Consider the following 57,671-nt stretch of genomic DNA (forward strand, 5'->3'; position numbering starts at 1 on the left):
CCCTAAGAGCAAACCACCCTTTTTAAGGGTGGTTCTGATTTCACGGCACCTTGTCTCAAATGCGACCCGCTCGCTGACGTTGCCAAAATATCGGCGTTGCCGTGGCTGGTAAATAGCTCCACTCATCGGGGACGTACTTAAATGAGTGCCCGCAGAATGAAAGTGGATAATCTCCCGTTTTTGGGCTGTGCTTTGGGCAAAAGTGGGAGATTATCCACGCTCATCCGGTAAGCGTCCAAAAATCCACGCTCATTTGCCGTGTCCCTGCCGTATCCTCCTCGCACCAGTTTCTGTCGAGTCGGTGCTTCTTGCGGGTTGCCCGTATAATGGTTTGCGTATGAACCGCAACCAAGGAGTTCCAGTTTATGGACCAGAACCTTTTTAAATTCGACCTGATTGCCGAGGATCCGACGACGCACGCGCGTGCCGGCGTACTGCACACCCCGCACGGCGACATCGAGACGCCGATTTTTATGCCCGTGGGCACCAAGGCAAACGTCAAGGGCATTCCTACCGAGACTGTCAAGAAGCTCGGCGCCCAGATCGTGCTCGCCAATACCTATCATCTGTCCATGCGTCCCGGCGAGGATACCATCGCCGAGCTGGGCGGCCTGCACAAGTTCATGAACTGGCACGGCCCCATCCTCACCGACTCGGGCGGTTTCCAGGTCTTCAGCCACAACGATGCCGTCAAGCTCACCGATGAGGGCGTGCGCTTTATCGTCAACGATTACGACGGCCGCCACGTGTTTTGGACGCCCGAGGACAACATGGAAATCGCCATGAAGCTCGGCTCCGATATCTGCATGCAGCTCGACCAGTGCCCGGGCTATCCCGCCACGCGCGCCTACGTTGAGCGCGCCGTTGAGCTGTCGAGCATGTGGGCCGAGCGCTGCTATAAGGCGCATACCCGCGATGACCAGGCGCTCTTTGGCATCGTTCAGGGCGGCATGCACCTGGATCTGCGCCTGCGCTCGCTGCGCCATCTGGAGGAGTGCGGCGACTTCCCGGGCTATGGTATCGGTGGCTATTCGGTGGGCGAGGATCACGAGACCATGTTCGAGACCCTGGCGCCGCTCGTGAGCGAGTACATGCCCAAGCATAAGCCGCGCTACCTGATGGGTGTCGGCAACCCGACCACGCTCGTGCGCGGCGTTGGCGTGGGCATCGACATGTTTGACTGCGTGCTGCCGACGCGCACCGGCCGTATGGGCACGGCATTCTCCAGCGAGGGTCGCCTCAACTTCCGCAACGCTCGCTTTGCGCACGACGACGGTCCCATCGATCCCACCTGCACCTGCCCGGTGTGCACGGGCGGTTACAGCCGTGCGCTCATCCGTCACATAGTCACGCAGAAGGAGATGCTCGGCGGCATTCTGCTTTCGATGCACAACATCTACTACCTGCTCAACCTTATGCAGCGGGCCCGCCAGGCCATTATCGAGGGCCGCTACGGCGCGTTCGTGAGCGACTGGATGAACAGCCCTGCGGCGGTGGATTACTAAGAGCAGCACGGGCGCTTGCAGAGCGCGGGCAACGGCAAGGGGCGAGCGCCGGCCGGTCATCACGTTTGCTAACACCGCTTGCGCGACCGATGACCGATAGCTTGCAAGCACTTGATGCATCGTGGGTACCATGCCGAATAGTTGATGTTCGGGCGGGTGTTTGGCGCACAGCGTCGACCCCGCCCGTTTTTCTTTTTCTCGATAGGAGTACCCATGATTAAGAATGAGAACGTCGAGGGCGAGCCTGCCTACGACGAGACGTACCGCCGCGGCCCCGTGGTCATGCGCGGCCCCATGATTCCTAAGGACAACACCTACGCCAACCTGCTGGCGCCCGAGGACTCGACCGACTGGCTGCATGCCGATCCGTGGCGCGTGCTGCGCATTCAGGCAGAGTTTGTCGATGGTTTTGGCGCGCTTGCCGAGCTTGGACCTGCGGTGACCATCTTCGGTAGCGCCCGCACGCCCAAGACCGATCCGCTCTACAAGGCGGCGCGTACCGTCGGGCGCAAGATCGCGCAACGTGGCGTGGCGGTCATCACCGGTGGCGGCCCCGGCATCATGGAAGCGGCCAACAGGGGAGCGGCGAGTGTCAACGGCAAGTCAGTTGGCCTAGGCATTGAATTGCCGCACGAGCAGGGGCTCAATAAATACGTGAACCTCGGCATGGACTTCCGCTACTTCTTTGTGCGCAAAACCATGTTCGTTAAGTACAGCTCGGGCGCCATCGTATTTCCCGGCGGCTTTGGCACGCTCGACGAGATGTTCGAGGTTCTCACGCTGGTGCAGACGCACAAGGTCAAGCGCATGCCGCTCGTGCTGGTGGGCACCGAGTACTGGCAGGGCCTATTCGACTGGCTTAACGGTCCGGTGATGGACGCCGGTATGATCAGCCCGCTCGATCCGGAGCTGGTGCACATCACCGACGACCTCAACGAGGCCGTCGACATCGCCCTGAGCGGGCTGATGTAGAGTAGCTAAAATGGGACGGGGCTAAAAAGACTGGTCTGAAACGTTTGATATCAGTCTTTTTTGCCCCGTCCCAAATGAACTGCTTCTAAGTTGCGGTGGAATAGGGATTGATTTGCGGCTGATAAGCCAAAAACAGTCCCTATTTCACCGCAACTGATGTGGGCGTCCCTAGTGAGTTGGCTGGTAGCGGGGGCAGTAGCTGATGGCGATGGCATCGACGCCTACGTGGGTGGCGATGGTGCAGCCGATGGGGCCGGTGCCGGCGTCTACGTAGTCCTGGCCCGCGAGCGCCTCGTTGACAAGTTCCTGCTCCTCGGCGGCGCCGGTCGTGAGCACGCGCACGCTTGAGCCCGGGTGCTCGTCCAAAAACGCGAGGCAATCTGCCATGGTGTTGGCGACGATGCGCTTGGCGCCGCGGCCCTTTTTGCTCGCCTTGATCTCGCCCGACTGCCACTCCGGCGAAACGGCCAGGCGAATGTTGAGCATATGCGTGAGCTGGCCGGCGAGCTTGGGCGCGCGGCCGTTCTTAACGAGGTTCTCGAGCGTGCGGGGAATCAGCAGCAGGTGGGCGTCGGGCAGCGTCGCGCGGATCTGCGCCTCGGTTTCGTCCAGGCTGCGGCCATCTTCGCGCATGGCCCGCGCATACTCCACCAGCAGGCCCTCGGCGCCCGAGCCAGTGCGCGAATCGATGCAGCGCACGTCGAGCTCGTGCGTTTCGGCCGTCAGGCTGGCGTTGGCATAGCAGGCAGACCACTCGCTGCATAGCGAGATAAAGATGGCACTATCGTGGCCGTCGGCGCGCACGCGGTCAAAGAGTGCCTTGAACTCGCCGGCGCTCGGCTGCGAGGTGTGCGGCAACTGCTCGGAACCAGCCATGCGGGCGACGTATTCCTCGGCGGTAATCTGCACCTGGTCGAGCAGGTCCTCGCCCTCGATAATCACATGCAGTGGAATCACGTAAATGCCGAGCTCTTGAGCACGGGCGGGGGAGATGTCCGACGTGGAGTCGGTTATGATGGCAAAAGACATAATTGCACCTTTCGTTGGGGCGCTTTCGCGCCGCCTTCTGAGAGCAAAGTGCGACAAGTATAGTGGAGTTGCTCTACATTGCTAGGTTCAATTGTTGAATAGTCAACAGTTTGAAGTGTCGGTGTGGAAATCATCAACTGGGGAAGAGGGATGCCGATGGCGGCATTACAGCTATGCGAGCGGCCGATTGTGTTGTTCGATTTTGACGGCACGGTGGCAGATACGGGTCGGGCGGTGATGACCTCGACGCGCAAGACGCTGGCTGCGCGCGGGTTTTCGGAGGCACAGATGGGCGATTTGCGCCGTATGATCGGGCCGCCCCTGTGGAAAAGCTTTCACGACTTTTATGGCTTCTCGCGCGAGGAGTCGCTGGTGGTGGCCGACGAGTACCGCGCCTTTTTTGATGAGCTGGGACCGGAAGAGTATCCCGTGTTCGACGGGATCCCCGAGTTGCTGGATGGGTTGGCCGCTCAGGGCAAGCGCATGGCCGTGGCGACGTCTCGCATGGAGGTGAAGTGCGTCGACATGGTACGTGAACTCGGGCTTTCTCAGTTTGAGGCGGTGGTTGGCATGAATCCGCCGCAGGGTCGCGAAATCAAGGCCGATTCGGTCCGCGACGCCCTGGCGGCGCTTGGCGCGATTGCCGATGAGGCCGTGATGATTGGCGACCGCTTTAACGATGTGGAGGGCGCGCACGCGATGGGCGTGCCGTGTATCGGCATCTATTCGGGCGCGGCGGCGCCGGGGGAGCACGAGGCCGCGGGCGCCGATGCGGTGGTGCACTCGGTGGCCGAGCTTGCTAAACTTTTCGCTATATAAGTATTTGATGTGAGGGGCGGCACACTTGCCCCTTACTGGTAAGGAGGTCGTCCATGAATCAGGTGGAGCAGAGCGTTACCGAGTACGTCGACGAGGTCTGGGAAGATGCCGTCGCCGATATCGAGCGGCTGGTGAGCTATCCGTCCGTGGCGGTTTCTGCCAATGCGGAACCCGATGCGCCGTTTGGCCGTCCGGTCCGTGATGCGCTCGATTGCGCGCTCGGCATCGCGCAAAAGCTCGGCTACCAGACGAGCGACGACGGGGGCTATGTGGGCATCGCCGACATTCCCGGCCGCGGTGACAAGCAGCTCGCGACCATTTGCCATGTGGACGTGGTGCCTGCCGGTCCTGGTTGGAACACTGACCCGTTTGCGATGGAGCGCCGCGAGGGCTGGCTGCTCGGCCGTGGCGTGATCGACGACAAGGGCCCGGCGGTGCTGTCGCTCTACGCCGGCGCTTATCTGCTCAAGCACGGCATTGTGCCGCGCTATACCTTCCGCGCGCTGCTGGGCTGCGATGAGGAAGTGGGCATGTCCGACGTTCATCACTATCTGGAGAACTACGCAGACCCCGACTTTCTATTTACGCCCGATGCCGAGTTCCCGGTCTGCAATGCCGAGAAGGGCCAGTTTGGGGCGACGTTTGTGAGCTCCAAGATCGACGGCGGCCGCATTGTGTTTTGGAGCGGCGCCGAGGCGAGCAACGCCATTCCGTCGCAGTCTATCTGCGAGCTCGCGATTGCCGCTGATGAGCTGCCGGCGCCGGTCGAGAACGCCGACCGCCTGGAGATTACGGCACTCGATAACGGGCATGCGCAGATTTTCGCCCACGGCATTGGCGGTCATGCCTCGATGCCCGAGGGAACGATCAATGCCGTCGGCCTGATCGTGGCGTATCTGCGCGAGGCCGAGGATGCGTTTGGTGCCCGCGGCGAGCGCCTGCTGACGCCTGCCGAGCACGAGTTTGTCAAGTTTTTGGCCTTTGTGCATGCGGACGCCTATGGCCGCGGCCTGGGTATCGACGCGACGAGTCCGGCGTTTGGCCCGCTCACCTGCAACCCCGGCGTCATCCGTGTGGTGGATGGCCATATCGAGCAGGTCATCGACGTGCGCTTCCCCGACAGCACGAGCGCCGATACCATCCGCGAGCAGCTCGAGCCGCTCGTGGGTCGCTTTGACGTGACGTATCGCTTGGGTCATGCAAAGGTGCCGTTCTCGGTGTCTGCCGATGATCCGGCCGTGAAGGCGCTTATCGATACCTATAACGAGTTTACGGGCAAGCATGCCGAGCCTTTTGCCATGGGCGGCGGCACGTACGCGCGCAACTTTGCCCGCGCCGTCTCGTTTGGCCCCGAGGAGACCGGTCTGGAGCTGCCCGCGTGGGGCGGCCAGATGCACGGCCCCAACGAGTGCGCCAACGAGGAGCAGCTCAAGCAGGCGCTCAAGATTTATATTGTGGCAATCCTGCGCTTGAATGAGCTGGAGCTGTAGGGCTTCCCCAGGCACCCGACCTTGCCCCTCAAACCGTCGCTTGCGTACCAAAGTACGCGGCGCTCCTCTTTCGGGGCAATCTCGGGCACCTGGAAAACCCCTATATCCTGCTTGGATACAAACTTGAATTACGAGCCCGGTGCTTTTGCCCGGGCTTTTTCTGTTGCGGTGGGATAGTCGTTGGCGACACTCCTCCGGTGTAAAAGGCGGGCCATGCTTGGCGGCGGGTTTGTTATTCGTTTGTAAAGCCGAGTCGCGCTTGCGGTAAGGGTCTATCAAATGACCGTAAGAAACCGCAGCTGGCGCGGGCGCTGCCCGATCGAGGTCGTATCTTTCCAAACAGCAAAGCGGGCAGGGTGCCCGCGAGTCGCATGTACGAAAGGAAGATCATGCTCGATCAGGCTTATTCTCGTCGTCAGTTCCTCGGCCTCGCTGGTGGTTTTGCCAGCATCGTCGGTCTCGGTCTCGTTGGCTGCGGCGGCTCCGGCGCATCCGACGCCGCCGACAAGGGTAGCGCCGCTGCTGCCGAGTCCGTCTCCGGCGAGGTGACCTACGACGGTGCCTCTTCGTTCCAGGCTCTCGTCGAGGCCGCTGCCGAGAAGTTCATGGATGCCAACCCGGACGTCTCCGTCTCCGGCTCGGGTAACGGTTCGGGCAAGGGCCTGACCGCTGTTGCCGCCGGCACCGTCACCATCGGCAACTCCGACGTCTTCGCCGAGACCAAGCTCGAGGCCGACCAGGTCAAGAACCTCGTCGACCACGAGGTCGCCGTCGTGGGCATGGGTCCCGTCGTCTCCAAGAACGTGACGGTCGACGACCTGTCCCTCGAGCAGCTCAAGGGCATCTTCTCTGGCCAGATCACCAACTGGAAGGAGGTCGGCGGCGACGACGCCACCATCGTCGTCCTCAACCGCAAGGCCGGCTCCGGCACCCGCGCCACCTTCGAGGCCGCCGTCTTTGGCGACGAGGCCGTCGACTTTAAGGGCGACGCCGAGCTCGACAAGTCCGGCGACGTCCAGACTCAGATGGGCAGCACCGATAACGCCATCTCCTACCTCGACTTCTCGCACTTCGATGACTCCAAGTTCAACGCCATCAAGGTCGAGGGCGTCGAGCCCAAGAGCAAGAATGTCACTGATGACTCCTTCAAGATCTGGGCTACCGAGCACATGTACTGCTCCAAGGACGCCGACGAGGCCACCAAGGCCTTCCTGGAGTTCATGCTTTCCGACGACGTCCAGGGCAAGCTCGTCGAGGAGCAGGGCTTCATCCCCGTCTCTGCCATGAAGGTCGTCAAGGACGCCAGCGGCAAGGTCTCTGCTAAATAAGTAATCGCCCCGGAAAGGTTTGCAATGGCAAAACAGCTGCCAAAGCGCGACCTTGAGAACGTGGGCCTGGGCGTCACGGGCGCGTGCGTAGCGCTCGTGACGCTTGTCGTTGCCGCGCTCATCTTTATGGTCGCCCAAAAGGGCCTCTCGGCTTTTGTCAAGGACGGCGTCTCGGTCGTCGAGTTTTTCACCGGCACCAAGTGGGACCTGGCCAACACAGCCGAAAACGGCCTGCCCTATACCGGCGCCCTGCCCCTGATCGTCACCTCGTTTGCGGTCATGGTGCTCTCCACGCTTATCGCGCTGCCCATCGCCATCGGCTCTGCCATCTTTGCGGTCGAGATTAGCCCTAAGTTTGGCTCTAAGATCTTTCAGCCGCTCATTGAGCTTTTGACCGGCATCCCCTCGGTCGTCTTTGGCCTGATCGGTTTTCACGTGGTCGTCGGTCTTATGAAGAGCGTTTTCCATGTGAGCACGGGCCTGGGCATCTTGCCCGGCGCCATCGTGCTGGCGGTCATGATTCTGCCGACGATGACCACGCTTTCGGTCGATGGCCTGCGCGCCGTGCCCGACGGCTACCGCCAGGGCTCGCTCGCGCTGGGCTACACCCGCTGGCAGACCATCTGGCACGTGGTGCTCAAGTCCGCCATGCCGTCGCTCATGACCGCGGTTATCTTGGGCATGACCCGCGCCTTTGGCGAGACGCTCGCCGTGCGCATGGTCATCGGCGGCATCGAGGCCATGCCGACGTCGCTGCTGTCGCCGGCTTCGACCATCACCACCACGCTCACCACGTCCATGGCAGTCTATGCCGAGGGCTCGGCCCAAGACGATGTTCTGTGGGCGCTCGGCCTGCTGCTGATGGGCATGAGTCTCATCTTCATCCTGATCATCCACCTTATCGGCCGCAAGGGGGCGAAGGCTCGTGGCTAGCACGCGTATCCACATCGACGAGGCGAGGCTCGGGCGTGTCCAAAAGCAGGACCGCTTCGCCACGGGCGTGTTGACGGCGATCGTCGCCATCGTCATGCTCATCGTCGTCTCCATGGTGGCCTATATCCTGTTCGAGGGCATCTCGACGCTGTTCCAGCCGGGCTTTCTCACGGAGCCGTCGCGCGCCAACGGAACGCAGGGCGGCGTGCTCTACCAGCTGTTCGACTCGTTCTACCTGCTGCTGATCACCCTGATCATCTCGGTGCCCATCAGCCTGGGCGGAGCGGTCTTTTTGGTTGAGTACGCGCCGGACGGACCCATCCGCGACATCGCCTCCACCGCCATCGAGACGTTGTCCTCGCTGCCTTCCATCGTCGTCGGCATGTTCGGTTTTCTGGTGTTCTCGGTGCAGCTGGGCTGGAAGTACTCCATCATCTCCGGCGCTGTCGCGCTCACCATGTTCAATATCCCCATCCTGGTGCGCGTGATCCAGCAGGCGCTCGAGGACGTGCCACAGGCCCAGCGCGATGCATGCCTGGCCATGGGCCTTACCCGCTGGGAGGCCACGCTGCACATCCTGATTCCCGAGGCCATGCCCGCCATCGTGACCGGCATCGTGCTTTCGGCCGGCCGTGTGTTTGGCGAGGCCGCAGCACTGCTCTTTACCTCGGGTATGAGCTCGCCGGTTCGCCTGAACTTCTTGAGCTTTAACCTGTCGAGCCCCACCTGTGCCTGGAACGTGTTCCGCCCTGGCGAGTCGCTCGCCGTGCATATCTACAAGATCTATGGCGAGGGCAGCCCCGAGGCCCAGCAGATCGTCTGGGGCACCGCGGCGCTGCTGATGATTTGCGTGCTGCTGTTTAACGTAGTCGCCCGTATCGTGGGCAAGCAACTGGCAAGGAGGATGACGGCCGAATGAGCGAGATGGGTGTAACGCCCGCAACCGAAGCGGCATCGTCCGAGACCCAGGACTTTTTGTCGAGCGTGGGGGAGAGCGAGAAGCGCGTGCGCGTGAGCGGCAAGGCCGTGAGCGACGAGGTCGTGCTCTCCACTAAGGACGTCAACGTGTACTATGGCGACCACCATGCCCTGCACAATACGTCGCTCGAGTTTCACAAGGGCGAGATCACGGCACTCATCGGGCCTTCGGGCTGCGGTAAGTCGACCTTTTTGCGCAGCCTCAACCTTATGAACCGCGAGATTCGCGGCTGCCGCGTGGAGGGCGAGATTAACTACCGCGGACGCAATGTGAACACCAGGACCGAGAACACGTACGAGCTGCGTCGCTCCATTGGCATGGTGTTCCAGCAGCCCAACCCTTTCCGCAAGTCCATTCGCGACAACATCACGTTTGCGCCCAAGCGTCACGGCATTACCGACCGTGACGAGCTTGATCGTATGGTCGAGGAGAGCCTGCGCGGTGCAGCGCTGTGGGACGAGGTCAAGGACAAGCTCGACAAGAGCGCCTACGCGCTTTCGGGCGGTCAGCAGCAGCGCCTGTGCATCGCGCGCACGCTGGCGCTCAACCCCGATGTGATCCTGTTTGACGAACCCTGCTCGGCGCTCGACCCCATCTCGACGTTGGCGATCGAGGACCTCATGTCGTCGATTGTGGCCGACCGCGCCATCGTCATCGTGACGCACAACATGGAGCAGGCGTCGCGTGTGTCCAACCGCACGGCGTTCTTCTACATGGGCGATATGGTCGAGTACGACGAGACCGACGAGATTTTCCAACGGCCCAAGGATAAGCGGCTGAATGATTACCTCACCGGCATGTTCTCCTAGTCCGGGACATGCTTGAGGCCCGCGGCGGCCACGGTTGTCACGGGACTGATTGGAGAGACGGGTCATCTCTTTTGGGAGATGGCCCGCCTTTTTGCTCTGCGACCGAAACGACCGCCACAAAGGGGACAGGCGCCTTCGTGGTGGTTTGGGGTGGGGCTCGCTGCTATCATGGACAACGTTGAATTTCTACGAAGGAGCAGGGCATATGGCGATTCTTTTGGGATGCGATTCCGTCAGCCTAGAGTTTCCCACCAAGCATATTTTCGATAGCGTGACGCTCGGCGTGGGCGAGGGCGACCGCATTGGTATTGTCGGCAAAAACGGCGACGGCAAGTCGACGCTGCTGAGCGTGCTCGCCGGCACGCTGGAGCCCGATGACGGGCGCGTGACGCACCGTCGCGGCACCACGATCGGTCTGCTCGGCCAAAAGGACAACCTGGTCGATACCGACACCGTGCATCATGCCGTCGTGGGCGACACGCCCGAGTATGAGTGGGCGTCGAGTCCGCGTACGCGCCAGATTCTGGCTGGCCTTATTAGCGATGTGCCCTGGGAGGGCACGGTGGGCGAGCTTTCGGGCGGCCAGCGCCGTCGCGTGGACCTCGCGCGCCTGCTGATCGACGACTATGACGTGCTCATGCTCGACGAGCCCACCAATCACCTGGACATGCGCACTATCAACTGGCTCGCGCGTCACTTAAAGGCCCGCTGGCAGCGCGGCCAGGGCGCGATGCTCGTGGTCACGCACGACCGCTGGTTCTTGGACGAGGTCTGCACCAGTATGTGGGAGGTCCACGACGGCCAGGTCGATCCCTTCGAGGGCGGCTACTCCGCATATATCCTGCAGCGCGTGGAGCGCGACCGCATGGCCGCGGTTACCGAGGAGCGTCGTCGCAACATGGCGCGCAAGGAGCTCGCGTGGCTGAGCCGCGGTGCCCAGGCGCGCTCCACCAAGCCCAAGTTTCGCGTGGATGCCGCCCGCGAGCTCATCGCCGACGTGCCGCCCGTGCGTGACGAGCTGGAGCTCAAGCGCCTAGCCGTGAGCCGCCTGGGCAAGCAGGTTATCGATGTGGTCGACGTGGACGCTGGCTATGCGGATACCGATGGCGCGCCCAAGCAGGTGCTCTCTGACGTGACCTGGCTCATTGGTGCGGGCGACCGCTATGGTCTGTTGGGTGAGAATGGCGCTGGCAAGTCGACGCTGCTCGATGTGATCCAGGGTAAAATTGCGCCCACGCGCGGCCGCGTGAAGATTGGCCAGACGGTACGCTTTGGCGTGCTGTCGCAGCAGCTCGAGGAGCTCGAGCCCTATATGGGCGACACGATCCGCGAGGTGCTCAGCAACTATAAGAAGTACTACGTCATCGACGGCAAGGAGACTTCGCCCGTGAAGCTCTGCGAGCGTCTGGGCTTTACGACGCAGCAGCTCTGGAGCCGCATCGGCGATCTTTCGGGCGGTCAGCGCCGTCGCCTGTCGCTGCTGCTGACGATCCTGGACGAGCCCAACGTGCTCATCCTGGACGAGCCGGGCAACGATCTGGATACCGACATGCTCGCGATTGTCGAGGATCTGCTCGACGGTTGGCCCGGCACGCTGATCCTGGTGACGCACGACCGCTTCTTGATGGAGCGCGTGACCGACCAGCAGTGGGCGCTGCTCGACGGCCACCTGACGCATATGCCCGGCGGCGTGGACCAGTATCTGCGCCTGTGCAACGCCACCGCCGAGGGCGAGCCCGTGGGTGCGCCGAGCGCCAAGACCGGCACGTTCGACACCGGTGCCGCGGCAGCTGTGGCCGAAAAGCCCAAGTCGAGCGGTCAGCCCAACGGCCTGTCCAACGCCGAGCGCCAGAAGCTCCGCCGCGAGGTGAGTTCGCTCGAGCGCAAGATGGAGACGCAGCGCGCCCGCGTTGAGGAGGCCGAGGCAGCAATGGCCCAAGTCGATCCCACCAACTACACGGCGCTCGGCGAGCAGCAGGCAAAGATCGACGAGGCTCACGCCGCCATGGACGAGCTGGAGATGGCGTGGCTCGAGGCGAGCGAAAAGCTCGAGGGCGAGGAGTAGACGAGGATGATCAAAGCCGCGTTTTTCGATATCGACGGCACGCTGCTGAGCTTTAAGACCCACCGGATTCCGGCGTCGGCGCAGCAGGTGCTCGACAGCTTTCACGAGCAGGGGATCGCATGCGTGATCGCCACGGGTCGCCCGACCTACCAGATGCCGGACTGGCTGTTCGACCTGGGCTGGGATGCGTACATTACGCTCTCGGGTCAGCACTGTTTTGATGCCGAGGGGGTTTACCGCAGCTGTCCGATCGATCCGGACGACGTTGCGGTGATTGTGGACCAGGTGGCGCAGGGGCGCTACGACTCGCTGTGCATGCAGGGCGAGAACTCGTTTGTGAACCGCCTGTCCGAGCGCGTGGTGACGGCTGGCAGCAACGCGGGAATCGTCTACCACGAGGAGCCGTTTGAGCACGCCTTTGACGCACCGGTCTACCAGTTTTGCGCCTTTGTGGACCCGGCCGACGAACATATCGTGACCGACGCCGTGTCGCATTCGCTCACCACGCGCTGGTGCGACCTGTTCTGCGACATTATTCCCGCTAACGGCGGCAAGGACCTGGGCGTGGCGGCGACGCTCGAGCGCCTGGGCATCGACGCGAGTGAAGCGATTGCCTTTGGCGACGGCGAGAACGACCTGTCGATGTTCTCGGCCGTGGGCACAAGTGTGGCCATGGGCAACGCGCAGGATACCGTGAAGGCCGCGGCGACCTACGTAACGACCGCCGTGGACGATGACGGCATCTACAACGCCGCGAAGCACTTTGGATTGATGTAACTGTGGATCGGCACCCGGCGCCTGGGGACACTCCTTGCGGGGCGTCCCCATTTTGTTTTCGTCCCGCACGTTTTGTGAAACACGGCTAACTTTTAGGCAAAGTAGTAAGACATGGGCAACTTTTGCGGTAAAGTAAGCTGTGAAAAGTATCCAAAGGCTAACTAGCAATCATCGCGAAAGGCGGCCCATGGCCCTACGTGAATCCGGAGAAGACTATCTCGAATCGATCTACGTTCTGTCGGAACGTCAGGGCATCGTGCGCTCGATCGACGTTGCGGAGTACCTCGGCGTAACCAAGGCGAGCGTTTCCAAGGCCATGGCGACGCTGGAAAGCAACGGCTATGTCGAAATGGGCAAACGAGATGTTCATCTGACAGAGCGCGGTCTGGAGGTCGCGCGCCAAATGTGGGAGCGCCACTGCTTTTTCGTGGGGCTTTTGGAGGATGCAGGCGTATCGGCCGAGGTGGCGTCGCAAGAGGGCTGCCACATGGAGCACTGCCTGAGCGAGGAAAGCTTCGAGAAACTGAGTGCGATGCTGAACCGGGGCGAGGCGACGGGCCAAGCGGCGGAATCCTAACGAACCCCCAGTAGCGCGGAGTTCGCGCAAAGCGCGAACCAGCGACCGGGACCAGCGGCCCTTTCGGCCAAGTCCATTTCAGCAAAGGAACCCTGCCAGCAAGCGATGCCCAAGAACTGCCAGCTACGTCACCGCAGGCCGGGGCCGGGCTTGGTTTTGAAAACACTCCGCAGCGCGAGGCCCGTCTTTCCGTTGCTCCGCAGGAGCAGGAAAGGCGGGCCTCATGCGCGAGGACGTTTTCAAAACCAAGCCCGGCCCCGGCCGGAGGGACCACGAGTGCTACAGGTTCTTGACACCCATCGCGCGCATGGCGTTCAGGATGGCGATGATCGCCACGCCTACGTCGCCGAACACGGCAAGCCACATGTTGGCGATGCCGAGCGCTGCCAGCACCAAAATCAGCAGCTTAATGCCCAGCGCAAAGATGATGTTCTGCCAAACAATCGACATGGTCTTGCGCGCCACGCGGATCGCGCGGGAGATGTTGGACGGTTTGTCGTCCATGAGCACCACGTCGGCGGCCTCAATCGCGGCGTCGGAACCCATAGCGCCCATGGCAATGCCAACGTCTGCGCGGGTGAGCACGGGCGCATCGTTGATGCCGTCGCCGACAAAGGCGAGCTTGCCCTTGCCCGATTCGGCTGCCAGCAATGCCTCGACGCGCTCGACCTTGTCGCCCGGCAGCAGCTGCGCGTGGAACTCGTCGAGCCCCAGCTGCTTGGCCACCGCAGCAGCCACTTCCTCGCGGTCGCCCGTGAGCATGACGGTGCGCTTGACGCCGGCGGCGTGCAGGTCGCGAATCGTTTGCTCAGCATCGGCCTTGACGGTGTCTGCAATCACGATGTGGCCGGCGTACACGCCGTCAACGAGCACATGCAGAATCGTTCCGACGACCTCGCAATCGGGCGCTTCGACTCCGGCCGCGGCGAGCATCTTTGCGTTGCCAACGACGACGTGCTTGCCGTCGATGGTTGCCGTCACGCCATGGCCCGCGTCGTTGGTGGAGTCGCTTACGCGCTTGGGGTCGACCTCGCCCTGGTAGGCGACACGTACGGACTGCGCGATGGGGTGATCGGAGAACGACTCAGCAAGGGCTGCGACTTCGAGCAACGACTGCTCGGTATAGCCGGCCTCGGGGTGTACCGCGACCACCGAGAACGTGCCGTTGGTGAGGGTGCCCGTCTTGTCAAAGACGACGGTGTCCACGTCGGCGAGCGTCTCGAGGTAGTTAGAACCCTTGATGAGAACGCCCAGCTTGGATGCGCCGCCGATGCCGCCAAAGAAACTAAGCGGCACGCTGATCACCAACGCGCACGGGCAGCTGACGACCAAGAAGGTCAGGCCGCGCAGAATCCAGTCGGACCAGGCACCGGTGACCAGGCCACCGCCGAGCGCGAGCACCGCGGCAGCGCCGGTGACGGCGGGCGTGTAGATGCGGGCAAAGCGCGTGATGAAGTTCTCGGTGCGTGCCTTCTTTTCGCTGGCATTCTCCACGAGCTCCAGGACGCGTGCGACGGTGGACTCGCCAAAGGGCTTGGTGGTGCGCACGTGGATGAGCCCCGTCATGTTGATGCAGCCGCTGATGATATCGTCTCCGGTTTTGGCCGGGCGGGGGACCGACTCACCGGTAAGGGCGGCGGTGTCGAGCTGGGTTTCGCCCTCGACGATGACGCCGTCGATAGGCACGCGCTCGCCGGGCTTGACCACGATCACGGTGCCGACCGCGATGTCATCGGGGAAGACCTGTTCGAGTGAGCCGTCGGGTTGCTCGACGTTAGCGTAGTCGGGCGCGATGTCCATCATGGCGCTGATCGACTTGCGGCTCTTGCCCACGGCGTATGCCTGGAACAGCTCGCCGACCTGGTAGAACAGCATGACGGCGGCGCCTTCGGCCATGTGCGGGTCTGTGTCGGGGAAGAGCACCATGGCAAATGCGCCGATGGTTGCGACGGCCATGAGGAAGCTCTCGTCGAAGGCCTTGCCGCGGCGGATGTTATTGAATGCCTTTTGCAGTACGTCGTAGCCGGCAATCAAAAACGGCACGAGGAACAGCACAAAGCTGGCGTAGATGTCGCCCGGGGTGCCGAATGCGGCGGTAAGGGTGCTGAACTCATCGAGGGCGTACACCACGGCAAAAATGCCCAGCGCTACCAGGATGCGGTTGCGCTTATGCTCGAGTGATTCTTTTTTCTTGCGCTTCTTCTTTTTCTTTTTGGGGTCGGCGGTGGCCATGACTCGTATCCTCCCATTTGAATGTATGAACATTCGCTCATATAATTTCGCGAGCAAAGGCCGCAGCAAGCGCGGCCTTGCAGGTTGGCGTAAACCTGGGCTAGAGAATAATCTCGCAGTCCGGCTCGGCGTCGGCCGTAAACTCAACAACGCGGTTGAGCACCTCGTCGAACTCAGCATCATCGGCCTCGAGCGTCAGCTTCTGGGTCATAAAGTTGACGGACACGGATTTGACGCCCTCGAGCTTGGCCAGCTCGTCCTGAAGCTCGCGCGCACAGTTGGCGCAATCGATCTCATCGAGCTTGTACTGCTTTTTCATGGTGGGTTCCTTTCCCGTTTTTGCGGCTTGGGTGCAGGCCGCGCTGGTACCGTGGTTGGCTGCTATTCGCAGATGTGGCTCATGCCCTGGTTGAGCATGGTGTAGACGTGGTCGTCGGCGAGCGAGTATAGGATATTGCGCCCGTCGCGCCGGAATTTAACCAGGTGCGACTGCTTGAGTGTGCGCAGCTGGTGCGACACCGCGGACTGCGAGGTTTCGGTCGCTTCGGCGATGTCTGCCACGCAGAGCTCGCGGCCCATGAGGGCGTAAAGGATCTTGATGCGCGTGGTGTCGCTGAAGACCTTGAACAGGTCGGCGAGGTCGTAGAGAAGCTCCTCGTCGGGAAGGTCCTCGGGCGAGCAGGTGGTGGGGATCGCGGGTTCGGTGGCCTCGATGTCGGGTTTCGTTTCATCAACGCGGATGCTCATTGCAATATCCTTTCATATGAACATGCGCTCATATAACTTGCTTTCGATTATATGAGTGTATGTTCATATGTCAATACAATTTGCGTTAATTTCGATGACTGCTTGCCGCCTCTGCGATTTTCTGTGGGTTGGGAGACATCGACGCAATGCTCGCCAACATATTTCGAGATGTTCGGCTAGCATGCTAAGAAAGCCACCTTGAGAAGCATTAGAACTGTTCATATTTGTACTTTATCGTGTCAAATACCGCGAGAATCAGTTCTTCCTCTACGGGAGTTCCTGCAGAATCAGTTTTATCTAAAGTTATATTGAGCATTGCTGCAGCCAATCTGGCACATCGGTGGCCGAATAAGTCGAAAAATGTAGGTGGACATCCGCAGAGATCGCCTTTAGAAGAGCGAATTCTCAATTAGATCAATAATCGTGTCGTCTTCCGTGCGGTTTTCATCGATTTTTGCGAACATGTCGCATTCCCAAGCCCCATTGATTTCCTCAGCAAGGGCCCCGACGTGTTGCATGTCGTCGGGTTCGGGCACATCGTTGATGCTCGGGTCATCAGCTTGCGGATATTGGCTTGCAATTTCGCGCTTGGCGGCCTCTTCTTCTTTGAGTGTCTCCAGGACGCGGCGACCGTATTCGAAGTAGCGCCGCAAGACAAATTGACGAAGAGTTTCTTGCAGGATGGCGAAGTTATCCGGGAGTCGACCGGGCCATATCTTCTCGCGAATGCGAATCGCTTCCATGACCCGTTTAAAAGCGGACTGTTTGAAAAACGAATGACGATTAACTGTGATAACGGCATATCCCATGTTTCGCAGCGTGTTTCGGCGCTCCTCGTCAATTGATTGCTGCTCGGGTTCGTCGTGGTAAAAGCCGTTGTATTCGATATCGGTCATCGAATTTTCGAGCAGCGCGTCGAGGTAGAAAACCGTCCGTCGCGTTAGGGCGGCGTATCTTTTGGGGACTGGGATTGGATAATCCGTTTTGATAGCGCGTATGGCTAAGCCACCCATTGACTTGGGCATTGTCAGCATCATGACAAACGCCGTTTCGAGTGGGGAGCGACAGCCTTCGTGTACATAAGAAAGTGCCTTAAGTGCTTTATTAGATCCACGATACCCCGGTGCCTCTGAAAAGAAGGCTCTGAGCTCTTCAACGCTGGTTAGGGCTGGGCGCTCGCGATATTGAGTTTCGTCGGACGTTCCAAGCGCGTAGGAGCCGCAGATTTCAAAGTAATACTCAACGAGCTCCGAAAGGTTGAGGTCGGCTGTTGCTTCTAACGCGCACAGCTTGATATCGACGATGTAGACGTTCGGCTCGAGTTCTAGGTAGCTTTCTGCATCAAACGTATAGTGCGTGCAGTGGCAGATGCAGCCCTTGCGGTGCCTTTTGGCATTATTGGAAAACGTCAGCACATGGATACGTTCAGAATCGACATTCTTTCTGTTGAGCCATGCTCGTGCCGCTTCCAGGTCGGACGTGGTCGGCGCAGACACCCTGATCTTTTCCATAGGTATGGGACCGGTCGCGTAGCTTGCGAGCGAGTTGGCTGTTTGGTATACAGCGCGTGCCGTGGTATGTGACAGAATGATTCCCATACGCGCATGATGGCATAGCGGACGCCGCATACGCCCGAAACTTCGGGCAACGGTATTGGGGCGCGGCTTATCTTCTGCGAACGGTGGGTTTTTGAGCTGTCGTATTGAGGGAGCAGCTTTGGCTGGGGAGGTTTCTGCCGGCTGCCCCTTTTTGATGAACTTTAGTTGCGGATTCGTAGCTTCTAAGCGTTTTTGCCGACCGCTCAGATGCCTCACCAACATAATTTGAGTTATTCGGCCTTATCCTATACAAATAGGTGCGATCGCAACGTCCTATTCGAATTGATTCAGGTAGATTTATGGGGCTTGGTTGCGAAATTAAGGCGATTTTAGCTTCGATTGCGGTTCAAGGGGCCTTGACTAGTGGTTCAGCTGGCCGAACAACTCGAAAAATGTAGGTGGGCCAACCTGCCGACTATGTGAAGCACGCGTATTTGCTCGTTTTGATGAAAACTAGGGTGCAGCATAAGGCTGCGCCCTAGTTTACTGCGTGTCGGTGTGCCCAGACGGATTGCGCTGTGCCTGGCAGGCGCTCCCGCAGATGGATCGGTTATTTCGCGAATAGGTTCTTGAGGTTGAACTCGGCCTGAACCGTGCGGAGCATGAGGTCGGTGTCGTCGAGGCCCAGGTGCTGCTCGTTGGCGTCGGCGGCGAGGGTGCCACGGCGGCGCGCCCAGTTCTCGAGCGCGGCGGGCGCGGACTCGCGGGGGAGCGAGCGGACGTCGGCATCCAGGCTGCGGCAGATCTGGCGCGAGTCGATGACGATGATCTTGCCGGCGCGGCGTGCCTCGGCGTAACCGTCCAGGTGGATCTTGAACCAACTGTCTTCGAACGCGGCGTTATGCGCCATGTACGGGTACTTCTTCATAAGTTTGAGCAGCTGCTTCTGCAGTTCCTTGTTCTCGCGGAATGGTTTTTTGCCGTCGATGTCGTCCCAGGTAATGTGATGGATGTTCGATAGCGGCACATCCTCGCCGCGGTAGATGTCGGGCAGGCCGCAGTAGTGTGCCTCGGCGTCATGCGGGACGGCGTCGCTGGTGAGCTCCATGATCTCCCAGCCCACGTTGATGATATAGCCGCGCTCGGGTGCACGGCCGGTGGTCTCGATGTCGATACCGAGCACGGTGCCCTGGATGGGCTTGCGGGCGTAGGCCACGCCGAGCGCGTCGCGGTCGCCGCGGATTTCGCGCATAACGGACGCGGCGGTGCGCTTTTGCATCTTGCCGATGGCGGCGCAGGTGTCGGCATCGGACAGGCCGCGCGAAAGCGTCGCGGGCGTCACGTTGCGCAGGCGTGCCTCGCCAATCTGGTCGCACAGGTCGCGGTTGCGGTCAGCCAGGTCGCGCACGGTGGCAAAGTCGAAGCTGGGGTCGCCCTCGGCGGTAAAGTACTCGGTTTCGAGCACCTTAAGGGCCTCTTCGCCCTTCTGGCGCTCGGACTCCATGGCGCCGTGATCGCCATAGATAAACATGGGAATAAACGGCTGGCGCTCGTATTCGAGTGCTTGTGAAACGTTCATATAACTGCTCCTTGGACGGGCCGCACCGCGCGGCTCGGGTTCATTGAGATGTGGCGAGATGATAGTTTACCATGGGCAACTATTGGCATCCCGCCTAGGACAACTACAATACCCTAGTTGACCGCTAGGACTTTTACAATGCTGCCGAAAGACACGAAAGGTTCCATCCGTCATGGATTTGCTGATTGATATTCTGCTCGACGCCGGCAAGGACACGCTCGCGCTGGTGCCGTTCTTATTGGTGACATATCTGGCCCTCGAGACGCTCGAGCATGTGGCAGGCGAGCACGTCAACGGCGCCATCAAGCGTGCCGGCGCCGCTGGCCCCGTCGTTGGCTCGTTGCTGGGCATGGTGCCGCAGTGCGGCTTTTCGGCCATGGCGGCAACGCTGTACGCCGGTCGTGTCGTGACGCTGGGAACCCTGGTGGCGGTGTTTCTTTCGACCTCCGACGAGATGCTGCCGCTGCTACTTGCCGAGCAGGTTCCCGTGCAGACTATGGCGATGCTTTTGGCTTCGAAAGCGCTGATCGCACTGGTCACGGGCTTTATCGTAGATGCCGCCATTCGCGGTTTGCGTCGCAACGCTCGTGCGCATGCGGCGATTCGTCGTACCGTGCTGGGGACCGCGGTCAATCCGGCGCACGTTAACTGCGCGCACGATGACCACAGCGGCGGTGACATCATCGACGAGGTGGCCGAGGCGGGCGTGAGCGCCGATCACATCCATGAGCTGTGCGAGCGCGACCATTGCGGTTGTGATGACGACGAGGACGAGGACGAGCACGGGCATGGGTACGGTCACGATCACGGTCATGAGGGCGAGCATGAACACCATCATGGCCATGGTCACTCTCACTCCCATGAAGGCGCGCCCGTCCTGTCGATTATCCGCAGCGCCATCTCGCATACCGTGCAGGTATCGGTATTCATTTTCCTGGTGACGCTGATTTTGGTCGCCGTGCTCGAGACCTTTGGCGAATCTGCGATCGAGCAGTTCCTGCGTGGCAACGAGACGCTCGCCGTCCTGGGTTCGGCGCTTGTCGGCCTGATCCCCAACTGCTCGGCGAGCGTGGTCATTACGCAACTGTATTTGGAAGGCGCGCTGCAGCTGGCGCCGATGCTCGCCGGCACGCTCATTTCCGCCGGCGTGGGCTACCTGGTGCTGTTCCGCACCAACCGCAGCGCTCGCGAAAACGCCGTGTTCCTGGTCATGATGTATGTCATCGGCGCGGGCTGGGGCCTCGTCCTATCTGCCTTTGGCCTCTAAGTAGTCCTAACAAAACGGGCTTCAAAATAGCCATGCACGGCGTCTGCACAATGCGGCGACGCATGGCATTTTGAAGCCCGTTTTTTGTTGAGCCACGGATCCTGAGCGCTCACACCGTCCAAAACAAAAAGGCAGAGTTTTAGGCATGTCCCAAAAATCTGCCTTGGTTAGCGCAGCAGCTCGGTGAGGTTGCGCTTAAAGCGGGCGCGGTCTTCGCTGGTGAAGGCTGCTGGCCCGCGGGTGCGACCGCCAGCGCGGCGCACCTTCTTTTCCTCGTGACGAATAAACAGCTGCGTGTCGATGGTCGCCTTGTCGTACACGCGCCCGCGCACGCCGATGGCGGAGGCATCGCGGCCGAGCACCATGCTCGCCAGGCCAATGTCCTGCGTCACGACCACGTCGCCCGCCTGCAGACGTTCGACAATGGCAAAGTCGGCACTATCGGCGCCCACGCTCACATCGAGCGTGGTGACCCAAAAGCCGCGTCGCGCGTGCTCGGCATCACGTGGATCGTCGCGGCGAATGTGCCGCTCCAGGTTCTGCGTGCTGTTGCCGGCAATCACCACGGCGACGCCCGCCCGCCGCGCGCAGTCGATCGACTCGCGCGTGACCGGGCAGGCGTCAGCATCAATAAACAGCGTTCGCGGCATCTAGCGCACCAGCTTGCCAAAGCGGATAGCGCGAATAATCAGCGTCACCCCAAACACCAGGAGCGCGGCGCCGCTAAAGATGACGAGCATCTTTGCCGACCACAGTGGATAGATAAACACGAACATGCCGGCGATGATGGAGAGCGCGCCGCTCAGGATGGCAAGGGCGCGGTTAGACGAAAGCTCGGACTCCAGAATGGACATGACACCTTCGACGATCCAGCCAAAACCGGCCACGACCACCACGAGCGTGGTGAGCGTCGCGGTCGAGAAGGCCTGGTTGCGCAGGATTATGACGCCGCCCAGGATGATGAGCAGGTTGGAGATGATGCTCGTGACGCGCCAGCCGGCGGGCAGCAGCGGCTCAAAAATGGCGGTGAACAGCCTGACGCCAGCCGTGATCACAAAGTAGAAGCCCAGGACGGTCGTCAGGAAGACGAGGGACTTGGCGGGCGCAAACAGCAGCGCGATGCCGGCAAGCAGCGCGATGACGCCCGTGACGGCGTAGATCCAGCGCACGGCCTTGATTGCCTTGCCTGCCATGCTTTTCTCGTCAAATCCAAACAGATTCGACTGCTGGTCGTCGTTCTTAAAGATGCCCATGAGGTCTCCTTTCCGCGCGGCGTTTGCCGTCATTGTTGTTTTTGCGGCGTATGTCGCAGTTGCTACAACAAGTATCGCCTAAAGGCACCGGCGTATGGGTCGGGGAGGGCGAAGTGTAACCCAAAGGTCCCGATTTGTTCTCGTTGTTCCCCATGTCGCGTTTTTCTATTCAACAGGTGTAGAACATTGCGGCTCTGTTCGTTATTGCCTGCGTTTTAGGTTAGATTTTCCTAAGAACAATTGCCTTGTATTGGGGGTCTCTATGAACGAAGCTGTTCCCGCGGCGCCGTCGAGCGTGGAGTTGATGGCAAAGCAAGGTTGCGAAAAGCTCGGTCTGGAATCGTTTGACGCGCTGGTCCGTCGTGCCCGCACATGCCGTCGATTTGACGAGTCCATGCGCGTACCGCGCGAGTTTTTGCTTGAGCTGGCAGAGCTGGCGCACCTGGCTCCCTGCGGCGCTAATGCTCAGCGTCTGCGTTTTCATGTGGTGAGCGACGCCGAGGACTGCGCTCGTGTGTTTGACGAGCTCGCATGGGCCGGCGCGCTCAAGGACTGGCCGGGCCCTGCCGAGGGCGAGCGCCCGACCGGCTACATCGCGATTCTTGCCGAGCGCGCCGTTCCCGGCAAGCCCGCCGCGCCTATCACCGAGGTCGACACGGGCATCGCGGCTCAGACGATGATGCTCGCCGCGCGCAGCGCAACGCCCGAGGTGGCGGCTTGCATGTTCAAGGCCTTTACGCCCCGCGCAATCGATGCCATGGGGCTCGATAACGACAGATACGAGCTCAAGCTGATCATGGCGTTTGGCGTTCCGGCCGAAACGCAGATCATCGATGCGATCGATTCCAACCCGGATGGTTCTATCAATTACTGGCGCGATGGGGCGCAGGTGCATCACGTGCCCAAGCGTCCGCTTGCCGACGTGCTGCTGTAGTTGTGCGTCGTTGCGGCGCAATCCGGCGGCAAAATCACCACAAAGACTCCTGTCCCCTTTGTGGTGGTACGAGGGGAGGGCATGTGGCCGATCTGTATTTGGTGCGGCATGGGCAGACTGAGCTCAATGTGCAGAGCATTTTGCAGGGCTGGCACGATTCGCCGCTTACGGCGCGCGGGCGTCAGCAGGCGCTGGCGACGCGCGCGGCGTTTGAGGCGTGCGGCGTGGCCTTTGACCATGTGTATTCCTCCCCGTTGGGCCGGGCGCGGCGTACGGCTGAGCTAATTGCTGGTGAGGGCCGCTCGATAGAGCTGGTCGATGACCTGCGCGAGTGGCATTTGGGCTCGCTGGAGGGTACATCAAATCGCGAGATGCCGCCGCAGCCCTGGGGCGATTATCCGGTGGCCTTTGGCGGCGAGTCGGAAGTGCAGCTTCAGTCGCGCATGGTCGCGGCGCTGTCCCGCATCATGGCCAGGCCGCAGCACGACTGCGTGCTGGCGGTTTCCCACGGCTCAGCCTGCCAGGAGTTTCTTGAGTATGTGACTGGCGAGGGAGAACTACCCGACAACGGTGCCGTGCTTCATTTTGGCTATTGCGACGGGGCGTTTTCGCTCTTGGGTTGGTAACGAACGAAAGGACCCCTATGAATAAAGATCTGTATCTGGTCCGTCATGGGCAGACAATATTCAACCTTAAGCGTATTATTCAGGGCTGGAGTGACTCGCCGCTTACGCAGTTGGGATGCGACCAGGCGGCGCGTGCCGGCATGTTTTTGCGTGCGCGCGGCATTGAGCCCGATCATGCCTACACCTCCACACTTCATCGCACCGAGCAGACTATCGCCAACCTGTGGCCGGGCTTGGCGTACGAGCGTCTGGACGGACTGCGCGAGTGGTTCTTTGGCGACTTTGAGGCCGAGCGCGTGATGCTTATGCCCGAGCGCCCGTGGCGCGATTTCTATCGTCAGTTTGGCGGCGAGGGCCAGATGCAGGTGCGCGAGCGCATGGTGGCGACGCTGACCGAGCTTATGCAGCGTCCGGACCATGCGTGCGTGCTCGCGGTAAGTCATGGCTCGGCTATCAAGGAGTTTATGGATCACGTGAAGGGCGCGGCGGCAGACGAGCGCGACCGTGTGCCGGGCAACTGCTCGGTGCTGCACTTTGCGTTTGACGACGAATCCGACACGTTTGAGCTGATTGAGATTTTTACGCAGGAGGATTACGCACGCGAGCTGGGCCTTGAACCGCTTGTGGCTACTGCAGGTCCGCAGCGCGGATAACGCGAGCGTGGCGGCTCGGGTCGCCGGCATAACTTCTCGACGCAAAAGGGGCGGAGATACATGTACCTGCTGCATCTCCGCCCCCTGTTTGTTGAGCTGCCGATTTTTGTGCTGCGTGGTCTGGTCTTGCTAGAACCGCGCGACTTGGTGCGTGAGCAGACCCGTCGGAACCTGCGGCGCGGCGCCGGCGATCTGCGCGGCGGGGAACAGTGCGGCTACAGCAAAGTTGAACGGCTCTTTGCCCGTGTAGGTGCCGGCAGCATGGGCATCGTCGGCCAGGAGCTGTGATGCCTCGACTAGTGCGGCAGCGTAGGCAGGGTCGTCGGCCAGTGCCGGCTCCGGCGCCTGGTCGAGCATGGCACGGATGGCGCCGACGGCGTCCTCGCGCTTGACCTCCCACACGCGGTGCGTAATGCCCGCGGGGTCGGTGACGGCGTAGAGCGAGGCGCCCTCTTTGGCAGCGCCCAGGATGATGTCCATGACGGGCGACGCCTCGTAGGCGAGCGACACGGGGCGCGGCTGAACTTTGAGTTCGGCGATCGCGTGCGCAGCGGCGGCCACGTCGGCGCTGGCATCGCCCTTGCCGCCCGCAAGTACACTCGTCGGGCAGATCGCCACGACACCCGTCACACGTCCCGGCTCGCCCGAGCATTCGTACACGTAATACGCCGCACCCGGGTCCTTGAGCATCAGACCATCGGCAATGGCTCCGCGCAGAGCATCGTTGCCGCTCAGGATGCTGCCCATTGCAGGCAGCGCCTCGAGCACGCGGTCCTGAGCCGGGCGGATGCAGGGAAACGGAAGTGCTTTCATGGGCGGTCCTAACGCACGAGTCGGTTTGTTCGCGGCTTATTATGCCCCAACTTGGCCGCTCGCGTCCCAGAGCACGTTATCGGCGAGCGCGATTAGCACCTGCTGACAACGAACGATATCGGCGTGGGGCACATATTCGTTGGGCTTGTGCGCGAGCGCGAGCGACCCGGGACCGTAGCTCATGCAATTGCGGTTACCTGTCTTGCCGGCAATGACGGCGGTGTCGGTGTAGCCGGTAAAGAAGCCGACGGTCGTGTCCACGTCCGTCACGTCATCGGCGGCACGCATGAGCGCTGCTAGAAGGGGAGAGTTCGGGTCGCGCTCGATGGCGGGGCGGTCGCCCGTCACGGTGTAGCTGCCATGGCAACCGGGAACGGCGGCTTCGGCGACGGCGATGGCCTGCTCTACCATGCGCGTCGCGGCGGCCGTATCGGTCGGCGGGGTCAGACGCATGTCGACCCAGACTTTGGCGCGGTCGGGCACGACATAGGGGCGATATCCGCCCTCGATTTGGCCAAACGTGATGGTCGAAGGCCCCAGCTCATCGTGCGCGGGCAGCGCCATAAACGCGCGACGGAGCGAACACACGACCTCGGCTATGGCGGCGACGGCATCCGCGCCCTTCCAGGGCTGGCTCGCATGCGCCGTCACGCCAGTCATTTCAATTTCGAACCACGTACGCCCCTTGTGCGCTACCTGGATCTGTCCGTCGGTGGGCTCGGTGTCCAGCACCCATTCACGCGAGCCGACCCAGCCGGCATCGATAGCTGCCTCTGAACCACGCATAAAGTCTTCCTCGTCGACCGAGCAGATGAGTGAAAAGCCGCGGTGGGGCAGCTCGCCTTCTGCCGCCACGCGCTCGAGCGTATGGACCAGTGCGGCAATGGCGCAGGCCAGGCCACCCTTCATATCGCAGGCACCACGGCCGTAGAGTTTATCGTTGCGCACGATCGCTCCGAGCGGCGGAATGTCCGCGTCCCAGCCATCGCCCAAGGTGACGGTATCCAAATGGCAGATGTAGACGAGCCGTGGCTCGTCGCTTTGGCCCGGCACGGTGACCATTAGATTGCGGCGTCCGGGGAGTACTTCGTGCTCTGCAATCTGCACGGCATCGAGTACCGGATAGCTCAGCTGCGCCAACCGTTCCTCAACCAACGCTTTGATATAGCGCTCAATCTCGTCCTCATACGCACCCGGGTCTGAACTGTCGATCCGCACGAGCCCTTGCGTAAGCCGCCAAGCAAAATCTGTATCAACCATAGGCACCTCACAGATAGTTAGGTCAACATACAGATTGTATGCCAAGAAGCGGCTCAGTGCATTTAATGGAGCGCTCACAAAAATGGGGGCGCCTCTCGTGCGAAAGGCGCCCCCGCGGGCATTCAATGTCAGCGACGGGCAGGCCACATGGGGAACTGCCCGTCAGGTCAGTCGGCGCTACTTGATCACGCGCACGCGATACATCGACGGAATCTGCTTGAGCGCCTCGATGGTGCTGCTGTCTAGGTGTTCGTCGGTGTCGAACATGGTGTAGGCGTTCTCGCCGGCGGACTCGTTGGTCATACGCTGCACGTTGGCGTTGTCCTTGGCCAGGATGGCCGTGATCTGGCCGATCATGTTGGGCACGTTGGCATGCAGGCAGGCAATGCGGCTTGCAGCGCGCGCCTTGCCCATGCTGCAGGCGGGGTAGTTGACGCTGTGTGCGATGTTGCCGTTCTCCAGGTAATCCTTGAGCTCGCTGATGGCCATGTCGGCGCAGTTGGCCTCGGCCTCGCCGGTGCCGGCGCCCGAGTGCGTGGTGATAAACGTATTGGGCATCTTGACCGTCTTGGGCGTGGCGAAGTCGCAGCTAAACCAGCTGAGCTTGCCCTCGCGCAGGGCGGCGTCGACGGCGTCCTCGTCAATGATGGTTTCGCGCGCGTAGTTGATGAGCACGGCGTCCGGTGCCAGCAGGTTAATCTGTTCGGTGCTGATCATGCCGATGGTGTCGGCCTTGCTGGGCACGTGCACGGTGAGGTAGTCGCAGCCGCGGCAGAGATCCTCGAGCGTGCCCACGCGCTGCACCTCGCGGCTCAGCACCCACGCGTGCTCGACGGAAATGAACGGGTCGTAGCCGTAAACGTCCATGCCCAGATCGACGCAGGCGTTGGCGACCTTGGAGCCCACGTTGCCCAGGCCGATGACACCGATGCGCTTGCCCTTGAGCTCGCGGCCCACAAAGGCCTTCTTGGCCTTTTCGGCATCGACCTGAATCTCGGGGTCGTCGGCGTTGTCACGCACCCAGTTCATTGATTGCACCACGCCGCGGCTCGAGAGCACCAGCATGCCTAGGACGAGCTCCTTAACGGCGTTGCTGTTGGCGCCGGGGGAGTTAAAGACGACGACGCCCTTCTTGGCGTACTCCTCGACGGGGATGTTGTTGACGCCGGCGCCGCAGCGGGCGATGGCGCGGATGCCCTCGGGCAGCTCGTAGCCGTGCAGGTCGGTCGAGCGCATCAGAATGGCGTCGGCCTCTTCGGCGGTGCTCACAAACTCGTAGCCCTCACCAAACTCGACCTTGCCGTCCTTGGTAATGTCATCGATGGTTTTAATCTTGCGCATGGAAAACTCCTTAGCAGGTTTTGATCTATACAGGGTGGTCTGAGATGGCTGATCGGCCCGCGCGTTGCGGGCTAGTTAGATCGCGGGCTCAAACTAAGCTGCGCTTCGAAGTCCTTCATGTACGAGGCCAGTGCCTGCACATCTTCCATGGTTACGGCGTTGTAGACGCTAGCGCGCATGCCGCCCACCAGGCGATGGCCCTTGACGTTTTGAATCTGGTGCTCTGCCGCGCCTGCGACAAAGGCCGCGTCGAGTTCGGCGTCGCCGGTGCGGAAGGTGACGTTGGCGATGGAGCGGCTGTCGGCCTGTGTGGTGCCATGGAACAGCACGCTGTGCTCGAGCAGGTCGTAGAGCAGGTTGGCCTTGGCCCAGTTGCGCTCGGCCATGGCGGCAAGTCCGCCGGTCTGCTCAACCCAACGGAACACCTTGCCGCACACGTAGATGCCAAAGGTGTTGGGCGTGTTGAGCATGGAACCCTTGGCGGCCTGGGTCTTAAGGTCCAGGTACTGCGGCGTCTGCGCAAAGGCGGGGCCATCTGCGATGAGGTCGTCGCGCACGATGGCCACGGTCACGCCCGCGGCGCCGGCGTTTTTCTGCGCTCCGGCGTAAATGAGCCCGTAGCGCTCAACGTCGAGCGGCTGCGACAGGAAGCAGCTCGAGACATCGGCGACCAGCGGCACATCGCCACAACTGGGCAGCTCGTGGTACATGGTGCCAAAGATGGTGTTGTTCTGGCAGATGTAGACGTAGTCGAGCCCGTCGCCTGCGGCCTCGGCGGCAATGCGCGCATTGATGTCGGCCATGTCGGGGATGCGGTCGAAGTTGGTGTCCTCGGAGCTCGCGAGCAACACGGCCTCACCGTACTTGGCGGCTTCTTTGTATGCCTTGTTGGCAAAGTTGCCGGTCACGATGTAGCCGGCGCGGCCGCGGTGCATGAGGTTCATGGGGATGCCCGCAAACTGCAGCGTGGCACCGCCCTGTAAAAACAGGACACGGTAGTTGTCCGGGATGCTCAGCAGACGGCGCAGGGTTGCCTCGGCGTCGTCGATAATCTGCTGGTACATGCTAGATCGATGGCTCATCTCGAGCACGGACATGCCGCAACCGCGGTAGTCCATCATCTCGTCGGCGATCTCGGCGAGCACGCTTGTAGGCAGCGCGGCCGGGCCAGCTGAGAAGTTGTGCACACGTGCCATCTTCTAGTCTCCCTCGTAGTCGTTTGAACGTTCGGGATACTTTAGCACAGTGGAGCGCTAGGCGCGACCGCATCACAGCAAAACCCGAGTGCGCCGCTATGATTTACAGGATGGTTACATGGGGGAGGGGTGCTTTACTCCTCAGTCAAATCCAAATCTGCGAGCGAAGGCATGAGGCTTTCTAGGCGTTTGATCTCTTCGTCGCAAATTAGCTACCTCCTGCCCGCTACGACGCGAGCGTGGCGATGACGGCTTCGTCGCCGGCGTATATTAGGGTGTTGCCGTCGGGGATGATCGTTTGGCCGTCGCGCTTGAGCATCACCACGATAAAGGGGTGCTTGCCCTGCGGCACATCGCGAAGACGCTGGCCGGCCAGGCGACCGTGGGGGGTTACGGTGACCTCGCGCAGCGTAACCTCGGCACGCTCTTCGAACGTTGGGGCGGCCATCACCAGCAGATCGCCTTCCTGGATCACGGTATCGCCGTTGGGCAGCACCGGGTGCGCCCCGTCGCGCAGCACCAGGACCACGAGCATGTCCGTCGCGCTGCCAATATCGGCGAGCGAGCGCTCGGCAAACGGATGGCCAGCACCCACCTTGAGCTTTACAAATGACATGCCGTCTTCGTCGCGATAGTCGTTAAAGGTGCGGCGCACGTCGCCGGTCGCATCGATCATATCGAGCTTCTTCGCCACCGCTGGCAGCAGCGAGCCCTGCACCACAATGCTCGACACGGCAATCACAAACACCAGGTCAAATAGGTCGTGTCCGCCGGGAACGCCGGCCACCACGGCAAAGAGGCTAAACACGACCGAAGCTGCTCCGCGCAGGCCCGCCCAGCTTACGAGCGCGACCTGGCGGGGGTTCGTCTTAAAGGGCGCCAGGAGCACGCCGACGGCGATGGGACGGCTCACGTAGAGCATAAACGCCATGAGCGCCAGGCCCGGCAGCAGCATCTGCGGCAGGCGTGCGGGCGTGACGAGCAGGCCGAGCAAGAAGAAGATCGTCATCTCGGCCATCTCGGTGAGGGTGTCAAAGAAGTGCGCCATCTCGACCTTGCCGGTGATGTCGCTCGCACCCAGCACAATGCCGGCCAGGTATACGGCCAAAAAGCCGTTGCCGCCCAGATAGCTTGGTAGCGCGTAGGCGACGATCGCCACGGCGAACAAGAAGATGGTCTGCGCGCCCTCGGCCGTTGCGTGTGCGCGTTCAATCAGACGGCCCGCCGCCCAGCCGATGGCAAGGCCCAGGCCCGCGCCCAGGATAATCTGCTTGGCCAGCAGTGCGGGAATGTTGATGTCGCCGCCGGCCGCGAGTGTGGCGAGCACGGCGGTGAGCATGTAGGCGACGGGGTCGTTGGAGCCCGATTCGACCTCGAGCAGCGAGTCGGTGCCGCCCTTCAGCGACAGGCTGTGCTCGCGCAGAACGCTAAAGACGCTGGCCGCGTCGGTGGATGCCACGACTGATCCCAGCAGCAGGCCGCCGATCCAGTCGAAGCCCAGCACGAAGTGGGCGAACACGCCGGTGATGCCTGCGGTGATGACGACGCCGAGCGTGCTCAGCAGCACCGCGGGCACGGCGACGGGCTTGGCGCGGTCGATGTTGGTGTTAAAGCCGCCGTAGAACATGATGAACAGCAGCGCCGTGCTGCAGACGGTTTCGGTGAGCGCGTAGTCGCTAAAGTCGATATGCGCCGGGCCGTTGACGCCCAACAGCATGCCGAGCGCGATAAAGATGAGCAGGGTGGGGAAGGGGAGTTTTTTGCCGACGGGTTTGATGGTCAGGCACAAAATGATGACGAGGCCGATAAAGAGAAGGATCTGGTTCATAGATGGTGTCCGCTCCTGGGTGGTTGGCGTGGCACGGTCAGTTGTCTGCGGTTATTTGTACCCAAAGATGGTGGGTTTATGGGGTTGGATTGCGGGCGTGCGCGATATCGTCATAGACGGCTGCCGTCTTTGCCTCTGCTCGGAAACCCTTTCCAGCTTTATTGCAACGGAGTACAATGGGTAACGTTTAAGTTCAACTTGAAGTTTTAGTTGCGGCACCGGGCTTCGGCCGCAATGCAAGGAGAGGCGTACCATGGCGATCTATGTGACATCTGACGCTCACGGGCACGTGCGTGCGCTTGACGAGGCCCTGTCTAAGATCTCGTTGACGTCCGACGACACACTGTACGTGCTGGGCGACATGATCGATCGCGGGCCCGATCCGGTCGGTGTTATTAAGCTCGTGCGCTCGCTGCCCAACGCCCGCGTGCTCAAGGGCAATCACGAGCAGATCATGCTCGATGCCATCATTGGCCAGGATCCGCTCGATGCCGAGACCTGGGATATCAACGGTGGCTGGACGACGCGCGAGCAGCTCAACGACATGGAATTTGATGCATACGAGGAGCTCGTGCGATGGATGGCCGCGCTGCCGCTCTACGCGGTGGTCGAGACTGCCGAGCGGCCGTACCTGCTGGTGCACGCCGGCATTCAGACCGAGGCGGCGCGTGCGTTTTTGCTTGAGCATGGTGTCGATTGTGCCGATGGCGTCGGAGCGGTGGGTGCTGATCGCGAGCTGCTGCAGCAGATGCTCGCAGTGCAGTCGTCCGATGACCTGCTGTGGATTCGTCACGGCTATTGGGATGTGCCGACCGGGCTGCTTTCTGCCGAGGGCAAGGGTCCGGTCGTGGTGAGCGGTCACACGCCAACGGTGTCGCTCGGGCGTTATTGCGAGGTCGGTGGTCTTGCGGGGCTCGATGAGGAGTCGGGCCGCGGGCAGATCGTGCGCCTGGGCGGCGAGGATGCCGCCGGTGTGCCCGATCGCATCGACATCGACTGCGCTGCCGCCACCGGCTCCGAGTTCGGTCGCGTGGGCATCCTGCGCCTGGACGACGGGGCGGAGTTCTACGCGAACATCAACCCGGGCGAATAATCGGTGCAAGGGGTAGCTAATTTGGGACGGGGCTTTTTTGACTACTTTTGCCCTTCTGCCCGCTAATTGATTTCTCTGGGACGGGGATTAAATAATCATTTGGCTGCCCGCTGGCTAAGTGAGTAGACTTTTTTGGAAATGCCGAGCACCCAACATATTTGCCTCAATAAAACCGCAGGTCACAGACTTGTGCTCTGTTGGTGTGGTCGGAGATTCGGTAAAAGTCTACTCACTTAGTTTTGCGTGATGAATATTGTCCGCAACGAGACCCCAGACGGGGTGATTCCATCGCAAATTCCGGTGACCGGGCAGCTAATTAGGCGCCGTATGGGTTGCGGTCGCGTTCTATGCGCTGGCGGATGTGGGCGTACTCGATTATCAGTAGCACCAGGAGTAGGGCCATGATGGCTAGGTAGCTCACCACAGCGCCCATCAGACCCAGCAGCTTAATCAAGATCACCGGCAGCACCACGCTTACGGCGAAGCAGATCAGGTAGATCTTGGTGACGTCTCCAGCGTGGCGTAGCACCGTGATGATGGCGTAGATAAAGTCGATGGCCGCGGTGACGCCGCCGGCGACGACCATCAGCAACGCCAGCGTACGGTAGCGCTCAAAGCTGAGGCCGTACATAAAGCTCATGAGGGGAATACCGGGACCTGCCATAAATGCGGCGCACACGCCGGTGATGGCCACGATCAGCGCCATAACGGCAACAATAATCAGGTCAAAGCGACGACGCTTGCGAGGATTAGCCCAAATGCTCGACAAGCGCAGGAGCTGCGGTTTATAGATAAATCCAATGCTCAACAGAATAGCCTGCGCCGGAAAGAACAGGGCATTAAAGTACAGCTGATATTTGTATGCCAGCTTGCCTTCCATCACAAACTTGGGCATGCTCTCAATTAGGTTGAACAGGAATAGCGCGCCAAAGAGTGGGGCGCACTGGACAAACAGGTGGCCGACCTCGCGCAGGCTTACGCGGCGCGATTTTTCGGTCTCGAGCAGGGCGAGCGGCGCGGTGACCAGCACGAGCGAGGCGATCGCGGCGATGCCCATGGCCATGGCCGCGATGGGCATGCTACGCGTGAGGAACAGCGCCACGCTGAAGACCGCGATGACGCCGACGGAGCGTAGCGTTTGACTCATGCCAGCCAAGTAGAGCTTGTCGGCCTGCTGCAGGCGGCCTTCGTACACGTCGGCGACGCCGTCGATCACCTTGTAGAGGTAGACGCCCAGGCCGATCGTCGCCATATGCGCGTCATAGCCGCGGGCGCTGCTGTACATGAGGCCGCAGCCTAGGGCGAGCGCTCCGCAAAGCCAGCGGTTGAGCTGGTAGGAGGCAAAGGACGTCTTTTCGTCGATGTCTGAGACCTGGAAATTGCGCACGCCGTAGTTGCACGCGATCATGATGAGCGTGCCGGTGACGAAGGCGATGGAGAATTTGCCTGCTTCTTCGGCGCCCACGAGCTGTGTGGACACGATGGTGAGCAGAGGAAACGCCATGCCCCACACGGCGGTGCCCAGGGTATTCCAGAGATAGTCGCGGCGGGTGGCGTGCTCCTCGTATTCCGCTTCCTGCATGGAGAAGCCGCCGCCGTAGATGGCGCCGAGCAGGCGGTTCCACCAAGCGTTGACCATGCGGCGGACGGGGCCGGGCTCCTGATCGCGTTCGCGCCGGCGACGTGTGGCTTGGCTGCTATCGGGTCCGCCGGCGTTGCGCTGACTCAGCTCCTGGATGCGTGCGAGCTCTTCGGCCGTGTGGGAGGCAGGGAAGAGGCCGTTCTCGATGCGGCCGCCCTGGGCCTTCGCGGCGCCGTCTTTCAATGCAGCGGGGTTGGAGATGCCGTTGCGGCGGGCGATGGCGCGGCGAATGCTATCGAGGGGCGTGATGCTCAAAGCGGGGTCCTTTCTATTGCTGCGCTCTAGTATAGTCGCGGTGGTATCCATTCGTGTTTTTGAACAGGTTGTTCAATAATTTCGGCGGCGCCATTCAGTAGTCGGCACTTAGGGACGTTCCTTATGTGCCGGCACTTTGGGAACGTCCCTAAGTGCCGGCATCCGGGGACGCTCCTTGAATGTTGCCTGTTCAAGAGTGTCCCCAATGACTAGTCGTTTAAGAACGTTCCCAATGACTGGGCCGCTTGCCTGCGATTTTTGACCGTTGGGCGGGCTTGCCGCCCTTGCCGCAAAAACGTTTTTGCATATCGGGTACAACGGGCTTTACGTGAGTAAAGTGCGCGCCGCGTCCACGTGCCGCGTTTTTAAAGGAGGCCCCATGCCTGGTGTTACCCCTGCAGAAGTTCTGTCCAATTTTGGCATTACGCTGGTCGAAGACCCCGCTGAGAACCAGCCCCGCCTGCTGGTTGACCTGCCGGCAGCCGAGCTCGTCGAGCATGCCATCCGCCGCAACGAAGGCCGCATGGCATCCAACGGCGCGCTGGTGATCGAGACGGGGGAGCGTACCGGACGTTCGCCCAACGACCGCTTTATCGTTGACACCCCCGATGTCCACGACAAGATTGCCTGGGGCGCCGTCAACCGCCCGCTGTCCGTCGAAAGCTACGAGGTCATCAAAGCCGGCATCGTCGACTATCTCAACGAGCGCGATGTGTTCGTCACCCGCGGCATGGCCGGCGCCGACCGCAACCATACGCGCCGCCTGCTCGTCGCCTGCGAGCGTGCCAGCCAGGCGCTCTTCATTAAGCAGATGCTCGCCCGCCCGCTCGCCCGCGAAATCGCGCGCACCGGCGAGCCGGACTTCTGCGTGCTCGCCGCGCCGGGCTACCAATGCGACCCTGCCATCAAGGGCCTCAACTCCAGCGCCGCCGTGGTCATCAACTTCCAGGAGCGCGTGATTTTGGTCGCGGGTACCGGCTACTCCGGCGAGATCAAAAAGTCCATCTTCAGCGTTATGAATTACCTGCTGCCCGTCGAGGACGACGTGCTGCCCATGCACTGCTCGGCCAGCATGGATCCCGTCACGCACGAGACCGCCGTGTTCTTTGGCCTGTCCGGCACCGGCAAGACCACGCTTTCGGCCAATCCCACGCGCCTGCTGATCGGCGACGACGAGCACGGTTGGTCCGACATGGGTATCTTCAACATTGAGGGTGGCTGCTACGCAAAATGCGAGGGCCTGGACGCCTTCCACGAGCCCGAGATCTTCAACGCCGTCCGTTTTGGCGCCATTTGCGAAAACGTGGTGCTCGACGAGAACCGCAAGCCCAACTACGACGACATCTCGATCACGCACAACACGCGCGTGGCCTATCCCGTGGAGCACATTCCTAACGCGTGGACTAAGGGCATGGGCACCACTCCGAGTGTCGTGCTGTTCCTGACTTGCGACGCTTTTGGCGTGCTGCCGCCCATCTCACGCCTGACGGCCGATGCCGCTATGTACCACTTTGTGACGGGCTTTACGGCTAAGATTCCCGGCACCGAGGTCGGCGTCACCGAGCCCACGCCCACGTTCTCTTCGCTGTTCGGCGAGCCGTTTATGCCGCTCGACCCCATGGTTTACGCCAAGATGCTTGGCGAGCGCATTGCCGACGGCCGCACGCGTGTGTACCTGGTCAACACCGGCTGGATCGGCGGCGGCTACGGCGTGGGTCATCGCATCGAGCTTGCCTACACGCGCGCCCTGGTGGCCCGCGCCCTCGACGGCACCATCGAGGACAGCGAGTTCGTGCACGACGACATCTTTAATGTCGACATTCCCACTACGTGCCACGGTGTGCCCGACGGCATCCTGGTGCCGCGCCAGTACTGGCAGAGCACCGCGCGCTTCGACGAGGCCGCGCACAACCTGGCGGTGATGTTCGAGGAGAACTTCGAGAAGAAGTACTCGCACCTGCCCGAGTCCGTCAAAGCCGCAGGCCCGCACGTTCAAGTACACGCCGACGCCCGTCATCGCGGCCGCGGGCTGCTGGGACTTCGCCACTAGCTTCGCCGTGAGTCCATATCCACCACAAAGGGGACAGGCACCTTTGTGGTGGTTTTGCTCGCGTGGATGACTCGGGTTACAATGCGCCTGACATATCGTCCCCTTCTCCGGATGGGGACAGCGCAAGCGTTCTTGTGACGGCACCGTAGGACTTTGAAGGTGGCCGTTGTAAGGGCGCTTTTTGTTTAGGCGCCCTCACTCGGGCGCGCACGATGAAGGGAGCACGTATGAAAGGCTTTATTGCCGAGGATTCATTCTGGGAGCTGTTTCCGCAGGCAGCGGTCGGTGTTGTGGTCGTGGAGGGCATGAAGCCCACGGCTCAGATTCCTCAAGAGGACGTGGATGCGATTGCGGCGTTGCTCGACCGCGCCAATATCGATGTGGAGCGTCATCTGACCAGCGACACTATCAGCGAGAACGCACCGGTCAAGGCATGGCGCGAGGCCTATCGTCTGTTCAAGACCAAGAAAGGCGCCCGCTGCTCGATCGAGAACTTGCTCAAGCGCGTGCTCAAGGGCAAGCCGGTCGGTCATATCACGCCGGCGGTGGATATTTACAACACGGTGTCGCTGACCTACGCGCTGCCCGTGGGAGGCGAGGATCTGCATGCGATCGAGGGAGACCTTCGCCTGAAGGTGACCGACGGTGGCGACGCGTTCTTGCCGCTTGGCGAGGAGGCGGACGATCCGACGCTGCCCTGCGAGCTGGCCTATATCGATGATGCGGGCGCCGTGTGCCGCTGCTGGAACTGGCGCGACGGCGTTCGAACGGCTCTGTCCGATGATTCGGCCGATGCGTTCCTGGCGATTGAGTGCGTGGAGCCCGAGCGAATGAAGGACTGCCAGGCCGCGATCGATCGCCTCGCTGAGTTGCTCGAGCGTTATCTGGGAGCGACGGTTGTCGTTAAGACGCTTGTGACTCGCGACAATCCCTGCGTGGAGCTGTAGCGAAGTCTGCGGATCAAACTCGACGGTCAAAACCACCACAATGGTGCCTGTCCCCTTTGTGGTGGTTTTTATGTTGATGGGTTAACAAATAGGGTGCGCAGGGCTGGCGGCCGATAAGTACGGTTAAGATGTTTACCCGTTAGCATTATGCAAGCGAAAGGCGGTCGTCTCCCATGCAGCAGAACGACGAGACACGTTTCGAGGACTTTGTCGGACTGATCAGCGGGCTCTACAAGGAGATCCAGCGCATTAAGACATCCGAGGGCGCAAGGCTGGGCCTCAAGGGCTCCGACGTTATGTGCCTGTACTATCTTGAGCGCAGCAAGGACGGCCTGACTGGTGCTGACCTGGCTCGCATGGCAGGCGTGACCCGTGCCGCCGTTTCGCGCACGCTCGCGCATCTGGAGGAGGGCGGTTACGTTGAGGTCGATGATTCGGGCGATGCCGCCGTTAAGTATCGTGCTCCGGTGCGCCTGACCGCTCTAGGCGGCGAGAGCATGAGCGAGGCGGACCGCATCATTCGCGAGGTGCTCGATACCACCGGTAAGGCTATGGGTGTGGAGCAGCGCGAGCAGATGTATGCGTCGCTGCGCACGATTCTCAACACCTTGCGCGAGATCTAGAGCCGCGCTGGAGCTAGCTTTCAGCCAAGAACTGCATCGTCCCGTTTGAGCGCGTACGCCGTGCCGGGACATTGCTGTCAAAATTCCCTGCGCGAGACCTGCGCAAGAAAGGATTCGCTATGTCCGTCCGCATTATTACCGATTCCGCCAGCGATATGTCGCCGGCGGAGCACCCCGCTCTGCGTGTTCTGCCGCTGTCCGTCACCTTTGGCACCGATGTGTATATGGATGGCGTCGACATCGATCACCAGCGCTTTTACGAGATGCTTGTGGAGCGCGACGAGCTGCCCAAGACCGGCCAGGTCAACCCGTACGCGTTTTCGCAGGCGATTGCCAAGGTTCGTGAAGCCGGCGATGAGGCTGTGATTATTACCGTGGGCGCTAAGCTATCAGGCACCAATCAGAGTGCCCGTACCGCACTTGCCGAGGCGCCAGGCGGCGACGTTTACGTGGTGGATAGCAATAACGTCACTCTGGGCGAGCGTGTCATGGTCGAGTATGCCCTGCGCCTGGTGGATGAGGGTCGTAGTGCAGCTCAGATCGCGGCGGCCGTCGAGGCCGTGCGCGACCGTGTGGTGGTTATCGGCCTGCTCGAGACGTTGGAGTACCTGGTGCGCGGCGGTCGTCTGTCTGCTGCGGCCGGCGCCGTGGGCACGCTGCTCAACGTAAAGCCCGTGGTGGCTGTCGAGGACGGTCTGATCGTGCAGCTGGGTAAGGCGCGCGGTTCCAAGAACGGCCGCAATCTGCTCAATCAGAAGGTCGAAAAAGCGGGCGGCATCGACTTTTCCATGCCGCTGGCGCTCGGCTATACGGGCCTTTCGGATGCGGTGCTCAAGAAGTATATCGAGGACAGCGCGGCACTTTGGGCTGGCCACACCGAAGGCGAGTTGCCCGTTCACACCATCGGCGCCACCATCGGCACCCACGTAGGCCCCGGCGCCGTCGCCGTAGCCTTCTTCCAGCCCGCCAACTAACCGATCTGCCATAAACCACCACAAAGGGGACAGGCACCTTTGTGGTGGTTTATGCTTTTCCGGGTGGAAGGGAGCGAGCAATGGCGTCTGAGGGCTTTTTTGAACGGGTGTACGAGGTGGTCGAGCAGATCCCCGAGGGGATGGTCGCCACGTATGGTCAGGTGGCGCTGCTTGCCGGTCGTCCACGAAGTGCGCGGTACGTGGGGTATGCCCTGCATAGTAATCCGCGTCCCGGCGAGATTCCCTGTCACCGCGTGGTGTTTGCCGACGGGCACATATGCGAGGGCTTCGCTTTTGGCGGTCCCGATGCTCAACGTGAGCTTTTGCTAGGGGAGGGTGTGGCGTTTAAGGACGACATGCACGTCGACTTGCCCGCCTGTCGCTGGCCAGCAGGGCTCTAGCGCTCTGCCGTGGCCAAAACCACCACAAAGGTGCCTGCCCCCTTTGTGGTGGTTTAGTTTACTTGGGCTAACTTATGGAGAAGCTATGGCGGCGGATATTGATGCTGCAAAGTAAACCACGGTGAACTATATTGGTTTCAGCAACGGAGCAGGCAATAGGCGATGAAAAAGCCTGCCCTGTTGAGTTTGATTCGCATTCCTCCCCTCTGTGCGATTCAACGGTGTACTTCGGGAACAGGCCCGCTGGCAACTAACTGCCAGCGGGCCTGTTCCTGTTTGTCGGGGGAGTGCAATGGGCAGAGCCGAACCGGTCGGGCACCAAAAAAGGCGGACGCCGTAGCGCCCGCCCTATAGCAATCGAAAGTTCTAGCCAGCAGATCGATCTAGTACACCATGCCCATGGCGTCCTGAACCTCGGCCAGGGTCTGCTCGGCAATCTCGTTGGCGCGACGGTTGCCCTCGTGCAGCACGTCCTTCACATAGTCCAGATCGTTCTCATAGCGCTGACGACGCTCGCGGATCGGCGCGAAGTACTCGTTGACGGCCTCGGTCACGTACTTCTTGAGCTGGCCGGAGCCGCCCATGCCAATCTCCTCGGCAATCTCGACCTCGGAACGGCCAGTGCAGATGGCGGCGGTTGAAAGCAGGCCGGACACGCCGGGGCGGTTCTCGGGATCGAACGTGATCATGCGCTCAGAGTCGGTCTGGCTCTTCTTGATGCGTTTGGCCGTCTCCTCGGCGGTCATCGAAATATTGATGGCGTTGCCGTAGCTCTTGCTCATCTTGCGACCGTCCAGGCCGGGCAGCAGCGGGGTCTCGGACAGCAGCGCGTCGACCTCGGGGAACACCTTGCCGTAACGGTTGTTAAAGCGGCGGGCGATGGTGCGGGTGAGCTCGATGTGCGGCAGCTGGTCGCGACCGACGGGCACCACATTGCCCTTGCAGAACAGGATGTCGCAGGCCTGGTGCACCGGGTAGGTGAGCAGAAGGCCGGTGAGCTCGTGGCCCGAGGCCTCCATCTCGGCCTTGACCGTGGGGTTGCGCGCCAGCTCGGCCTCGGAGACCAGCGACAGGAACGGCAGCATGAGCTGGTTTGCGGCGGGTACGGCGGAGTGCGCGTAGATCATGGTCTTGTCGGGGTCGATGCCGCAGGCAAGGTAGTCCATGACCATGTTGTACACGTTGTCCTGGATGTGCTCGGTCGTATCGCGGTCAGTGATGACTTGGTAGTCGGCGATGAGCACGTTGGTCTTGGCGCCCATGTTCTGCAGCTCAACACGGCCCTTGAGGGTGCCGAAGTAGTGACCCAGGTGCAGACGGCCGGTGGGGCGGTCGCCGGTGAGCATGGTGAACTTCTCGGGCGTTTTGGCCAGGCCCTCGCGAATGGCGTTGCTCTTTTGCAGCGCGACTTCGTAGCTGTTCTCGTTTGGCATGATTGCTCCTAACGTATGTTCATGGGTCAAGATGATAACGCGTTTATTGGAGGGTCGGGGCGTAAGTACGCGAGGGGCGGGAGAGCGGCGGCATGTGCGATGGGCGCGGCGTGGCTGCGCGTTTGGCCGGCGGCGCCTGGGCGCATCCTCGGCAGCTTACCCTAGCGCCTGTGGTGGCGCTCCTCCCTGCGTTCTTCTGCCGCCTGCTCCTCCTGCTTAAAGGCGGGATCGTCGGGGGTGACGAGCTCGTCCTCGTGCGTGCGCTTGTTGTAATGGTGGCGCAGCACGGGCTCAAACAGGTGCAGGTGCTTGGCAAAGGCCGCCGAGCCAATGGCGAGCACGGTAAAGATGAGCACGCGCATGGGCACCTCGACCTGGTTAATCGCGGCGGCGCCGGCCGAAAGCATGATGCACCAGGCATAGATGAGGAGCACTGCCTGCTTTTGGTTGTAGCCCTCTTGGATCAGGCGGTGGTGGATGTGGCCCTTGTCGGCCTGCCCGATGCTAATGTGGGCGCGCTTGCGGCGCACGATGGCGCTAAACGTGTCGATGATGGGCACGCCGGCAACGATGAGCGGGATGATAAGCGAGGTGAGCGCGGCGGTGCGGCTCACGTTGAGCAGCGAGATGGAGCCCAGTGCAAAGCCCAGAAGCAACGACCCCGAGTCGCCCAAGAAGATGCTTGCGGGGTTGAAGTTGTAGCGCAAAAAGGCCAGGCAAGCGCCAAAGAGCGCAATGGAGAGCGCGGCGGCGTCGATGCGGCCCGAGAGAACGGCCATCGAAAACATGGTGAACGACGCGATGCCGCAGATGCCCGTGGCCAAGCCGTCGAGGCCGTCGATGAGGTTAATGATGTTGGTGAATGCCACCAGATAGATCACGGTGATGGGGTAGGCGAGCCATCCGAGCATGATCTCGCCGGGGGCAAACGGGTTGACGATGACGCCGATCCGCAGGCCGCCGATACAGGCGATAAGCGCGGCGAGGACCTGTCCGGCTAGCTTTTGCTTGGGCTTGAGCTGGAAGACGTCGTCGATAGCGCCGGTCGCAAAGATGACGGTAAAAGAAAGCGCAAGTATGGGGTAGCTGATGTGCAGACGGGGGTGGGGCACCAAAACGGGCGGCCAACCCAGGTACCAGGTGCCTAGGATTTGCACAATGCAGGCAACGACCAGGCCCAAAAACACCGCCGTTCCGCCCAAACGCGGGATGGGCTTGGTGTTGATGCGGCGCTTGGAAGGATAGTCGACGGCGTCGAGCTTAATTGCCAGGCGCTTGACCAGAGGCACCGTGAGGAAGGTCGTGATAAAGGCCGCCGCTGCCACGCATAGGTACGGTATGTAGCTCGGGGATGAAGCCATGAATCTAAAAACCGCCAAGCGTAGAAGGGAAAGGTCAGAAGAACGCCATGCGCAAAGGGCATAGCCGAATCATGATACTCGACCAAGGGGGGTGCATGGAATTGCGCGCAGCGATAATCACGCGCTTACCAGATATTAGGGTATTGTCGATGGATTGTTGGGATGCCGGTGGGGATCCATATGGACTGTAATGGCGATTTTCGGCAAAAGAAAACCACCCCCCACGTTACGAAAATGAACCCACCTAAAACAGGTGGGTGCCCTCATCGACTGTTCCAGCGTCCTTAACAACGAAGGATACCTGTACTAGGTACGACTGTGTGGGCTCCCTAAATAAACGCGACGGTTCACCCAGTTGCTCCGCGGGGGGCGGAATACCTACATCATAAAGCGGCACTTTATCGATTCCAGTCTTGACATTACAAAAATCGTGTCGGACGATTACGGCGCCTTGGGCTCGAGCCGTCTGTGCGGTTGGTCCCTTTACGTTTGAGCTGCTGAATCGTTGTTTTGGAGCATGTTTTTATGCCGACGCCGTTGACCGAACTTTTTTCGCCCGCCTGCCATTTGTGTCCGCGCCGTTGCGGTGCGGCGCGCGACGAGGGCGCGCGTGGCGTGTGCGGCGCCGACAACACGCTTAAGGTCGCCCGCGCGGCGCTCCATATGTGGGAGGAGCCGCCCATTTCGGGCGAGGCCGGCTCGGGTACGATTTTCTTTAGCGGCTGTTCGCTCAAATGTATCTATTGCCAGAACCACGAGATCTCGACGGGCAATTTTGGGCTTGAGATTTCGCCCGAGCGCCTGGTCGAGATTATGCTGGAGCTGCAGGACCAAGGTGCCAATAACATCAATCTGGTGACGGCGACGCATTATGCTCACCTGCTGCCGGCCGCGATTGCCGCAGCTCGGGAGCGCGGACTGGTCATTCCAATCGTCTACAACACGAGCGGTTATGAGCGTGCGAGTGCCGTGGCGGCGCTCGGCGATTTGGTCGACGTGTGGCTTACCGACTTTAAGTATGCCAATGCGGCGCTTGCGCAGTCACTCTCTCATATTAAGGACTACCCGCGCGTGGCTGTGTCGGGTCTGGCCCAGATGGCGCGCGAAATTGAGCGCCGCGGGGGAGAGCTGGTAGACGGGGACGGGCTCATGAAGCGCGGCATAATCGTGCGTCATCTGGTGCTGCCGGGGCATGCGGACGATTCGTGCCGCGTGTTGGACCTGGTGTGGCAGACGATGGGCGACGTGCCGATCTCGGTCATGAACCAGTACACGCCCAATGCCCTCATGCGCGAACAAGGCGGCGACCTGGCGCGCGCCGTGACGCGCGAGGAGTACGAGCAGGTGCTCGACCATGCCGACGACCTGGGCTTTACGACGATGTTTTGGCAAGAAGGCGGAGCGGTAGACGAGAGCTTCACCCCGGCGTTCGACACCACCGGCGTCCTCACCAGCGCAAAGTAGTGCGCTCGCCGATGATTTTTCTGGGACGGGGATTAAAAAATCATCGAGAGGATCGCCTGCTCGAAAAGTTGTCAAAATAGCCGCGTCCCAAAAAGACTGGGTATTGGGCGTTGACAGTTGGCGAGCCGTAGGTAAAATATCAACTTGTCTTGGGGACGTAGCTCAGTTGGGAGAGCGCTGCCGTCGCATGGCAGAGGCCGAGGGTTCGACTCCCTTCGTCTCCACCCTTGGATTTGATAAGCCGCTGACATTGTGTCGGCGGCTTTTTTTAAAAGAAAGGGCTGTACCATGGCCAAGCTTGAGTCCCAACCACTGTCTGCCGAGGAACGCGCCGAGTTGGAAGAGCTCCGCGCCGAGAAAGCTCGTCGCGAGGCCCAGGAAGAGGCACGCCGCGAGCGTGAGGAGCTGGCCGCCCTGCGTGCCGAGCGTGCGAAGGCCGAGGAGGCCGCCGCGAACGTCGCCCCCGCGCCCAAGCCCGCCGCCGCGAAGCCCGCGCCCACCGCACCTAAACCTCAGCCTAAAAAGGTCGCTCGTTCCAAGTCCGTCGAGCCCAAGCCGAGCCGTGACGAGATGACCTTTGCCCAGCGCATGGTTACCTCCAAGGAGCCTACGGGCGAGAACGAGATCCCTGGCATGGCGCCGGCTCAAAAAATCATCATTGTCCTTGCCCTCATCGCGTTTGTCATCTTTATGGGCTACACGATCCTGACCAGCATGGGCCTGCTCTAGCCCATTCGCGCTGGGTGCCATGCCCGAACACTCTGCCCTTTTCCAACCCTCAACCTCTGCACAACGCATCCGAAAGGTCGCCCCATGGCTTTGACCGACATCTCGCATCCCACCGACATTGCAATGCTCACCGATCTGTACGAGCTCACTATGGCCCAGGGCCTGTGGGAGAGCGGCAAGGCCAATGAGCAGGGTTGTTTTACCGCGTTTTACCGCGACCATCCTTTTGGCAGCGCCTATGCCGTCATGTGCGGCACCGCCGAACTGCCCGAGCTGGTCGAGAATCTGCGCTTTACGCCCGAGGACATCGACTACCTCGCCTCGCTCCAGGCCCCGGCCGGCGGCGCGATGTTCAAGCCTGGATTCCTCGACTACCTGCGCGATTTTCGTGCGCATGTAAACATCGACGCCGTCCCCGAGGGCGAGCTCGTCTTTCCGCGCGAACCCATGGTGCGCGTCACCGGCCCCGCGCTTGAATGCCAGCTGCTTGAGACGGCGCTGCTCAACATCGTTGGGTTCCAGACGCTTGTCGCCACCAAGACGGCGCGCGTGGTGCTCGCCGCCGACGGTCGCCCCGTGGCGGAGTTTGGCCTGCGCCGCGCCCAGGGTCCCGATGGCGGCCTGGCCGTTGCGCGCGCGAGCTACGTTGCCGGCTGCTCCTCTACGTCCAATGTGCTCGCCGGCCGCCGCTATGGTATTCCCGTCTTTGGCACGCATGCGCACAGCTGGGTGATGAGCTTCGATTCCGAGCTCGAGGCCTTCCGCGCCTTTGCCAAGTCGAGCCCCAAGAACTGTACGCTGCTCATCGACACCTATGACGTGCGCGAGGGCTGCGAGCATGCCATTACGGTTGCCAAGGAGATGGAGGCGGTGGGCGAGCGTCTGTCGGCTATTCGCATCGACTCCGGCGACCTCGCCAAGCTCTCCAAGTATGTTCGCGGCCGTTTTGATGCCGAGGGCCTGCCCTATGTGGGGATCTCGGTTTCCAACGATCTTGACGAGTACACGATTCAGTCGCTGCTGGACCAGGGCGCGCCCATCGATAGCTTTGGCGTGGGTACCAAGCTCGCGACCTGCTATGACCAGCCGGCGCTGGGTGGCGTGTACAAGCTTTCCGCCCGCCGTGCGAGCGAGACAGATCCATGGACGCCGGTGGTCAAGCTCTCCGAGCAGCCCTATAAGCGCACGATCCCGGGTGTGCAACGCGTGCGCCGTTATTACGACGGCTTTGGCGGCCCAGTCTGCGACATGATCTACGACGAGGACCATCTGGCGGGGGAGGGCGCCGCGCGCGGCAATACCCTCGTGGCCGTGAATGATGCCGCCCTGGTGACCGACGTGTCCGAACTTGAGTATCGCGAGCTGCTGGTGCCGATCGTGCGCGATGGCAGTGCGGTGGCTCCGCGTGAGAGCATCCAGGACGCGCGCGAGCGCTGTGCTTGGGCGCTCGATCATCTGGACGCAGCTTTCAAGCGCTTCCTGTACCCGCAGACCTATGTGGTGGGCATGGAGCAGGGCCTGGCTCAGGTGCGCGACGAGCTCGTGCGCAAGAACATGGCCGCGGCTTCGGCCTTCCCCTGGGCAAAATGATCCGAAGGGGACGGAGGAAAACGGATCATTTTCGTCCGTCCCGCACCGGGTGCCCCGGCTGCTCCAGCTCGCCCGCCTGCTCAACACTCGATTGGTTTGACGTATGACGACTTCTTATAAGACGATGGTGGTAAAGATCGGTTCGTCCACGGTGGTGGGCGCCGATGGCAAGGTCAACCGCTCCTTTATCGGTGGGCTTGCCGACCAGGCCGCAGCCCTGCGCAAGCTCGGCTGGCGCCTGGTCGTGGTGAGCTCGGGCGCTATCGCCTGTGGCTATCCCGTGCTGGGCTTCGACCGCAAACCGGTCGGCGATCTGCCGAGCCTGCAGGCCTGCGCCTCGGCCGGTCAGTGCATCATCTCGTCGGCCTACGACGAGGAGTTTCATGCGCGCGACCTGCTCACCTCGCTTGTGCTGCTCACGCGCCACGACACGGCTCGCCGTACGTCCTACCTGCACGCGCGCGACGCCCTGCTGCGCCTGGTGGAGCTTGGCGTGGTGCCGGTCGTCAACGAGAACGATACCGTTACCGTCGATGAGATCAAGTTTGGCGACAACGACACACTGGCGGCGCTTGTAAGCTGCCTGGTTTCTGCCGATCTGTGTGTGACGCTCTCGGACATCGATGGTCTCTATACCGCCAATCCACATGAGGACCCCACGGCCGAGTTTGTCCCGGTCGTGCATAAGATCGATGCCAAGATCATCGCCTCGGCGGGCGATTCTTCCACATCGGTGGGCACGGGCGGCATGATTACCAAGATTCGCGCGAGCCGCATTCTCATGACGGCGGGCATTCAGAGCGTGATTTGCTCGGGCGAGGAGCCCGATGCGCTCGTGCGCCTGGCCCTCGGCGAGAGCGTGGGTACGCTGTTCGATCCGCCGGCGGAGCGCCTGGACATTGCACCCCGCAAGCTGTGGATTGCACTGGGCGACAAGGCGCACGGCTCGGTGACGGTTGATGACGGCGCCGCGAAGGCGCTGGTCAGCCGCGGATCGTCGCTGCTCGCGGTGGGTATTCGCGAGGTCGATGGCCAGTTTGCCGAGGGCGATGTGCTCGACGTGTGCGACCCGAGCGGCATGGTTGTCGCCCGCGGTATCGCCGAGGCCGATTCGGACGTGCTGGAGCTCGCCGCCGGCCGCCGCCAGGACCAGATTGCCAGCAACCGCCTGCTCGCAGACCTGGCCGAGAAGCCCGCAATCCATAGGGACAACTTGATAGTGTTTGCATAAAGAGAGGCAGCGCTGCGGCTCGTTTTGCCAGCAGTGCTGCCTCTCCTTTTCCGGCACTTGGGGACGTTCCTATTGTGCCGGCAGGTGGGGACACTCCTTTGCTAGAAGATTCGGCGCAGGTCTCCGCGGTTGAGGGACTCGTCGAAGAGGTGCTTGAATACCACACTGCCGTGCAGGCCGTCGTGCTCGAACTCGTTGGTTACCCAGGCGTGCGAGTTGCCCACGCGGCTGAGCGTGTCGAGCTGCAGACTCGAATCGACGTACATGTCATCGAAGTACACCGCGGCCTGGAGCGGCACCTCGTTGCAGGCCAGGCGCTGCGGGTCATAGATCTTGTCCCAGCTGGTGTCTTCCATCAGCAGGTCCATGGCGGGCTTGAAGGGCTTGAGCTCGGGCATCTGCTCGAACATCCACGGGAACATGGCCTCGCCGGTAAACATGAGCGGGCGCGCGAGGGTGTCGAACTCGGCGTGGTGTGCCTTCTCTTCAGCTGCGGCCCAGCCAATGGGCATAGTGTCACCGTCGGCGTATATGAACTCCTGCAGCGTCCAGTACAGCGGATTCGTGCGCGTGTTGGTGCGCTCGAAGGCGCGCATCAAAAAGCTGTCGGATACCGAGGAGCCGCAGCTCAGCGTACCGTCGCCTGTAACAAACGCGTGATCGATAATCCAATGCATGCGCTCAAAGCTCGGCTTCATGCCAAAGTCGCTGCCCATGAGCTGTAGGCGCTCGACCGTCATTGGCGAGCCGTCGGGCAGTACGGGCTTCTGAGCCTCGAGCGCATCGGCCAGGGCTGCCACGCGCTCGACATCGGCGGGGTAACGGTCGTAATACTGCTGCGTCTTGGCGGCCATGCGCGGGAAGGTGTGCGCGTAGACCTCGCTGGCGCTCGCCGGCACGTGCGGAATGCCGCCGCAGGTAAAGCTTGCCGCCACGCCCTCGGGGAAGAGCGACAGATAGCTCAACGTCAAAAAGCCGCCGTAGCTCTGCCCGAGTGTGACCCAGGGCTTGCCGCCAAAGCCCACCAGGCGCAGGTACTCAAAATCGCGCACGATGGAGCTGGTGAGGTGACGCTTGAGGAAGTCCGCCTGCGAGCGGGCCGCATCGGAGCCTGCCGCCTCGGCGCGCTCGCCCAGTGCGGCAATCGTGCGCCCGTCTACACAGCTGCTGCGCCCGGTACCGCGCTGGTCGGGCAGGACCACGCGGAAGTGCTTGACGGCCTCCTCGATCCAGCCATCGCTTGTGGGTGACAGCGGACGCGGGCTCTCGCCGCCGGGGCCGCCCTGCAAAAACAGAAGCAGCGGCAGATCGTCGTTGATGCGGTCGGGCGCGCAAACCACGCGGTAGAAGAGCTTGATGCTCTCGGGCGCGCCGGCGATTGGTGCCGGCATAGCGCCGCGGCGCATGGTGCTGCCGACGGCCAGGAGCATTGGCTCCAGGCCGCGCCAGTCGAGGGGGACGTCGATGCTGTGGTCCTCGACATACAGGCCGGGGACGTGGTACGAAGTAATGAGGGCCATGTGAGTCTTCCGTTCGTTGCGGTGTTTCGGGTTGACCAATTCTACCGCCGCGGGCGAGGCCATGCGCAAATCGGCTACCATGGTTGCAAACTTCTAGGAGAAAGGGCCGTCCATGTCGGTCGATATAGCCACGTATGTCCACGATCTTGCCGTTGCCGCTAAGGCAGCGTCGGCCTCGCTTGCCACGGCGAGCGACGAGCAGCGCCAGGAGGCCGTGCGCGCCATGGCCGCAGCACTGCGCAACGGTATCGACTCCATCGTCGCCGCCAACGAGCTCGATATGTCCGCTGCGCGTGATGCGGGCACCTCGGTCGGATTGCTCGATCGTCTGCTGCTGACGCCCGAGCGCGTCGAGGGCATGGCCGCCGGCCTGGAGAAGCTCGCCGAGCTGCCCGATCCCGTGGGCCGCGTGCTCGATCACCGTGTGCTTGCGAGTGGCGTGGACCTTACGCGCGTGAGTGTGCCGCTGGGCCTGGTTGCCATGGTCTACGAGGCGCGCCCCAACGTGACGGCCGATGCCGCGGGCATCTGCATCCGCACCGGCAACGCCTGCATCCTGCGCGGCGGTTCGCTGGCCTACCACTCGTGCGCCATGATTGCCGAACTGCTGGCCGATGCGCTTGAGGCCCAGGGCTTTCCACGCGAAGCTATCTCGATGATCGAGTCCACCGACCGCGAGGCCACCGGCGAGCTCATGAAGCTCCGCGGTATTGTCGATGTGCTCATTCCGCGTGGCGGTGCGGGCCTGATCCAGCGCTGCGTGCGCGAGTCGCTTGTGCCGGTGATCGAGACGGGCACAGGCAACTGCCACATCTACGTGCATGAATCCGCCGATTTTGACAAGGCGCTCAACATTATCGTCAACGCTAAGACGCAGCGCGTGGGCGTGTGCAATGCCGCCGAGTCGCTGCTGGTCGACCGTGCCGTGGCGGATTCGTTTTTGCCGGCGGTCGTTGCCGTGCTGCACGACCACGGCGTGCTGATTCACGGCGACGAGGCCACGTGCGCCGCATGCGCTGCCGCCGGGCTTGCCGAGGGCGACGACTATGTAGCCGCGACTGAGGAGGACTGGGGCCGCGAGTATCTGGCGCTCGAGATGAGCGTGAAGGTCGTGGCGAACGAGGACGAAGCCATCGCGCACATCAACCGCTACGGCACCATGCACTCCGAGGCCATCGTTGCCGAGGACGAGGATGCCTGCGAGCGCTTCCTGGACGCGGTCGATGCCTCGGCCGTGTATGCCAACGCCAGCACGCGCTTCACCGACGGCGGCGAGTTTGGCCTGGGCGCCGAGATCGGCATCTCGACCCAAAAGCTCCACGCCCGCGGCCCCTTTGCCGCCGAGGCCCTCACTACCTACAAATACAAGCTCCGCGGCACCGGCCAGGTCCGTCCCTAAACCTGTTGCAAACGAAAAACCACCACAAAGGTGCCTGTCCCCTTTGCGGTGGTTATAGGTGGCGTGGGCGGTTAGGCCTGGAAGGTGTCGCGATCGGGAGCGAAGGATTGCATGGCCGCGATGGTACGGTCGAAGAGCTCGGGAAGCTCCCAGCCCAGCATCTCGGCGCCCTGCGAAATCACGTCACGCGAGCAGCCGGCGGCAAAGCGCTTGTCCTTGAACTTCTTCTTGAGCGACTTGGTCGTAAAGTCCATAACGCTCTTGCTCGGGCGCATGATGACTGCAGCGCCGATCAGGCCGGTGAGCTCATCGCAGGCAAACAGGATCTTTTCCATCTGCAGCTCGGGTTTGGGCAGCGAGGTGTTGAAGTCCGACGTGTGCGTCTGGATGGCGCGAATGAGCTCGGGAGACGCACCTTCGCCCTCAAGAATCTCGGCAGCATAGATGGTGTGGTTCATGGGGTCGTCCTCATGCTCCTCCCAATCCAGGTCGTGCAGCAGACCGACGATGCCCCAAAACTCCTCGTTCTCGGGGTCGAACTCGCGCGCAAAGTAGCGCATAGTGCTCTCGACCGTCTCGCCATGGGTGATGTGGAACGGGTCCTTGTTGTGTTCGTTGAGCAGTTCGAACGCGCGGTCGCGGGTGATTCCGGCGGTAAGCGGCTCTGCCATAAGAGACTCCTTGTGCTCGTGGGTATCGATAAGAATGAATACTACTAGAACAAGAAAACCACCACAAAGGTGTCTGTCCCCTTTGTGGTGGTTTTGGCGCGGTTGGGTTAGTTGAGGGCGGCTTGGGCTAGGCGGGCTTCGGCGTCCTCCTCGGTGACGCCCAAGGCCACGGCGAACTCCTCGATGGAGCGACGCTTGGCCTCCTTGAGTACGCGCATGTAGTAAGAGCTGGGCTTTTTATCAGCTTCCTCGGCCTGGCGAATGCGGTGCATCATGGTCTTTGCCACGCGGACCGTCTCGGGCGCGCCCAGCTTGAGCTGCTGCTTAAAGTGCGTCTCCTCAAGCGAGCTGTTACGCTCGGTAAAGGTGTCGCACTCCAGCTCGTCATAGTGGCTCAGCAGGTGCTCGGCATCTTGCTGGGAGATGGCGGCATGCAAACGATCGGCCTGCGCCACGGGGTACATGAGGATCGTCTGCGCATGTCCCTGCTTGGTCTCGAGCAACAGCATGGGCTGCGGCGTGTCGTCCCTAAAACCGACGACGGTGCAGACTCCCTGACCCGGATGAATGACGTGTTGACCGATTGAGAACATGCTACCTCCAACTTATACGAATTTACGTATGTCTAGAATAACACGCTGACGTGCGCAAACCCTTACTTTATGCAGGAAAAGCACACAACTCTGATAGGTAAGAGTATTCGATAACAGACGCAGCTCATTCACACCTTTATGCATTTTCAACGCCTGCATAATCTGCAGGCAGACTGGCATCTTTGAGTGACTCCATACAAGCTGTAGTCATTTTTGTGCATATGCAATATCTATTAGCTTTACCCTGCGACAGTGCCCGTCGCTTGTGATAGAGTGCTACAAACTCTGGCTTTTGCCCTACGAGTGACCAAGAGCTCGGGGGCTTTAACACAAGGAGGATCTATGCCCGAGAAGATTGAAGAGCTGGTACGCGCTGCGCTTGCTGCGGCCCAGGAGGCCGGCGACCTTTCCGCATTTGAACTTGACGATTGCGCTATCGAGCGACCGGCTGACACTTCTCATGGCGAGTGGACCTCTACCATGGCCCTGAAGTCCGCCAAGCTGGCCCACTGCGCCCCGCGCAAGATCGCCGAGGCCATCGTTGCCCATATGCCCGAGGACCCCGCGATCGAGAAGGTCGAGATCGCAGGCCCCGGCTTCATCAACTTCTACCTCTCCGTTGCCGTCAAGAATGCCATCTTTGGCGAGGCTCGCGAGAAGGGTATGGACTTCGCTAAGTCCAACGTCGGTGGTGGCCTGAAGACCCAGGTCGAGTTCGTTTCCGCTAACCCCGTCGGCCCCATGCACATCGGCCACGGCCGCTGGGCCGCGCTGGGCGACTCACTCTGCCGTGTTATGGACCACGCCGGTTACGACATCCAGCGTGAGTTCTACATCAACGACCACGGCTCTCAGATGAACACCTTCGGCAACTCCATCAGCACGCGCTATATGCAGCTTGCCGACATCATCGCCAAGCAGGGCGTGGATATCGACGAGGCTCACAAGCTGCTGATTGCCGACCGCGACGCCTTCGTTGCCGACGAGAATGACGAGCATCCCGAGACTCATCCGTACCAGGATAACTTTGCCGAGACCCTTGGCAAGGACTCCTATGGCGGCGACTACATCATCGACGAGGCCGCCGAGTTCTGGCGCACTGACGGCGATAAGTGGGTCAACGCCGATCCTCAGGAGCGTATGGAGAGCTTCCGCGAGCGCGGCTATGTAAAGATGGTCGACAACATGCGCGACCTTTGCCATGCCGTTAACTGCGACTTCGATCGTTGGTTCTCCGAGCGCTCACTGTATGTGAAGGACACTGAGGGCGAGACCGCCGGCACCTCCGCCGTCGACCGCGCTTTTGAGAAGCTCGACAAGATGGGCTACCTCTACACCAAGGACGGCGCCCTGTGGTTCCGCTCCACCGACCTGGGCGATGACAAGGACCGCGTCCTGATCAAGTCCGACGGCGAGTACACCTACTTCGCCTCCGACGTTGCCTATCACTGGGATAAGTTCCAGCGCGTCGACCACGTCATCGACATCTGGGGTGCCGACCACCACGGCTACATCGAGCGCGTCCGCTGCGTCTGCGACGCTCTTGGCTATCCCGGCAAGTTTGAGGTTCTGCTGGGCCAGCTCGTCAACCTGCTGCGCAACGGCAAGCCCGTCCGTATGTCCAAGCGCAAGGGCACCATGGTGACCCTGCAGGAGCTCGTCGACGAGGTCGGTTCCGACGCCGCCCGCTACACGCTCATCTCCAAGAGCTCCAACCAGATGGTCGACTTCGATATTGAGGCCGTTAAGAAGCGCGACAACTCCAACCCGGTCTATTACGTGCAGTATGCTCACGCCCGCGTGTGCTCCATCCTGCGCCGTGCCGCCGACGTTACGCCCGAGCAGGCTGACGAGATGGGCATGAAGGCCGTCGCCGCCAAGGCCATCGGTGAGAACGTTGATTACTCGCTGCTGACCGACCCGACCGAGCTCGCCCTTTCGCGTAAGCTCAACGAGCTCACCGACCTCATCGCCAGCTGCGCTCGCGACCGCGCCCCGTTCCGTCTGACGCACTTTGCTGAGGAACTCGCCGGCGACTTCCACAGCTTCTACGCTGCCTGCCAGGTTCTGCCGAGCGAGGGCCGTCCCGTCGACCCCGAGCTTTCGCGTGCCCGTCTGGCCGCTTGCGACGCCGTCCGCGTGACGCTCGCCCTGGTGCTCACCCTTGTTGGTGTCTCCGCTCCCGAGCAGATGTAAGCTACGGGTCATTTGACCGCGCAAGTTTGGTTTAACTGAGCCTTGAAAGCCCGATCTCCCATATGGAGGTCGGGCTTTTTGCACAAACGCCGTCGTATTGACGAATTTGGGACTGCTGGAAATACGAAACTATGCCGGTTTACTACGATGAATTGAGAAATTCCAACCACGCCGGCTTTTCGCAAAAAAGTGCAAGGCATCTACCTGCGGTTTTAGTTCAACAAATTTCGGAGTGGTCGCGGTTGAGCGATTCGTCGTAGTAAACCGTCATAGTTTTGGCGGAGGCATTCAGGTTTGTGGGCGGTAAACCAAAGATTGTCCCTTTTGACTAGTCGTTTAAGAACGTCCTCAATGACTAAGTTGCAGGTGGTTGCGGTTGTGTTACACTAACGCTGCGTATATGACGCAAATATCTCGATACAGATCAATGATGTCCGTCGGTATTTGACGGAGCTAGACTGTTTAGCCGCCCTGAAGGTTTATGCAGGGAGCATGTGATCACAGGGCTTGAAAAGAAAGTTGAGCAAACACTGTGTCTGATCAACAGCAAGAAAACGAAATATCGACGACGCAAGCCGCTCCCGCTGCACCGGTTGCGTCGGACCAGGTCGCGGCGCCCGCGCAAGCCTCGGCTCCTGAGACGCCTAAGGCTGCTTCGACGCCTACGCCTGTAGCGGCTGAGAAGGCCGTGTCTGCAACTGGTGAGGAGGCTGCTCCGGCAAAGCCCAAGCGTACGCGCCGCGCGGCCAAGCCTGCCGATGACGGCGAGGAGGTCACCAAGCCCAAGCGCCGTACCACGCGCACGACGCGCGCCAAGCGTACCGTTGCAGCTGACTCCTCGGCGCCGATTTCCGATGAGGTCGCGCAGGCACGTGCGTTGGCGCAGATTAGCGAGGCTCAGGTGGTGCGCGCCCGCCGTCGTGCTGCCGAGCGTGAGGCCGCGGCTCTGACCGAGCTTGCAGCTCCGTTTGTGCCCGAGACGCCTGCCGCCACCGAGACCCCTGTCGCCGACCAGCCAACCGAGAAGCCGGTACCGCGCACACGCCGTCGCACGGCTGCTAAGGCCGAGCAGGTTGCCGATCAGGTAACCCCCGAGCTCGCTGAGGCTTCGGTCCGTTCCGCGGCAGGGGAGGGCACATCGCCTGTTGAGCCCGCTGCGCCTGTCGAGGCCAGCGAAGTTCCCGTTGTCGATCCGGCTTTGCGCCCGCACCGTCGCGGTCGCAAGCCCAAGGCTTTCGTCGAGGCCGAGAAGGCCGCAGCCGCAGCCGCCGCCGCTCGGGATGCTGCGGCGACCGCCGAGCCTGCAACCGCTGCCGACGCGCCCGTCCAGGATGCTACGACTTCCGAGGCCGTTTCTGCCGATGTCGAGCCCGCCGACGTCCGTCCTGGTCGCAGCCATCGTACTGCTGCTAAGCGCACGTCCAAGGCCAAGGCTGCCAAGAAGGGTGCGTCCGAGGTTTCCGCCGAGACGACCGCCGATGCATCGACTGATGCCGCCGAGCCCCAAGACGTCGAACAGTCTGCGTCCGAGAAGCCCAAGCGCGGTCGCAAGAAGTCCGCTAAGGCCAAGGCCGTCGAGCAGCATGCCGAGGCCGAGCCGCAGGGCGATTCCAATGCCGAGGCCAGCGATGATGCTTCGGCTAACGAAGACGCCTCCGCAACCGATGGCACCGCCCCCGTCGAGACCGAAGAGAGCGCTCGCCCCAACCGCCGTCAGCACAAGCGCAACGACGAGCGTAATGACCGCAACGAGCGCAAGGACGAGCGTAACAACGATCGCCGCAACCGTCAGCGCGACCGCAAGCAGCGCAATAAGGAGCGCAATGCCGCTCCCACCGAGCCCACGCTTTCGCGCGAGGAGCTCGCGGCCATGAAGGTCGCCGAGCTGCGCGAGAAGGCCAAGGAGTTCGAGATTGAGACGACCGGCAAGAAGAAAGCCGAGCTCGTCGAGGAGATCTACGTCACCGCCGCGAAGGCCGAGGGCTTCCGCGACATCAAGGGCATCCTGCAGATTCGTCCGGACAGCTCCGGTATCATCCATGCCCATGGCTACATGAAGTCCAACGACGACGCCTTCGTGCCCGCCTACCTCATCCGCTCCGCGCGTCTGCGCACGGGCGACGTCATCGAGGGCTCGCTTCGTCCTTCGCGCGGCGGCGACAAGCGCGCCGGCCTCGCCAAAATCACGACCGTCAACGGTCTAGACCCCGAGCAGATTCGCAACCGCCCCAAGTTCGGTGACCTCACCCCGGTCTATCCCAACGAGCCGCTGCGCATGGAGCATGGCAAGGATTCCATTACCGGTCGCGCCATCGACATCGTGTCGCCGATCGGCAAGGGTCAGCGTGGCTTGATCGTGTCCCCGCCCAAGGCCGGCAAGACCACAATCCTCAAGAAGATCTGCCAGTCTATCTCGATTAACAACCCCGAGGTGCACCTCATCTGCCTGCTCGTCGACGAGCGCCCCGAAGAGGTTACCGATATGCAGCGTTCCATCAAGGGCGAGGTTGTGGCGTCGACCTTCGATATGCCCGCCGACAACCACACTCGTGTGGCAGAGCTCGTCATCGAGCGCGCCAAGCGCATCGTGGAGCTGGGCGGCGATGTCGTGGTGGTGCTCGACTCCATCACGCGTCTTGCCCGCGCCTACAACTTGGCGGCGCCCGCCTCAGGCCGCATCCTTTCGGGCGGCGTCGATTCGGCGGCACTGTATCCGCCCAAGCGCTTCCTGGGCGCAGCCCGCAATATCGAGAACGGTGGCTCGCTCACCATCCTGGCCTCTGCCCTCATCGACACCGGCTCCAAGATGGACGAGGTCATCTTTGAGGAGTTCAAGGGCACCGGCAACATGGAGCTCAAGCTCGACCGCGACCTGGCCGACCGCCGCATCTTCCCGGCTATCGACCCCGTTGCCTCCGGTACGCGTAACGAGGACCTGTTGGTTGACGAGCAGATGCGTCCGTTTGTCTTTGGCCTGCGTCGCATTCTTGCCGGCATGAACAACACCGAGCGCGCAGCTGCGTCGTTTATCAAGGGTCTTAAGGGCACCAACACCAACCAGGAGTTCCTGGTGCGTTCGGCCAAAAAGCACAGCGACTACGAGCAGACGTTCTAGGTTGTCATCCACACGCAGCGATAGTCATCAATGCAATAAAGGGTCGGGGCTTTGAGCCTCGGCCCTTTTCTATATCGCCGCTCCGCGCTTATTTTTGACCATAAGACTGGCAAGCAGCAGGTTTCCCGTTTCAATCCGACATCGTCGCTTGCAATCGACAGGGCGGTTTCGCATAATAGCTTTTAAGCTTCGCGACGGATAACGCAGATGAAACGAACCATATACCGTTGCTTTGGGGCATAGCCCCGCTTCATCTTCTCTCGCGCAGCCAACTGAATGATGCGATTTGGGTGCTGGAAGATGGGGAGAGCTCATGGCTTCTTCTGATGCAACACAACGAGCAGTCCTTGCCGGACTTTCGTGCGGGATCGGCCTTGCCGCTCCCGTGGTTATGTATGCCGCGACGCTGCCGTTTTCGTCTGTGAACGAGACGGTCGTGGCGGGTGCGGTTCCCTTCGCCGTGGGCGCGGTGGCGGGCGTGGGCATCTATGCCGCCTCGCTGGGTATCTCCGAGTATCGTGCGCAGCGTGAAGAGCGTCTGTTCCAGCCCGATGCCATGGGCGGTGCCGCCAATCTCAATCAGCATCAAAGCGAGTTCAAGACCGCCTCGATTTCAGCTCAGCAGCAGGATGCGACTCCTTACGCTGCGGCTTCTGATTCTCAGGCTCAGGCGGAGCAGTCTACCTCGGCATTCCTTTCCGGCCTGACTGGTGCGTTCCAGCGCCGTCATGCCGATGATGGTGTCCCTACCATCGCTCGAGCCGCAGATGCTATGGACGAGGACGAGGCTTGGTCCATGATCGACAGTATGCTTGACGACGATTCGCCGGTGAGCTGCGACCCTGCACACTCGCGCGACGTCTATCAAGTCGCCATCGACGAGCTCACCAACGGCGGGCAGACCGGCTCCTTCAATCGCGACGACATCGCCGCCGCGGCACGCGCCGTGTCTGGCTCCCAGGCCGCCCCTGCGGGCAGCACGGCGGCTTTCGTGGCGCTCGTCGCCAACGCGGCAGCCAATAACGCCTACAGCGCTACCTCGGCGGACGCGAACGCTTCTGCCGACAATTCGTACGTTGATGAAGCCATGACTGCGGACGAGGAGGCCGTTGCCGCCCGCCGTGCCGCCGAAAGCTCGCTTTGGGGCGCTCCTGCCCAGCAGCAGGCGGCTGAGGCTGCGCCGTACAATGCAAACCTCGCCAGCATGCCTATCATCTCCGGTGCCGTGGACATCGATCTCGATGACCTCGATGAGCCTGCAGCCGTCACCGCATCGATTGATGCCCAAGATCGCATCGACACCGGCGACCTTCCGGACGCCTCGCTCGAGGTTGATGTTCCCATGGCCGATTACTCGGGCCACGAGGACATGTGGGCCGCCGCCACCGCGATTCTGGATGAGATTGACGAGCCCGCTCCTGTTGCAGCCCCCGCTCCCGTCGCTGCCCCTCAGCCTGCTGCCCCCGCCTATGTCGGCCGTCACAGTGCTGTGTTCCCCGAGGATACTGCCCGTATCTCGCGCGAGAGCATCGAGCGGGCCGAGGCTATTGCCGCCGGCATTATGGAAAACCGTCGTCACGAGCGCGTCAATCAGATCCTCGAGGAAGAGATCGAGCGCCTGCAGTCCTCAACCGCCAAGCGTACGGGCCGTGCCTATCTGAGCGTTATCGAGGGCGGTACCGCCAGCTTCGCGCCGCTCCGCGCGGAGGCATAACTTCTGCATGGTTAAGATCAATCGAAAATGGGCGGTTGTAACCTGCCTGATGGCGCTCTTGATCTGGGGCAATTCGCTGGTTCCCGGCTCGGGGTCGGGCTCGCTGAGCCTAACGGTCAT

Annotated in this window: 49 protein-coding genes and 1 tRNA gene (1 of these 50 running past the window's edge); 31 read left to right on the forward strand and 19 right to left on the reverse strand. The window is 61.4% G+C overall.

From position 1 onward, the window contains the following. The first annotated feature begins 365 nt into the window (after positions 1-365). Both tgt and DWY51_RS05890 read left to right on the forward strand, forming a co-directional pair. On the forward strand, positions 366-1,505 hold the full coding sequence (gene tgt, locus DWY51_RS05885) for a tRNA guanosine(34) transglycosylase Tgt (RefSeq protein WP_117770180.1): 1,140 nt from the start codon (positions 366-368) through the stop codon (positions 1,503-1,505). Positions 1,506-1,718: 213 nt separating this feature from the next. Continuing rightward, positions 1,719-2,477, forward strand: a complete 759-nt coding sequence (locus DWY51_RS05890; RefSeq protein WP_117770181.1) for a TIGR00730 family Rossman fold protein — start codon at positions 1,719-1,721, stop codon at positions 2,475-2,477. 168 nt (positions 2,478-2,645) lie between these two features. Here DWY51_RS05890 and DWY51_RS05895 read toward each other — a convergent pair whose 3' ends face one another. Next, positions 2,646-3,506 (reverse strand): DegV family protein, encoded by an 861-nt coding sequence (locus tag DWY51_RS05895; RefSeq protein WP_117770182.1) that lies wholly within the window; start codon positions 3,504-3,506, stop codon positions 2,646-2,648. A 123-nt stretch (positions 3,507-3,629) separates the two neighbouring features. On the opposite strand from DWY51_RS05895, the gene DWY51_RS05900 reads away from it, so the two are divergent. The 9 genes from DWY51_RS05900 (at position 3,630) to DWY51_RS05940 (ending at position 13,283) form a co-directional block, all read left to right on the forward strand. Then, positions 3,630-4,325: an HAD hydrolase-like protein gene (locus DWY51_RS05900; RefSeq protein ID WP_233504640.1), complete on the forward strand. Its 696-nt coding sequence runs from the start codon at positions 3,630-3,632 to the stop codon at positions 4,323-4,325. A 53-nt stretch (positions 4,326-4,378) separates the two neighbouring features. Further along, positions 4,379-5,815 (forward strand): M20 family metallopeptidase, encoded by a 1,437-nt coding sequence (locus DWY51_RS05905; protein WP_117770184.1) that lies wholly within the window; start codon positions 4,379-4,381, stop codon positions 5,813-5,815. A 371-nt stretch (positions 5,816-6,186) separates the two neighbouring features. Beyond that, positions 6,187-7,143, forward strand: coding sequence for a phosphate ABC transporter substrate-binding protein (locus tag DWY51_RS05910; protein ID WP_233504641.1), 957 nt, complete (start codon positions 6,187-6,189; stop codon positions 7,141-7,143). A 24-nt stretch (positions 7,144-7,167) separates the two neighbouring features. Continuing rightward, a complete protein-coding gene (gene pstC / locus DWY51_RS05915) occupies positions 7,168-8,076 on the forward strand; it encodes a phosphate ABC transporter permease subunit PstC (protein ID WP_006235426.1) in 909 nt (302 codons plus the stop codon). Then, positions 8,069-8,995 carry a phosphate ABC transporter permease PstA gene (pstA, locus tag DWY51_RS05920; RefSeq protein ID WP_117770186.1) on the forward strand — a complete coding sequence of 309 codons (927 nt, stop codon included), beginning with the start codon at positions 8,069-8,071 and terminating at the stop codon, positions 8,993-8,995. The genes pstC and pstA overlap by 8 nt, the downstream gene beginning before the upstream one ends. Beyond that, the gene (gene pstB, locus DWY51_RS05925) at positions 8,992-9,864 is read left to right on the forward strand and encodes a phosphate ABC transporter ATP-binding protein PstB (protein ID WP_199411381.1); all 873 of its coding nucleotides are present in this window, start codon (positions 8,992-8,994) and stop codon (positions 9,862-9,864) included. Before pstA ends, pstB begins: the two co-directional genes overlap by 4 nt. Positions 9,865-10,069: 205 nt before the next feature. Next, a complete protein-coding gene (locus DWY51_RS05930) occupies positions 10,070-11,929 on the forward strand; it encodes an ABC-F family ATP-binding cassette domain-containing protein (protein WP_117770187.1) in 1,860 nt (619 codons plus the stop codon). 6 nt (positions 11,930-11,935) lie between these two features. Next, positions 11,936-12,706, forward strand: coding sequence for a Cof-type HAD-IIB family hydrolase (locus DWY51_RS05935; RefSeq protein ID WP_117770188.1), 771 nt, complete (start codon positions 11,936-11,938; stop codon positions 12,704-12,706). A gap of 187 nt (positions 12,707-12,893) precedes the next feature. Continuing rightward, the gene (locus tag DWY51_RS05940) at positions 12,894-13,283 is read left to right on the forward strand and encodes a metal-dependent transcriptional regulator (protein WP_117770189.1); all 390 of its coding nucleotides are present in this window, start codon (positions 12,894-12,896) and stop codon (positions 13,281-13,283) included. A 279-nt stretch (positions 13,284-13,562) separates the two neighbouring features. Here the strand turns inward: DWY51_RS05940 and DWY51_RS05945 are convergent, their stop codons facing one another. The 5 genes from DWY51_RS05945 to DWY51_RS05965 form a co-directional block, all read right to left on the reverse strand. Continuing rightward, the gene (locus tag DWY51_RS05945; protein WP_199411382.1) at positions 13,563-15,515 is read right to left on the reverse strand and encodes a heavy metal translocating P-type ATPase; all 1,953 of its coding nucleotides are present in this window, start codon (positions 15,513-15,515) and stop codon (positions 13,563-13,565) included. A 100-nt stretch (positions 15,516-15,615) separates the two neighbouring features. Continuing rightward, positions 15,616-15,834, reverse strand: coding sequence for a cation transporter (locus tag DWY51_RS05950; RefSeq protein ID WP_022095001.1), 219 nt, complete (start codon positions 15,832-15,834; stop codon positions 15,616-15,618). 62 nt (positions 15,835-15,896) lie between these two features. Further along, positions 15,897-16,262 carry a helix-turn-helix transcriptional regulator gene (locus DWY51_RS05955; RefSeq protein ID WP_055285819.1) on the reverse strand — a complete coding sequence of 122 codons (366 nt, stop codon included), beginning with the start codon at positions 16,260-16,262 and terminating at the stop codon, positions 15,897-15,899. 389 nt (positions 16,263-16,651) lie between these two features. After that, positions 16,652-17,758 carry a hypothetical protein gene (locus DWY51_RS05960; protein WP_117770190.1) on the reverse strand — a complete coding sequence of 369 codons (1,107 nt, stop codon included), beginning with the start codon at positions 17,756-17,758 and terminating at the stop codon, positions 16,652-16,654. A gap of 652 nt (positions 17,759-18,410) precedes the next feature. After that, positions 18,411-19,379, reverse strand: coding sequence for a hypothetical protein (locus tag DWY51_RS05965; RefSeq protein ID WP_006235437.1), 969 nt, complete (start codon positions 19,377-19,379; stop codon positions 18,411-18,413). 172 nt (positions 19,380-19,551) lie between these two features. Between DWY51_RS05965 and DWY51_RS05970 the strand changes: the two genes are divergently transcribed. Further along, entirely contained in the window at positions 19,552-20,646 is a 1,095-nt protein-coding gene (locus DWY51_RS05970) for a putative manganese transporter (RefSeq protein WP_117770191.1), read from the forward strand. A gap of 167 nt (positions 20,647-20,813) precedes the next feature. Here the strand turns inward: DWY51_RS05970 and DWY51_RS05975 are convergent, their stop codons facing one another. Then, complete coding sequence (locus DWY51_RS05975) at positions 20,814-21,296, reverse strand: DUF188 domain-containing protein (protein ID WP_117770192.1); 483 nt, start codon at positions 21,294-21,296, stop codon at positions 20,814-20,816. Next, a complete protein-coding gene (locus tag DWY51_RS05980) occupies positions 21,297-21,899 on the reverse strand; it encodes an HdeD family acid-resistance protein (RefSeq protein ID WP_117770193.1) in 603 nt (200 codons plus the stop codon). Positions 21,900-22,161: 262 nt separating this feature from the next. On the opposite strand from DWY51_RS05980, the gene DWY51_RS05985 reads away from it, so the two are divergent. From DWY51_RS05985 to DWY51_RS05995, 3 genes are all read left to right on the forward strand, one after another. Next, positions 22,162-22,833, forward strand: coding sequence for a nitroreductase family protein (locus tag DWY51_RS05985; protein ID WP_158556918.1), 672 nt, complete (start codon positions 22,162-22,164; stop codon positions 22,831-22,833). Positions 22,834-22,916: 83 nt separating this feature from the next. Continuing rightward, positions 22,917-23,459, forward strand: coding sequence for a histidine phosphatase family protein (locus DWY51_RS05990; RefSeq protein ID WP_117770195.1), 543 nt, complete (start codon positions 22,917-22,919; stop codon positions 23,457-23,459). Between the two features lie 17 nt (positions 23,460-23,476). Then, positions 23,477-24,112: a histidine phosphatase family protein gene (locus tag DWY51_RS05995; RefSeq protein ID WP_117770196.1), complete on the forward strand. Its 636-nt coding sequence runs from the start codon at positions 23,477-23,479 to the stop codon at positions 24,110-24,112. A gap of 129 nt (positions 24,113-24,241) precedes the next feature. Here DWY51_RS05995 and DWY51_RS06000 read toward each other — a convergent pair whose 3' ends face one another. The 5 genes from DWY51_RS06000 to DWY51_RS06020 form a co-directional block, all read right to left on the reverse strand. Continuing rightward, entirely contained in the window at positions 24,242-24,925 is a 684-nt protein-coding gene (locus DWY51_RS06000) for a DUF1015 family protein (RefSeq protein WP_117770197.1), read from the reverse strand. A gap of 39 nt (positions 24,926-24,964) precedes the next feature. Continuing rightward, positions 24,965-26,185 (reverse strand): M20 family metallopeptidase, encoded by a 1,221-nt coding sequence (locus DWY51_RS06005; RefSeq protein WP_117770198.1) that lies wholly within the window; start codon positions 26,183-26,185, stop codon positions 24,965-24,967. A 177-nt stretch (positions 26,186-26,362) separates the two neighbouring features. Next, a complete protein-coding gene (locus DWY51_RS06010) occupies positions 26,363-27,526 on the reverse strand; it encodes a phosphoglycerate dehydrogenase (protein WP_006235446.1) in 1,164 nt (387 codons plus the stop codon). A 71-nt stretch (positions 27,527-27,597) separates the two neighbouring features. Continuing rightward, entirely contained in the window at positions 27,598-28,722 is a 1,125-nt protein-coding gene (gene serC / locus DWY51_RS06015) for a 3-phosphoserine/phosphohydroxythreonine transaminase (RefSeq protein WP_117770199.1), read from the reverse strand. 226 nt (positions 28,723-28,948) lie between these two features. Next, the gene (locus tag DWY51_RS06020; RefSeq protein ID WP_117770200.1) at positions 28,949-30,550 is read right to left on the reverse strand and encodes a potassium/proton antiporter; all 1,602 of its coding nucleotides are present in this window, start codon (positions 30,548-30,550) and stop codon (positions 28,949-28,951) included. Positions 30,551-30,803: 253 nt separating this feature from the next. Between DWY51_RS06020 and DWY51_RS06025 the strand changes: the two genes are divergently transcribed. Next, positions 30,804-31,643 carry a metallophosphoesterase family protein gene (locus DWY51_RS06025; protein ID WP_117770201.1) on the forward strand — a complete coding sequence of 280 codons (840 nt, stop codon included), beginning with the start codon at positions 30,804-30,806 and terminating at the stop codon, positions 31,641-31,643. A 316-nt stretch (positions 31,644-31,959) separates the two neighbouring features. Here DWY51_RS06025 and DWY51_RS06030 read toward each other — a convergent pair whose 3' ends face one another. Continuing rightward, positions 31,960-33,540 carry a lipopolysaccharide biosynthesis protein gene (locus DWY51_RS06030; protein WP_334199549.1) on the reverse strand — a complete coding sequence of 527 codons (1,581 nt, stop codon included), beginning with the start codon at positions 33,538-33,540 and terminating at the stop codon, positions 31,960-31,962. 379 nt (positions 33,541-33,919) lie between these two features. On the opposite strand from DWY51_RS06030, the gene pckA reads away from it, so the two are divergent. From pckA to DWY51_RS06055, 5 genes are all read left to right on the forward strand, one after another. After that, positions 33,920-35,590: a phosphoenolpyruvate carboxykinase (ATP) gene (gene pckA / locus DWY51_RS06035; protein ID WP_117770202.1), complete on the forward strand. Its 1,671-nt coding sequence runs from the start codon at positions 33,920-33,922 to the stop codon at positions 35,588-35,590. 227 nt (positions 35,591-35,817) lie between these two features. After that, positions 35,818-36,537, forward strand: a complete 720-nt coding sequence (locus DWY51_RS06040; RefSeq protein WP_117770203.1) for a B3/4 domain-containing protein — start codon at positions 35,818-35,820, stop codon at positions 36,535-36,537. Between the two features lie 173 nt (positions 36,538-36,710). Further along, positions 36,711-37,160: a MarR family winged helix-turn-helix transcriptional regulator gene (locus DWY51_RS06045; protein WP_022093866.1), complete on the forward strand. Its 450-nt coding sequence runs from the start codon at positions 36,711-36,713 to the stop codon at positions 37,158-37,160. A gap of 119 nt (positions 37,161-37,279) precedes the next feature. Continuing rightward, positions 37,280-38,134, forward strand: a complete 855-nt coding sequence (locus DWY51_RS06050) for a DegV family protein (protein WP_117770204.1) — start codon at positions 37,280-37,282, stop codon at positions 38,132-38,134. Positions 38,135-38,214: 80 nt separating this feature from the next. Then, positions 38,215-38,535 (forward strand): MGMT family protein, encoded by a 321-nt coding sequence (locus tag DWY51_RS06055; protein WP_117770205.1) that lies wholly within the window; start codon positions 38,215-38,217, stop codon positions 38,533-38,535. A gap of 383 nt (positions 38,536-38,918) precedes the next feature. Here DWY51_RS06055 and trpS read toward each other — a convergent pair whose 3' ends face one another. Further along, on the reverse strand, positions 38,919-39,968 hold the full coding sequence (gene trpS / locus DWY51_RS06060) for a tryptophan--tRNA ligase (protein ID WP_089572045.1): 1,050 nt from the start codon (positions 39,966-39,968) through the stop codon (positions 38,919-38,921). A 161-nt stretch (positions 39,969-40,129) separates the two neighbouring features. Further along, positions 40,130-41,329: an MraY family glycosyltransferase gene (locus DWY51_RS06065; RefSeq protein WP_117646362.1), complete on the reverse strand. Its 1,200-nt coding sequence runs from the start codon at positions 41,327-41,329 to the stop codon at positions 40,130-40,132. Positions 41,330-41,854: 525 nt separating this feature from the next. Here DWY51_RS06065 and DWY51_RS06070 point away from each other — a divergent pair. From DWY51_RS06070 to proB, 5 genes are all read left to right on the forward strand, one after another. Then, a complete protein-coding gene (locus tag DWY51_RS06070) occupies positions 41,855-42,793 on the forward strand; it encodes a radical SAM protein (RefSeq protein ID WP_117770206.1) in 939 nt (312 codons plus the stop codon). A 151-nt stretch (positions 42,794-42,944) separates the two neighbouring features. Next, positions 42,945-43,017 (forward strand) — tRNA-Ala (locus DWY51_RS06075). 64 nt (positions 43,018-43,081) lie between these two features. Next, the gene (locus DWY51_RS06080; protein ID WP_117635034.1) at positions 43,082-43,522 is read left to right on the forward strand and encodes a hypothetical protein; all 441 of its coding nucleotides are present in this window, start codon (positions 43,082-43,084) and stop codon (positions 43,520-43,522) included. Between the two features lie 84 nt (positions 43,523-43,606). After that, positions 43,607-45,112: a nicotinate phosphoribosyltransferase gene (locus tag DWY51_RS06085; RefSeq protein ID WP_117770207.1), complete on the forward strand. Its 1,506-nt coding sequence runs from the start codon at positions 43,607-43,609 to the stop codon at positions 45,110-45,112. 103 nt (positions 45,113-45,215) lie between these two features. Further along, positions 45,216-46,343, forward strand: coding sequence for a glutamate 5-kinase (proB, locus tag DWY51_RS06090; RefSeq protein ID WP_117770208.1), 1,128 nt, complete (start codon positions 45,216-45,218; stop codon positions 46,341-46,343). A gap of 101 nt (positions 46,344-46,444) precedes the next feature. On the opposite strand, the gene DWY51_RS06095 is transcribed toward proB, so the two are convergent. Next, positions 46,445-47,863, reverse strand: coding sequence for an alpha/beta fold hydrolase (locus DWY51_RS06095; protein ID WP_117770209.1), 1,419 nt, complete (start codon positions 47,861-47,863; stop codon positions 46,445-46,447). Positions 47,864-47,975: 112 nt separating this feature from the next. Here DWY51_RS06095 and DWY51_RS06100 point away from each other — a divergent pair, with 112 nt between their 5' ends. Then, positions 47,976-49,262 (forward strand): glutamate-5-semialdehyde dehydrogenase, encoded by a 1,287-nt coding sequence (locus DWY51_RS06100; protein ID WP_117770210.1) that lies wholly within the window; start codon positions 47,976-47,978, stop codon positions 49,260-49,262. Between the two features lie 71 nt (positions 49,263-49,333). Here DWY51_RS06100 and DWY51_RS06105 read toward each other — a convergent pair whose 3' ends face one another. Continuing rightward, positions 49,334-49,933 carry an HD domain-containing protein gene (locus tag DWY51_RS06105; protein ID WP_117770211.1) on the reverse strand — a complete coding sequence of 200 codons (600 nt, stop codon included), beginning with the start codon at positions 49,931-49,933 and terminating at the stop codon, positions 49,334-49,336. A gap of 107 nt (positions 49,934-50,040) precedes the next feature. Continuing rightward, entirely contained in the window at positions 50,041-50,526 is a 486-nt protein-coding gene (locus DWY51_RS06110) for a CarD family transcriptional regulator (protein ID WP_022094807.1), read from the reverse strand. Between the two features lie 342 nt (positions 50,527-50,868). On the opposite strand from DWY51_RS06110, the gene argS reads away from it, so the two are divergent. The 4 genes from argS to DWY51_RS06130 all read left to right on the forward strand — a co-directional run. Next, positions 50,869-52,722 (forward strand): arginine--tRNA ligase, encoded by a 1,854-nt coding sequence (gene argS, locus DWY51_RS06115; protein WP_055286535.1) that lies wholly within the window; start codon positions 50,869-50,871, stop codon positions 52,720-52,722. Positions 52,723-53,254: 532 nt separating this feature from the next. Beyond that, positions 53,255-55,837 carry a transcription termination factor Rho gene (gene rho / locus DWY51_RS06120; protein ID WP_233504642.1) on the forward strand — a complete coding sequence of 861 codons (2,583 nt, stop codon included), beginning with the start codon at positions 53,255-53,257 and terminating at the stop codon, positions 55,835-55,837. A 313-nt stretch (positions 55,838-56,150) separates the two neighbouring features. After that, positions 56,151-57,551, forward strand: a complete 1,401-nt coding sequence (locus DWY51_RS06125; RefSeq protein ID WP_117770212.1) for a hypothetical protein — start codon at positions 56,151-56,153, stop codon at positions 57,549-57,551. Between the two features lie 7 nt (positions 57,552-57,558). Beyond that, on the forward strand, positions 57,559-57,671 hold the beginning of the coding sequence (locus DWY51_RS06130; RefSeq protein ID WP_117770213.1) for a VanZ family protein. Its footprint extends 337 nt past the window's final position; 113 of the gene's 450 nt are visible here — the first part of the coding sequence; its start codon is at positions 57,559-57,561; its stop codon lies off the right edge, out of view.

Origin of the sequence: Collinsella sp. AF25-2LB, from assembly GCF_003458415.1 — a bacterium.
In the GTDB taxonomy this organism is placed as follows: domain Bacteria; phylum Actinomycetota; class Coriobacteriia; order Coriobacteriales; family Coriobacteriaceae; genus Collinsella.

What these genes read in the sequence shown, in the direction of transcription:
- DWY51_RS06095 (WP_117770209.1), bottom strand. Translation starts at nt 47,863, where the DNA reads ATGGCCCTCATTACTTCGTACCACGTCCCCGGCCTGTATGTCGAGGAC.
- DWY51_RS06025 (WP_117770201.1), top strand. Translation starts at nt 30,804, where the DNA reads ATGGCGATCTATGTGACATCTGACGCTCACGGGCACGTGCGTGCGCTT.
- DWY51_RS06105 (WP_117770211.1), bottom strand. Translation starts at nt 49,933, where the DNA reads ATGGCAGAGCCGCTTACCGCCGGAATCACCCGCGACCGCGCGTTCGAA.
- DWY51_RS06045 (WP_022093866.1), top strand. Translation starts at nt 36,711, where the DNA reads ATGCAGCAGAACGACGAGACACGTTTCGAGGACTTTGTCGGACTGATC.
- DWY51_RS06100 (WP_117770210.1), top strand. Translation starts at nt 47,976, where the DNA reads ATGTCGGTCGATATAGCCACGTATGTCCACGATCTTGCCGTTGCCGCT.
- DWY51_RS06040 (WP_117770203.1), top strand. Translation starts at nt 35,818, where the DNA reads ATGAAAGGCTTTATTGCCGAGGATTCATTCTGGGAGCTGTTTCCGCAG.
- DWY51_RS05905 (WP_117770184.1), top strand. Translation starts at nt 4,379, where the DNA reads ATGAATCAGGTGGAGCAGAGCGTTACCGAGTACGTCGACGAGGTCTGG.
- DWY51_RS05970 (WP_117770191.1), top strand. Translation starts at nt 19,552, where the DNA reads ATGGATTTGCTGATTGATATTCTGCTCGACGCCGGCAAGGACACGCTC.
- DWY51_RS06070 (WP_117770206.1), top strand. Translation starts at nt 41,855, where the DNA reads ATGCCGACGCCGTTGACCGAACTTTTTTCGCCCGCCTGCCATTTGTGT.
- DWY51_RS05955 (WP_055285819.1), bottom strand. Translation starts at nt 16,262, where the DNA reads ATGAGCATCCGCGTTGATGAAACGAAACCCGACATCGAGGCCACCGAA.
- trpS (WP_089572045.1), bottom strand. Translation starts at nt 39,968, where the DNA reads ATGCCAAACGAGAACAGCTACGAAGTCGCGCTGCAAAAGAGCAACGCC.
- DWY51_RS06020 (WP_117770200.1), bottom strand. Translation starts at nt 30,550, where the DNA reads ATGAACCAGATCCTTCTCTTTATCGGCCTCGTCATCATTTTGTGCCTG.
- DWY51_RS06110 (WP_022094807.1), bottom strand. Translation starts at nt 50,526, where the DNA reads ATGTTCTCAATCGGTCAACACGTCATTCATCCGGGTCAGGGAGTCTGC.
- DWY51_RS06005 (WP_117770198.1), bottom strand. Translation starts at nt 26,185, where the DNA reads ATGGTTGATACAGATTTTGCTTGGCGGCTTACGCAAGGGCTCGTGCGG.
- DWY51_RS06000 (WP_117770197.1), bottom strand. Translation starts at nt 24,925, where the DNA reads ATGAAAGCACTTCCGTTTCCCTGCATCCGCCCGGCTCAGGACCGCGTG.
- serC (WP_117770199.1), bottom strand. Translation starts at nt 28,722, where the DNA reads ATGGCACGTGTGCACAACTTCTCAGCTGGCCCGGCCGCGCTGCCTACA.
- DWY51_RS05975 (WP_117770192.1), bottom strand. Translation starts at nt 21,296, where the DNA reads ATGCCGCGAACGCTGTTTATTGATGCTGACGCCTGCCCGGTCACGCGC.
- DWY51_RS06050 (WP_117770204.1), top strand. Translation starts at nt 37,280, where the DNA reads ATGTCCGTCCGCATTATTACCGATTCCGCCAGCGATATGTCGCCGGCG.
- tgt (WP_117770180.1), top strand. Translation starts at nt 366, where the DNA reads ATGGACCAGAACCTTTTTAAATTCGACCTGATTGCCGAGGATCCGACG.
- DWY51_RS06080 (WP_117635034.1), top strand. Translation starts at nt 43,082, where the DNA reads ATGGCCAAGCTTGAGTCCCAACCACTGTCTGCCGAGGAACGCGCCGAG.
- DWY51_RS06055 (WP_117770205.1), top strand. Translation starts at nt 38,215, where the DNA reads ATGGCGTCTGAGGGCTTTTTTGAACGGGTGTACGAGGTGGTCGAGCAG.
- DWY51_RS05965 (WP_006235437.1), bottom strand. Translation starts at nt 19,379, where the DNA reads ATGAACGTTTCACAAGCACTCGAATACGAGCGCCAGCCGTTTATTCCC.
- DWY51_RS05945 (WP_199411382.1), bottom strand. Translation starts at nt 15,515, where the DNA reads ATGGCCACCGCCGACCCCAAAAAGAAAAAGAAGAAGCGCAAGAAAAAA.
- DWY51_RS05985 (WP_158556918.1), top strand. Translation starts at nt 22,162, where the DNA reads ATGAACGAAGCTGTTCCCGCGGCGCCGTCGAGCGTGGAGTTGATGGCA.
- DWY51_RS05890 (WP_117770181.1), top strand. Translation starts at nt 1,719, where the DNA reads ATGATTAAGAATGAGAACGTCGAGGGCGAGCCTGCCTACGACGAGACG.
- pstC (WP_006235426.1), top strand. Translation starts at nt 7,168, where the DNA reads ATGGCAAAACAGCTGCCAAAGCGCGACCTTGAGAACGTGGGCCTGGGC.
- DWY51_RS05980 (WP_117770193.1), bottom strand. Translation starts at nt 21,899, where the DNA reads ATGGGCATCTTTAAGAACGACGACCAGCAGTCGAATCTGTTTGGATTT.
- DWY51_RS05995 (WP_117770196.1), top strand. Translation starts at nt 23,477, where the DNA reads ATGAATAAAGATCTGTATCTGGTCCGTCATGGGCAGACAATATTCAAC.
- DWY51_RS06085 (WP_117770207.1), top strand. Translation starts at nt 43,607, where the DNA reads ATGGCTTTGACCGACATCTCGCATCCCACCGACATTGCAATGCTCACC.
- DWY51_RS05950 (WP_022095001.1), bottom strand. Translation starts at nt 15,834, where the DNA reads ATGAAAAAGCAGTACAAGCTCGATGAGATCGATTGCGCCAACTGTGCG.
- pckA (WP_117770202.1), top strand. Translation starts at nt 33,920, where the DNA reads ATGCCTGGTGTTACCCCTGCAGAAGTTCTGTCCAATTTTGGCATTACG.
- DWY51_RS05940 (WP_117770189.1), top strand. Translation starts at nt 12,894, where the DNA reads ATGGCCCTACGTGAATCCGGAGAAGACTATCTCGAATCGATCTACGTT.
- DWY51_RS05930 (WP_117770187.1), top strand. Translation starts at nt 10,070, where the DNA reads ATGGCGATTCTTTTGGGATGCGATTCCGTCAGCCTAGAGTTTCCCACC.
- proB (WP_117770208.1), top strand. Translation starts at nt 45,216, where the DNA reads ATGACGACTTCTTATAAGACGATGGTGGTAAAGATCGGTTCGTCCACG.
- DWY51_RS06065 (WP_117646362.1), bottom strand. Translation starts at nt 41,329, where the DNA reads ATGGCTTCATCCCCGAGCTACATACCGTACCTATGCGTGGCAGCGGCG.
- DWY51_RS06125 (WP_117770212.1), top strand. Translation starts at nt 56,151, where the DNA reads ATGGCTTCTTCTGATGCAACACAACGAGCAGTCCTTGCCGGACTTTCG.
- DWY51_RS05935 (WP_117770188.1), top strand. Translation starts at nt 11,936, where the DNA reads ATGATCAAAGCCGCGTTTTTCGATATCGACGGCACGCTGCTGAGCTTT.
- DWY51_RS05895 (WP_117770182.1), bottom strand. Translation starts at nt 3,506, where the DNA reads ATGTCTTTTGCCATCATAACCGACTCCACGTCGGACATCTCCCCCGCC.
- DWY51_RS05910 (WP_233504641.1), top strand. Translation starts at nt 6,187, where the DNA reads ATGTACGAAAGGAAGATCATGCTCGATCAGGCTTATTCTCGTCGTCAG.
- DWY51_RS06010 (WP_006235446.1), bottom strand. Translation starts at nt 27,526, where the DNA reads ATGCGCAAGATTAAAACCATCGATGACATTACCAAGGACGGCAAGGTC.
- argS (WP_055286535.1), top strand. Translation starts at nt 50,869, where the DNA reads ATGCCCGAGAAGATTGAAGAGCTGGTACGCGCTGCGCTTGCTGCGGCC.
- pstB (WP_199411381.1), top strand. Translation starts at nt 8,992, where the DNA reads ATGAGCGAGATGGGTGTAACGCCCGCAACCGAAGCGGCATCGTCCGAG.